Source organism: Azoarcus sp. DN11, from assembly GCF_003628555.1.
Taxonomy (GTDB): Bacteria; Pseudomonadota; Gammaproteobacteria; order Burkholderiales; family Rhodocyclaceae; genus Aromatoleum.
Window position 1 is genome coordinate 959,090 of the sequence record NZ_CP021731.1, and the last position, 57,671, is coordinate 1,016,760.

Below are 57,671 nucleotides of genomic sequence, written 5' to 3' on the forward strand. Positions count from 1 at the left end.
TCGTCGCCGATGCGGCCGGCAAGGTCGGCAGTCAGTGCATCGTCGTCGCGATCGACGCGAAGCAGACTGCCCCCGGCAAGTGGGAAGTGTTCACCCACGGCGGTCGCAACAACACCGGGCTCGACGCGATCGAGTGGGCGAAGAAAGTCGCCGCCCTCGGCGCCGGCGAGATCCTCCTCACGAGCATGGACCGCGACGGCACGAAGATCGGTTTCGACCTCGCACTCACGCGCGCGGTGTCGGATGCGGTTCCGATCCCCGTGATCGCCAGCGGCGGTGTCGGCACGCTGGAGCATCTCGCCGAGGGCGTCTCCGAGGGACGCGCGGATGCGGTACTCGCCGCGAGCATCTTCCATTTCGGCCAGCACACGGTGCGTGAAGCGAAGGAGCTGATGCGCGCCCGCGGCATCGAGGTACGACTGTGAGCACCATCAATTCCGCCCGCTGGCTCAACGACATCCGCTGGGACGACCAGGGGCTCGTGCCCGTGATCGCGCAGGAAGTGGCGACCGGCGACGTGCTGATGTTCGCGTGGATGAACCGCGAAGCGCTGCAACGCACCGCCGAGACGGGCGAGGCGATCTACTGGTCGCGTTCGCGCCGCAAGCTGTGGCACAAGGGCGAGGAGTCCGGTCACGTGCAGAAGGTGCGCGAAATCCGCATCGATTGTGACAACGATGTGGTATTGCTCAAGGTCGAGCAGATCGGCGGCATCGCCTGCCATACCGGGCGCCACAGCTGCTTTTTCCAGCGTCACCTGGCCGAGGGCTCGTGGGAAGCCGTCGAGCCGGTACTCAAGGATCCCAAGGACATCTACAAATGATCGACATCGAAGTGCTGCATCGCGTCGCCGCGACCCTGGCCGAGCGCAAGAAGGCCGATCCCGATTCTTCCTACGTCTGCAGCCTGTACACCAAGGGCACCGACGCGATCTGCAAGAAGGTCGCCGAGGAGGCGGCCGAAACCATCATGGCGGCCAAGGACAAGGACATGCTGCACATCGTCTGGGAGGTCACCGACCTGTGGTTCCATTCGATGGTGCTGCTGGCGCACTTCGGTCTGTCGGTCGACGACGTGCTGGCTGAATTCCGGCGCCGCGAAGGTGTCTCAGGAATTGACGAGAAGAAGTCCCGCACGACGGCCTGAGGTGAAAATGAGCGATTGCATTTTCTGCCGGATTGCCGCCGGCGAGATTCCGGCGAAGAAGCTGTACGAGGACGAGCACGTGCTCGCGTTTCACGACATCAATCCGGTCGCTCCGGTGCATTTCCTCGTGATCCCGAAACTGCACGTTCCGTCGATGGCCGAGCTCGGCCCCGAGCACGTCGAGGTCATGGGGCGGGTGATGACCACCGCAGCCCGGCTCGCGCGCGAAAACGGCTGCGGCGAGGGTTATCGCACGATCATCAACACCGGAAGGGTGGGGCGGCAGGAGGTGTATCATCTGCACGTTCATGTCCTGGGTGGCCCGGAGGTGCTTCCGGCCATGTTGAAGCGTTAAGGAGAGCAGTATGGGTTCATTCAGTATCTGGCACTGGCTGATCGTTCTGGTGATCGTCGTGCTGGTATTCGGTACCAAGAAGCTGCGCAACATCGGCCAGGATCTGGGAGGCGCGGTGAAGGGCTTCAAGGAAGGGATGAAGGACTCCGAGAAATCCGACGACGTGCAGCAGAAGATCGGCGGTGAGACCATCGACGTCCAGGCACGGGAAAAAACCGACAGGCTGCACTCCTGAGCCCGCCGGGCGACGTCGGCAACCAGGGGCGCGGCGGCTTTGCGCCCCTTCGTTTTGATGCCGCCGCCGCGCGCGTGGTTTGGCTCGTACAGGTTCCAACATCATGTTCGATTTCGGTTTTTCTGAACTCATCGTCATCGCGGTGGTGGCGCTCATCGTTGTTGGGCCCGAGCGTCTGCCGAAGGTCGCGCGCACGGCAGGCCATCTTCTCGGGCGACTCCAGCGCTACGTCAACGACGTCAAATCCGACATCCAGCGGGAGATGCAGCTCGAGGACCTGAAAAAACTCCAGCAGCAGGTCGAGCAGCAGGCGCGCGAGCTCGAGTCGTCCATGCGCAGCGAGGCCCAGAGCGTCGAGGCGGATCTGGAGAAGACCGTGGCGGAAGCGAAGAGCGGCCTTTCCGGCGACACGGCGGCAGTGCCGGAGACGACACCCACGCCGGTCACGGAGGCCCCGCCGCCGCCAGTGGTCGTCACCGTCCTTGGCGCCGATGCGGCTGCGGCGGATGGCGCGGCGGTCGAGCCGCAGGTGGATAGCCGGCAACTCGAACTCGGACTTGGGCCGGCTTCCGCAGGGCCGGCTTCCGCGCCGGCCGCCGCCCCGACCCCGGACAAAGCCACGGACAAAGCATGAGCACCGCTCAGGAAACCTTCATCTCGCACCTCGTCGAGCTGCGCGACCGCCTGCTGCGTGCGATGCTGGCGGTCCTCGTCGTGTTCCTGTGCCTGATGCCGTGGGCGAGTGACGTGTACGACCTCCTCGCGCAACCAATGATGCGGACGCTCCCCCAAGGTACGCACATGATCGCAACCGGCGTCGTGACGCCCTTCTTCGTTCCGGTCAAGGTGACGATGCTGGCGGCTTTCGTGATCGCGTTGCCGGTCGTGCTGTACCAGGCCTGGGCTTTCGTCGCGCCGGGCCTCTACGCCCATGAGCGCCGTCTCGGGCTGCCGCTCGTACTCGGCAGCACGATCCTGTTCCTGCTCGGGATGGCGTTCTGTTACTTCTTCGTGTTCGGGACGGTCTTCAAGTTCATCGCCCAGTTCGCTCCCAAGAGCATCACGCCGGCGCCGGACATCGAGCAGTACCTGTCCTTCGTCATGACGATGTTCCTCGCGTTCGGCCTGACCTTCGAGGTGCCCGTGGCGGTGATCCTGCTCGTGAGGACGGGCGTCGTCAGCATCGCGAAGCTGGTCGACGCACGCCCCTACGTGATCGTCGGCGCCTTCATCGTCGCCGCCGTGATCACGCCTCCGGATGTGGTGTCCCAGCTCCTGCTCGCAGTGCCGATGTGCCTGCTGTACGAGGCCGGCATCATCATCGCCCGCATGATCAGCAAGAACCGGGAAAGCGGCGCGGACGAGGCTCTCGAACGCATCGAGAGCAAGTAAGGCCCTTACCCGGGGCGCTGGTGTTCAGCGCTCGGCGGCGGGGGGCGGGCGGCGCCCGATCTCGATCTGCAGATCGACTTCGGCTTTGGCGCGGCGCACGCGGAAGTTCGCGCTGTGCCCGGGCATCAACCCCGCTACCATTTCCAGCATTCCCTTGGGGTCGTGCACCGGCTTGCCCTCGATGCCGACGAGGATGTCGCCCGGGCGGATGCCGGCGCGTTCGGCGGGGCTGTCGCGCAGCACGCCCGCGATGAGTGCGCCCTCGGTGCCCGTGAAACCGAAGGATTCCGCGAGCTCCGGCGTGATCTCCTGGATCTCGACGCCGATCCACCCGCGCGTGACGTGCCCGGTCGAGACGATCTGCTCCAGCACATTGCGCGCGATGGACACCGGGATCGCGAAGCCGATTCCCAAGGATCCGCCCGAGCGCGAGTAGATCGCCGTGTTGATGCCTACCAGGTCGCCCCGGCTGTCGACGAGCGCGCCGCCGGAGTTGCCGGGATTGATCGCCGCGTCGGTCTGGATGTAGTTCTCGAAGGTGTTGATGCCGAGCTGGCTGCGCCCGAGGGCGGAGACGATGCCCATCGTCACCGTCTGCCCGACGCCGAAGGGATTGCCGATGGCAAGGACCACGTCGCCGACCTGCAGGACTTCCTGCTGGGCGAAGGCGATCGCCGGCAGTTTGCCGTTGCCCTGCAGCCGGAGCACGGCGAGATCGGTTTCCGGGTCGCGGCCGACGAGGCGCGCGGGAAACTTGCGGCCATCGTTGAGTGCGACTTCGATCTCGTCCGCCCCTTCGATGACGTGGTTGTTGGTCAGGATGAAGCCGTCCGGGCTGGCGATGACGCCCGATCCCAGGCCCGCCGCGCGCTGCGTGGGGGCCTTCTCCTGCCGGTCACCGAAGAAATGGCGGAAGATAGGGTCGTCGAGCAGGGGGTGGCGCTGACGGGCGACGTCCTTGGAGGTGTAGATATGGACCACGGCCGGCATCGAGCGCCGGGCCGCGTCGGCGTAGGAGCTCGGTGCCGGGGCCACCGTCGCGGAGCCGGCACCGGGCGCCTCGAGGATGGAAACCACGGCGGCGGGCGCCGCACCCTTGAACCATTCCGGCTTCAGCGTGTTCAGTACAAACAGCACCGCGACGCTCACGGTCACGGCCTGCGCGAAGATCAGCCAGAGGCGGCGCATAATGTTGCTCGAATTGGGCGGGCGGCCTGTGTCGTGCTCGCCGTGAGGCCGGGAAGACAGGAGTGGGGACCGTATGCAACTCGCCGAATTGCAAGCTCATCTGGATGAACTGCTGGAAGTCCCACGGTTCCGGGATTATTCCCCAAACGGCCTGCAAGTGGAAGGTCGGCCCGAGGTGCGCCGCGCACTGTGCGGCGTGACGGCAAGCCAGGCGCTGCTCGACCGCGCCGTCGCCGAGGGCGTCGATGCCGTCATCGTGCATCATGGCTGGTTCTGGCGTGGCGAGGATGGGCGCATCACGGGGATTCGCAAGCGGCGCATCGCGACGCTGTTGAGAAACGACATCAGCCTGCTTGCCTATCATCTGCCGCTCGACGCCCATCCGCAACTCGGCAACAACGCCCAGCTTGCGGCCGTTGCGGGCTGGGTGGGCGCGGGACGGTTCGGGGAACAGGATCTCGGGTGGATCGGCCGGCCCGAGCAACCGGGCACGGCCGAGCAGGTCGCGCGTTCGCTGGCTGCCCGGCTCGGGCGCGAACCGCTGCTGGTGGGCGATGGAGGGCGGGTGGTGAGCCGCGTCGCGTGGTGTACGGGGGGCGCGCAGGGCTACTTCGAGCAGGCCATCGCGGCAGGGGCCGATCTTTACGTGTCGGGCGAGATTTCCGAGCAGACGGTGCATCTGGCGCGCGAATCGGGTGTGCCGTACATCGCGGCGGGGCACCACGCGACGGAGCGTTACGGCATCCATGCGCTGGCGCAATACCTCGGGCAGACCTGCGGCATCGAGGCGCATTTCGTCGATCTCGACAACCCGGTTTAGCCGGGACGGCGTCCGTCTCGGTCCTCAGGCGGGCAGTGGCGGGACGACGGGAACCGAGTCCCTGCCCGCGGGCGCGGCCACTTCCGGGCTGTACGTGCCCAACCGGTCCTCGAGAATCGCCGCGAGCAGCAGGATCTCGTCGATCACGCTGAGCGGGAAGCCTTCGCGCGTGCCGTCGCGGTTGTCGCGCAGGAGATGCTCGAGATAGGCCTGGCAGTCGCGCGTACCCCACATCTCCTGCACGTTCTGGCTCAGGTGCGCCATCTGCTCGATCGAATTCCGGGCCTGACGTGCCTCGTCGAAACTGTCCCAGGTGACGGCCTTGACGTTGAAGGTCTTGTTGAGCTGCTTCGCCAGCGCGTCGAACTCGTCACGCAGGTTGGCGGCCCGATAGACCTCCATGAGCTTGAGCCACGGCGTCACGGCCCGCTTCGGATTCGACGCGATGAACTCGGCGAGTGTGTCCGCCGCGCCGCGGATGCGCCCGAAGCCCATCATGATCTCGGCAAGTTCGATGGCGGACTCGTGTTCCTCGGCGGCTTCCTCCATGACCACGCCGGCGGCGGGCGCATGCGGGGCGGCCGATGCAACCGGCGTGATGGGGGCGAGCGACATCGGCGGCGCGAACACGTCGTCGGCCATTTCCCACCCCGGCGACACGTGCTCGCCAGCGAGGGGGGGCGGAGTCGGCAGGATGTGCGGCTGCGGCGCCGGGGCGTTCACGGTGGCGGCGTCGGGCGCCGGTTGGGCGCGGTGGGCCGGCGGGCGGGCGTCGGCATTTCTCGTTGCGGAAACCTGCGTGCGACTCGACTCCGGATCGCTGGGCGGGAGCGATGCGTAGCGGCGCCTGCGGAACCAGGCGAGCGCGCCGGCGAGTGCCAGCGAAATGATCCCGATCGTCAGGGTGGCGTGCTTCCAGGCCTCCGCGACGCTATCGTCGGGGTCGCGCGGCGTCGGCGGTGGTGGCGCGTCGGCGGACTGCGCCACGGCGGATGACGGCGACGGCCGATACTCCGCAAGCATGCGCGACTGCGCGGCTTCGAGCTGGCGGATGCGCTCGTCGAGTTCCAACTGCGCGACGATCGTGCGGTCGATCGCCATGATCACCGACTGCTCGCGACGCAACTGCTCGCGCTGGGCGTCGGTGGTCGAATCGATGCGCGCGAGGCTGCCGAGCCGGGTGCTCAGGTGCAGGCCGGAGCTCGGGGCCTCGGACTCGCCACCGCCGACCTCCAGACGGTCTTGGCGGGGCGCGGCCTTTGGTGAGCTGCGGGTGAGGGCAGTCGCCTCGCGTGCGGCAGGCGGCGTGGCGATGTCGGCAGAAGGCGCCGCCGGACGATAGTAACGCGGACGGTGCGGCCGTTTCTGCGCCGGCGCGCTCGCCGTGTCGGGGTGCGGAACGGTTCGATCGCCTGCGGTTCCGCCTGCCACCGTGGCTGTGTCGGGGAATGCCAGCAGGACGGTGTATTCGCGCCGCAGGCGGCTGTCGCAGTTATCCTCGATGGCGAAACTGACGGCAGGTTCGAAGCTCGGCAGCCGGTGAGAGATCACGAGCCGCGAATCGGCGTCGCGTCCGGTAACGTCGAGGCGCGCATCCCGCAGTCGCGGCACCCCGTTCGAAGTCGTCGAGGTCGTTGCGAAGCGCAGGCATTCGCCCAGCTGTGACGAATCGCCCTGGAGAACGGGAATCTCGATTCTGAGCGCTTCGCCGACCTTGGACACGAACACCGGTTCGCCGAGAACGACCGCGCCGGACGCCGTCGGCGCGAGCGCCAGCAGTGCCGTCAGGAGTAGGGATGCGGAACCCCGGCGGGTCAGGCGCTGCTGTGTCGTCATCGTCCGCTCATGCACGGGAAAAGGCTAAGCGCAAATCTGCATCTTGTATCAAATCATTGCAGCGCATTGTAACGAATTTGCATTGTTGGCGCGTATTGTTCCGTGAAATCAGGGGATTTCGTCACGGCGGAAAATGACATCCGGAATCTCCCCGCGAGTGAGCGGTGGTTGCCGGCCGCCGGCGGAGGGGGGGCTGGCGTCGCGTCACGCGGAAAGGGCGCCGATTCGCGGTAACATGCTGTTTCTCCATACGTTGCCGTACGTCCCATGCCGCTCTCTCCTCCGAAGTGCGCACGCAGTCCCGCGCATCTGCGCCAGATCACCGTCGAAGGTTTTCGCCGCGCTGACGGTCTGCTGGAGCTCGAGGCCTGCCTGCGCGACACGAAGGCCGTCGATTACACGCTCGCGTCGGGTGTCCGCCGTGCGGGTGACCCCGTGCACGAGATGCGCGTGCGCATCACGATCGACGCGGCGTTCACCATCATCGATGCCGAGGCGTGTTCGGACCGCGTCCCGTACGCCGGCGAATGCGACACGATCGGGCCGGCGTACGGGCGGCTCGTGGGACTGAACCTCATTCGCGGCTTTCGCCGCAACGTCGGGGAGATGTTCGCCGACGTGCGCGGTTGCTCGCATGTGACGGAGCTCCTGATGAGCCTTCCGACGGCTGCCGTGCAGACCTTCGCGACTTTCCGGCGCGACAACGAGGACAGCGTCGAGAAGCCGTTCCAGCTCGACAAGTGCCATGCGCTCGAGAGCTCGCGCGAGACCGTGCGCCGCTACTACCCGAAGTGGTACCGCAAGCCTGCGGCCGACGAGTAGCCGCGGCGCGTCCGGCGGCAGACCGGCTCGCGCGGGGCTCGCGATTCTGCACTGCGCAATTGCGGTTATAATCCGCAGATCTTGCGACCTTCAGGCCCATTTCCGGGTCGGGGTCGAGAGGTCGGACCGGGCGACACACGGCCGGTCGGGAGCGGTATGCGTCGGTCGAGGGAGACGGCGTATGTCGTGGAGCGATGCTCCGAAGCGTCCCATCAACCTGTTCGCGGCGCCTCTGGCGTTGCGGCTTCGATCGAAGGGCAACCATGAAGATTCATGAGTATCAGGCAAAAGAACTACTAAGGAAGTTTGGCGTCGTGACGCCGCGCGGTTTCCACACCGTGTCGGTGGATGGGGCGGTGAAGGCCGCCGAAGAGCTGGGCGGCAAGATCTGGGTCGTGAAGGCGCAGATCCACGCCGGCGGCCGCGGCAAGGGCGGCGGCGTGAAGCTCGCGCGCTCGCTGGACGAAGTGCGCCAGCTCGCCAACGAGATCCTCGGCATGCAGCTGGTCACGCACCAGACCGGGCCCGAAGGCCAGAAAGTGCGCAACCTCCTGATCGAGGAAGGCGCCGACATCAAGAAGGAATACTACGTTGCCGCGCTGACCGACCGCGCCACGCAGAAGGTCGCGATCATGGCCTCCTCCGAAGGCGGCATGGACATCGAGGAAGTCGCGCACAGCACCCCCGAGAAGATCCTGAAGGAATTCGTGGACCCGCTGGTCGGCCTGACCGACAAGCAGGCCGAGAACCTCGCGCGCGGCATCGGCGTGCCGGAAGCCTCGGTCGCCAAGGCGGTGGATACGCTCAAGCGCCTGTACACCTGCTACATGGAAACGGATGCCTCGCTGGCGGAAATCAACCCGCTGATCCTCGAAGGCAACGGCAACATCAAGGCGCTCGACGCCAAGTTCAACTTCGACTCGAACGCGCTCTACCGTCATCCGGATATCGTCGATTTCCGTGACTTCGACGAAGAAGACGCGGACGAGATCGAGGCCTCGAAGTTCGACCTCGCCTACATCTCGCTCGACGGCAACATCGGCTGCCTGGTGAACGGCGCCGGCCTCGCGATGGCGACGATGGACACGATCAAGCTGTTCGGCGCCGAGCCGGCCAACTTCCTCGACGTCGGCGGCGGCGCGACGACCGAGAAGGTCACCGAGGCGTTCAAGATCATGCTCAAGAACCCCAAGGTCAAGGGCATTCTCGTGAACATCTTCGGCGGCATCATGAAGTGCGACACCATCGCCACTGGCGTGGTCGCCGCAGCCAAGGAAGTCAATCTCTCCGTCCCGCTCGTGGTGCGCATGAAGGGCACCAACGAGGACCTCGGCAAGAAGATCCTCGCCGACTCGGGTCTGCCGATCATCGCCGCCGACACGATGGCGGAAGCTGCGACCAAGATCGTCGCGGCGGTCAAGTAAGGAGAGTTTGAATGTCCATCCTGATCAACAAAGACACCAAGGTCATCACCCAGGGCATCACCGGCAAGACCGGCCAGTTCCACACCGAGAAGTGCCAGGAATACGCGAACGGCAAGAACTGCTTCGTTGCCGGCGTGAATCCGAAGAAGGCGGGCGAGAAGATCTTCGACATCCCCATCTACGCTTCGGTGAAGGAAGCCGCTGCCGAGACCGGCGCGACCGTGTCCGTGATCTACGTGCCGCCGGCCGGTGCCGCCGACGCGATCTGGGAAGCCTGCGAGGCCGACCTGGATCTGGCGATCTGCATCACCGAGGGCATCCCGGTCCGCGACATGCTGGTCGTGCGCAACAAGATGAAGCAGAAGGTGGCCAAGGGCGGCAAGGAAACCCTGCTGCTGGGGCCGAACTGCCCGGGCCTGATCACGCCGGATGAGATCAAGATCGGCATCATGCTGGGTCACATCCACCGCAAGGGCCGCATCGGCGTCGTGTCGCGTTCGGGTACGCTGACCTATGAAGCCGTCGCGCAGCTGACCGAAATCGGTCTGGGTCAGTCGTCGGCGGTCGGTATCGGCGGCGACCCGATCAACGGCCTCAAGCACATCGACGTGATGCGCATGTTCAACGACGATCCGGACACCGACGCGGTGATCATGATCGGCGAGATCGGCGGTCCGGACGAAGCCGAAGCCGCGCAGTGGTGCAAGGCCAACATGAAGAAGCCGATCGTCGGCTTCATCGCCGGCGTGACCGCGCCGGCCGGCAAGCGCATGGGCCACGCCGGTGCGCTGATCTCCGGTGGTGCGGATACCGCTGACGCCAAGCTCGCCATCATGGAAGAGTGCGGCTTCACGGTGACGCGCAACCCGTCCGAGATGGCCAAGCTGCTGAAGGCGATGCTGTAAGCGTCGTTCCTTCTGTGGTACAGAAAGGCGCCGGCTGGTCCGGCGCTTTTTTTTTGCGCGCAGCGCTTCCCGCGCCCAGCAGGCACCCGATCGAAGCGGGCGGCCAGTGTGGTCTGCGTGACGAATTTTGGGCGTCCCGGCTGAGCGATGCAGAAAATGCACGTGCGGCGTGCGCGACTATCCCATGCAGCGAACAGGGTCGAGCGCGGTATGATGGCCACCGACTGGAGCCGTGCGCCGATCCCGGGGCTGTCCGTCAGTCTGCCTTCGGAATTGCCTGGCCGCCGGCGCGTACGTCGATGAACGTCGCATTCAGGACACGAGGAGCGCAAATGTTCTTCATGTGGGCGTCATTCGCCGTTTCCATGCGAATCGAGACCCGGTCGCGACCGGAGGCGGTAGATGAATAGCGGCACCGAAACCCGTTCCCCTGCCGACGAGGCGCGTTTTCGCATGCTGTTCGAGGATGCTCGCCATGCGATCGTGCTCCTCGAGAATGGCCGTTTCGTGACTGCCAACCGCGCGGCACTGGAGCTGCTGCGCGTCGGCAGCCTCGACCTCCTCCGCGGCCGCAGCCCCGCCGATATCTCGCCGCCATGCCAGCCCGACGGGGAGTCTTCGGCGGTGCGGGCGGAGGAGATGTCCCGCCGGGCGCTGGCCGACGGCGGCGGGCGCTTCGAGTGGGAACACCTGCGCGGCGACGGCACGCTGGTCGAGGTCGACGTCCTCGTCACCGTGATCCGCGACGGGGAGCGTGCGCTGCTGCATTCGGTGCTGACCGATATTACGGCGCAGAAGCAGGCGCAACGGGAGTTGGCGGGGTACCGCGAGCGGCTGGAAGCCCTCGTTGCCGAGCGCACGGCCGAACTGGCTGCACTCAGCGCCTCGCTGCGCGAAGCCAACGCCGAGCAGCAGGCGATCCTCGACACCGCCACTTCGGGCATCGCGCTGATCAAGGAGCGCGTGCTGATCCGCTGCAACCGGCGCCTGCACGAGATGTTCGGCTGGCCGTCGGGTGGGCTCGTCGGCCAGCGCACGGCAGTCTGGTATCGCGATGAAGCCGCGCACGCGGCGGGTGGCGACCCGGTGTATGCCGCGATCTGGCGCGGCGAGTCGCATCGGCGCGAGCAGCAGCTCATGCGACGCGACGGCACGCTGTTCTGGGCTCGGCTGACGGGTACGGCGGTGGATCCGGCGGACCGCGCCAGGGGCTCCGTGTGGGTGATCGACGACATCTCCGCCGAGCGCGACGCCATCGAGCGGGTGGAGAACGCCCGTGCGCTCGCCGAGGACGCCGCGCGCATCAAGTCGGATTTCCTCGCCAACATGAGCCACGAGATCCGCACGCCGATGAATGCCATCATCGGCATGACCTACCTCGCCCTGCGCACGCAGCTCGATGCGCGCCAGCGCGACTACCTGGAGAAGATCCAGGCCTCGAGCCAGCACCTGCTCGGCATCATCAACGACGTGCTCGATTTCTCCAAGATCGAGGCCGGCAAGCTGGTCATCGAGCGCATCGACTTCGACCTCGAGAAGACGGTCGCGGACGTCGGCGCCCAGATCGTCGAGAAGACCAACGCGAAGGGGCTCGAGCTGGTCATCGACGTGGCGGCCGACGTGCCCGGGCGGCTGGTCGGCGATCCCCTGCGCATCAGCCAGATCCTGCTCAACTACGCCAACAACGCGGTCAAGTTCACCGACCGGGGCGAGATCGTCATGCGCATCCGGCGCGAGCAGGTCGAGGAGGGCGACGTCGTCCTGCGCTTCGAGGTGCGCGATACCGGCATCGGCATCGACGACGAGCTGCGCGACCGGCTGTTCCGCAGCTTCGAGCAGGCGGATACGTCGACGACGCGCAAGTACGGCGGCACCGGACTGGGGCTCGCGATCAACAAGCGGCTGGCCCGGATGATGGGCGGCAGCGTCGGCGTCGACAGCCGGCCCGGTGCCGGCTCCACCTTCTGGTTCACCTGCCGCCTGGGCATCGGCCGCAGCGAGGGTCATCTGCTCATGCCGGCCCCGGACCTGCGCGGGCTGCGCGCCCTGGTTGCTGACGACAATCGCAGCTCGCGCGAAGTGCTCGCTGAGATGATGCGCGGCATGACTTTTCACGTGCTCGCGGTCGATTGCGGGCAGGCAGCCGTTGCCGAAGTCGAGCGCGCGGTGCGCGGTGGCGAACCCTACGACATCGTCCTGCTCGACTGGCAGATGCCCGGGCTCGATGGCGTGGCCGCCGCGCGCGCGATCGGCGGGCTGGGCCTGTCGCGGCTGCCCGTGCGCATCGTCGTCACGGCATACGGGCGCGAGGACGTCGCGCGCACTGCCGTGGGGGGCGGCGTCGATGACGTGCTGCTGAAGCCGGTTACCGCATCGGCGCTGTTCGACACCGCGATCCGCCTGCTCGACGGCGCCCGACGCCCCGTCCGGCCGCCGGCTGCCGCCGGCGAAACTCCGTCTGATCTCGCCGCCATCCGCGGCGCCCGCCTGCTGCTCGTCGAGGACAACGAGCTCAACCAGGAAGTCGCGAGTGAGCTCCTCCGCGCCGCGGGCTTTCGTGTCGACGTCGCCGCGAACGGCGCGCAAGCGGTGCAGTGCGTGCGGCAGGGCGGCTACGATCTCGTCCTGATGGACATGCAGATGCCGGTGATGGACGGCGTGGCCGCGACGCGCGAGATTCGCAGGCTGCCCGGCGCCGCCGCCCTGCCCGTCGTCGCGATGACCGCCAACGCGATGGCGGGCGACCGCGATCAGTGCATCGCGGCAGGGATGAACGATCATCTCGCCAAGCCGATCGACCCCGAGCGGCTGTGGGCGGCGCTGATGCGCTGGATCTCGCCACGGAATGTCGCGGCCGCAGGCGCGCCCGGCGGGTCATCCGCTGCGGCACCGGGCGCGGCCCTGGCGCGGCTCAGGCAGGTTCCCGGCCTCGACCCCGATCTGGGCGTGCGGCGGCTGATGGGAAAGGAAGACTTCTACCTCTCGCTGCTGCGCAAGTTCGTCGCCGGTTATGGCGATTTCACACTACGCCTGGACGCGGCCCTCGCAGGCGGCGACCATGCCGCAGCCGAGCGGCTCGCGCACTCGCTGAAAGGCATTGCCGGGCAGATCGGAGCCGTGGCCATTCAGGAGGCTGCGGCAGAGCTCGAGCGAGACCTTCGCGAAGGCGCGCCGCCTGCCGCGCTCGGCGAGGCTCGTGCCCGCGGTGCACGCGCGCTCGCAGATCTGCTCGGCGCACTGTCGAAGGAGTTGCCGGCGCCCGATGGGCCGCCGCAAACGCAATAGTGTCGTCGGGGCGACAACCCCGTCGCGCCCCCGCGCCCCCGCTTCGGGCGGCTCCTGCTATGCTCGCAGTTTTATACCGCCGTCGCTGCTGCGTTCACCGTTTGCGATCGTTGCCATGATGAAGAAAGCCTTCGTTTCCCTCGCCCTCTGCCTTGCCGCCTTTGCTGCGCCCGCGCTCGCCACGCCCGGGGAAGTGCCCGAAGGCGGCACCCTGCGCGAGGCGCCGATGCAGGGTCTCACCGCCGGTTCGCGCCTGCTCGGCGACTTTCGCGGCAAGCCGCTGATCATCAACGTGTGGGCGAGCTACTGCCCGCCCTGCCTCGCCGAGATGGGTTCGCTGGAGCGCCTGTCGAAGCGCTACGGCAAGCAGTTCAACGTCATCGGGGTCTCGATCGACGACTACCCCGAGCGCGCGCAGGCCTTCCTGACCCAGGCGAAGACGAGCTTCCCTCATTTCATCGACCGCCAGCTCGCGCTCGAAAACATGCTCGGCGCCAACCGCATTCCGCTCACCCTGCTGGTCGACGCCGACGGAAAGGTGCTGCACAAAGTGGTCGGTGCCAAGGAATGGGACAGCCCAGAAACCGTCGAGACGATTCGCAAGGCCTTCGGTTTGCGCATGTAGTTTTCGCCTGCGTGTCCGGCGGCGTATGTTGCGCGGGAGGAACGTTTTCCGACCGAATTTGAGCGCTGAACGTTACAGGATTGTTTCCGCTGGTAAAATCGTGCCTGATTTCATAAGGCCGTCCGGCAAAAACAATCCCATGTTCTCCCGCTTCATGCCCCGTGAGGGACAGTTCTTCACCCTTTTCAACGCCCACGCAGACGAGATCGTGGCCGGCGCGACTGCCCTGGTCGTGCTGATGAAGGCGGTCGGAAAGGACGCGACGGCAGCGGCCAAGGCCACCGCCGACATCGACGAGATCGAGACCCGCGCGGACAAGCTGAACCACGACGTGATGGCGCTGATGCACTCCACGTTCATCACGCCGCTCGACCGCGACGAGATCCACCAGCTGATCTCGCGCATGGACGACGTGCTCGACACGATCCAGGACGTCGCCGAAACCGTCGCGCTGTATGACATTGCCGACGCCACCGAGGATGCCCTGCGCATCGCCGAGCTGTCTCTGTCCTGCGCCGAAAGCGTGCGCTCGGCGGTCGTGTTGCTGTCGAACATGGACAACGGCCGCGAGATCCTGCGCATCTGCCACGAGATCGACGGCTTCGAGGCCGATGCCGACCGCGTGCTGCGCAAGGCGCTGTCGCAGCTCTTCCGCGAGGAGCCCGACGTGCGCGTGGTCATCAAGATGAAGGGCGTGTATGAACTCCTCGAATCGGTCACCGACCGCTGCAAGGACGTCGCCAAGATCCTCGAATCCGTAGTGCTTGAAAACTCCTGACCTGCGATCTCCGGGAAAAACGACATGGCAACTATGGAGATCGGGATCGCCACGGTGATGTTCCTCGTGGTGCTGGCCCTGCTGTTCGACTTCATGAACGGCTTCCACGACGCCGCGAACTCGATCGCGACCATTGTCTCGACCGGCGTGCTCAAGCCCCACCAGGCTGTCGCCTGGGCCGCGTTCTTCAATATCGTCGCGCTCTTCCTCTTTCAACTGAAGGTGGCCGCGACGATCGGCAAGGGCACCATCGACCCCGCCATCGTCGATCATGTCGTCGTGTTCGGTGCGCTGGTCGGGGCGATCGCCTGGAACGTGATCACGTGGTACTACGGTATCCCGTCGAGTTCCTCGCACGCGCTGATCGGCGGCCTGGTCGGCGCCGGGGTCGCCAAGGGCGGCTTCGGTTCGCTGCTTGCGGCCGGCCTCATCAAGACCGTCGTCTTCATCCTCGTGTCGCCGCTGCTGGGCTTCCTGCTCGGATCGATCCTGATGGTGGCCGTATCCTGGATCTGCTTCCGCACCTCGCAGCGCAAGGTGGACAAATGGTTCCGCCGCCTCCAGTTCCTGTCGGCCTCGCTCTACAGTCTCGGCCACGGCGGCAACGACGCGCAGAAGACCATCGGCATCATCTGGATGCTCCTGATCGCCGCCGGCATCAGCCAGAACTCGGACCCCGTGCCGGTATGGGTCATTGTCGTGTGCTACCTCGCAATCGGCCTCGGCACGATGTTCGGCGGCTGGCGCATCGTCAAGACCATGGGGCAGCGCATCACCAAGCTGAAACCGGTCGGCGGCTTCTGCGCCGAGACCGGTGGCGCGATGACGCTGTTCCTCGCCACCGCGCTCGGCATCCCGGTGTCGACCACCCACACGATCACCGGCGCCATCGTCGGCGTCGGCTCCTCGCGCAAGGTCTCCGCGGTGCGCTGGGGGGTCGCCGGAAGCATCGTGTGGGCGTGGATCCTGACGATCCCGTGCAGCGCGCTGATCGCCGGCGGTGCCTGGTACGTCGGTCGCCTGGTTTTCTGAGGGACGGGCCGACGGGTTTGCCGGTACTCGGCAGGTTTGGAAAGCCGCGCTTGTCGGGGGCGCCCACGGCCGGAGGCGGAAGCCGTCCACCGCGTGTTGCTGGGAGTCCGTCACGAAAAACTGCTAGAATCGCGAGCTACGCGTATTCCGCCCCTTTTTCTGCTGACCGATTCAAACCGGAGTTTTTTCAAATGGCTATCGAACGCACCCTGTCCATCATCAAGCCCGACGCCGTCGCCAAGAACGTGATTGGCAAGATCTACCAGCGCTTCGAGGATGCGGGGCTGAAGATCGTCGCGTCGAAGATGGCGCACCTGTCCGAGCGCGAGGCCGGCCAGTTCTACGCCGTGCACAAGGAGCGCCCCTTCTTCAAGGATCTGGTGTCCTTCATGGTCTCCGGTCCGGTGATGATCCAGGTCCTGGAAGGCGAGAACGCCATCGCCAAGAACCGTGACCTGATGGGCGCCACCGATCCGAAGAAGGCGGCGCCGGGCACCATCCGCGCCGATTTCGCGGATTCCATCGACGCAAACGCTGTCCACGGTTCGGATGCTCCGGAAACCGCCGCGGTCGAAGTCGCGTTCTTCTTCCCGGGAATGAACGTTTACGCCCGCTAAGCCTCTCAGGGCTGCGCCCGCGCATCGGCCCGCGCACTTCGTGCGTCGCGGGCCGATTGCATTTTGAGGGCGGCACAGGAAACACATGGAAACACCGGTCAATCTGCTCGATTTCGACGTCAACGGTCTCGTCGCCTGGTTTGCCGAGCGCGGCGAGAAGCCCTTCCGTGCGCGCCAGGTGATGCGCTGGATGCACCGTTTCGGCGAAACCGAGTTCGACAACATGACCGACGTCGCGAAGAGCCTGCGCGCGAAGCTCGCCCAGGAGGCCTGCATCCGTCCGCCGCAGGCCATTCGCGACACCATCTCGGAAGACGGCACGCGCAAGTGGCTGCTCGACGTGGGCAACGCGAACGCGGTCGAGGCCGTGTTCATCCCCGAGACCAACCGCGGCACCCTGTGCATCTCGTCGCAGGCCGGCTGCGCGCTTGACTGCGCCTTTTGCTCGACCGGCAAGCAGGGTTTCAACCGCAACCTCACGGCGGCCGAGATCATCGGCCAGCTGTGGCTCGCGAACAGGCTGCTCGGCGGCACTGCGACGCCGGCTGGCACGAAGGACGCGGACGGCGATGCCGACAACGGCCGCGTCATCAGCAACGTCGTGATGATGGGCATGGGTGAGCCCCTCGCGAACTTCGACAACGTCGTCACGGCGCTGCGCCTGATGCTCGACGACCACGCCTACGGCCTGTCGCGCCGCCGCGTCACCGTGTCGACCTCGGGCATCGTGCCGGCAATGGACCGCCTGCGCGACGAATGCCCGGTCGCGCTCGCCGTTTCGCTGCATGCGCCCGACGACGCGCTGCGCGACCGCCTCGTGCCGATCAACCAGAAGTACCCGCTGCGCGAGCTGATGGCCGCGTGCCGGCGCTACCTCGAGCGCGCCCCGCGCGATTTCGTGACCTTCGAATACGTGATGCTCGACGGCGTCAACGATACCGACGCGCATGCGCGCGCGCTCGTCGCCCTGGTGCGCGACGTCCCGTGCAAGTTCAACCTGATCCCGTTCAACCCCTTCCCGAACTCCGGTTTCGGTCGTTCTCAGCCCGAACGCATACGCCGATTTGCCGGTATCCTGCTCGACGCGGGCATCGTGACGACGACCCGCAAGACGCGCGGCGACGACGTCAATGCCGCCTGCGGCCAACTCGCGGGGCAGGTGCAGGATCGTACGCGCCGCACCGTTCGCCTGACCAAATCGATGGAGGATCGTGCATGACCAGGCTCTTCGCGACGCTGTCACTTCCGCTGTTCATGCTGGCGCTCGCCGGCTGCAACACCACCATGAACGCGGCGGGAACCCCGCTTGCAGATCGTCCGGTGGCGGACACGCCGGTATCGGGCAAGGGCGAGGCGACGGCCAAGGTGCACGTCGAACTGGGCGTGGCTTACCTGCAGCTCGGCAACTACACCGTTGCGCTCGACGAAGCGCGCGTGGCGCTGCAGAGCCAGTACGGCTACGCGCCGGCTTATCACCTCATGGGCCTCGTGTACATGGCGATCGACGACACCAATCTTGCGCGCGAGAATTTCCGGCGCGCGCTCGAGATCGCGCCGAACGACCCCGAATTCAACAACAGTTACGGCTGGTTCCAGTGCATCACCGGCAACGTGGAGGACGGGCTCGCGCGGCTCTCCGCCTCGGCGCGCAATCCATACTACCGCACACCGACGCGGCCCTACACGAACGCCGGCCTGTGCCACCTGCGCCAGGGCAACGACACCGCGGCGGAAGAGGAATTCCGCCGCGCCGTGCAGGCCGATCCCGCGAACTACGCGGCGATCTACCAGCTTGCCGGCATTGCGTACCGGCGCGGCGCCTATGGCACTGCCAACACCCTGCTCGTCGACCTGCACCAGCAGGGTGAACCGACGCCGCAATCGGTGTGGCTGGGGCTGCGCACCGCGCGCCATCTGGGCAACCGCGACGCCGAAGCGAGTTATGCGGCACAACTGCGCGGCCGCTTTGCCGACAGCCCCGAATACCAGTTGATGACCCAGGGAAATTACGAGTGACAGACGTGCATCTGGACCAGCAGGGTGCGGCGATATCCGACGCTGCTGCGATGGGCGCGCAACTTCGCCAGTTGCGCGAGGCTCGCGGTGAAACCGCGAGCGACGTGGCGCATTCCCTCAAGCTGACCAGCCGGCAGATCGAGGCGATGGAAGCGGGGCGTCTCGATCTCCTGCCCGGCGCGGCCTTCGCCCGCGGCTTCCTGCGCAACTACGCCCGTTACCTCGGCGTCGAACCGGCAACCGTGCTGGCAGCGTTCGAGGCCGACGTCAACGCACGCGCGGTCGAACTCGTGCCAGTGTCGAACGCCGTAGGGGTCATGCCCAGCGGCAGCGGCAGGCGTGCGATGCACATCCCCGTCGGCCTGATTGCCGGGGTGTTGCTGCTCGCCGTCCTGGTCGGCTGGTATTTCGACTGGTTCCGCATGCCCGCCCGAAAAGCCGAGGTCGCCGAACACGTCGCCGAATCCGCGACGCAGGAGATGCCTGCCGTGACCAGTGCCGCTGCGGCTCCGCAGGGGCAGGTGTCGGAATCGGCACTCGTCGCGAGCGGCGTCGTGCCGTCGCTGCCGGCTCCTGCGGCCACGGCATCCGAGCCCCAGCCGGCCAGCCCCCCCGGGGCGGCGACCGGCGCAGCGGCCTCCGCGCCGGTCGCGGCACCCCAGGTTCCCGCAGCGCAGGCGGCGCCCGCTGCCCCTGCTGCGCCTCAGGCCGCGGCGGCGGTTCCCGCGGACGTGCCACCCGCCGAGGGCGTCGAGCACATCGTGTTCCGTTTCGAAGGGGAGTCCTGGATCGAAGTGCGCGACGCGCGCGGCGGCATCATCTATTCGGGCACCAACGGCGCCGGCTCCACGCGCACGGTGCAGGGCAAGCCGCCTTTCGCGCTCGTCGTCGGCAACGCAAAGCAGGTGTCGATCGACTACCACGGCAAGCCGTACGACCTGAAGCCCTTCGTACGCGTGAGTGTCGCGAGATTCACCCTGGAGTGAGCTGAATTGGCAACAACCGCTTCCCTCGATCGTCCCGCCGGTGCGCTGGCGCGTCACCGGACGCGCCAGGTGCGCGTTGGTCGCGTCCTGATCGGCTCGGACGCGCCGGTCGTCGTGCAGTCGATGACCAATACCGACACCGCTGACGTGCTTGGCACCGCGATGCAGATCGCCGAGCTCGCACGTGCAGGCTCGGAACTGGTGCGCATCACGGTCAATAACGAGGCCGCGGCGAAGGCCGTGCCGCACATCCGCGACCGGCTGCTCGCGCTGAACATGGATGTCCCGCTGGTCGGCGATTTCCACTACAACGGCCACAAGCTGCTCGCCGATCATCCCGCCTGCGCCGAGGCGCTCGCGAAGCTGCGCATCAACCCCGGCAACGTCGGCGCGGGTGTCAAGCGCGACCCGCAGTTCGCCGCCATCGTCGAGATCGCGTGCAAGTACGACAAGCCCGTGCGCATCGGCGTGAACTGGGGCAGCCTCGACCAGTCCGTGCTCGCCCGCGTCATGGACGAGAACGCCCGCCTTGCCACGCCGCGCGACGCCGGCGCAGTCATGCGCGAGGCCCTCGTCGTGTCCGCCCTCGAATCCGCGGCCAAGGCCGAGGAATACGGCCTCGGCGGCGATCGCATCATCCTCTCGGCCAAGGTGTCGAGCGTGCAGGACCTCATCGCGGTGTATCGCGAGATGGCGCGCCGCTGCGAGTATCCGCTGCACCTCGGGCTGACCGAGGCCGGGATGGGTTCGAAGGGCATCGTCGCCTCGTCCGCCGCGCTTGCGGTGCTGCTGCAGGAAGGCATCGGCGACACGATCCGCATCTCGCTCACGCCCGAGCCCAACGGCAGCCGCGCGCAGGAAGTCGTCGTCGCGCAGGAAATCCTGCAGACCATGGGCCTGCGCGCCTTCACGCCGATGGTCACCGCCTGCCCGGGTTGCGGCCGCACGACCAGCACCTTCTTCCAGGAGCTCGCGTCGACGATCCAGACCTACGTGCGCGAGCAGATGCCCGTGTGGCGCGAGCAGTACGACGGCGTCGAGAGCATGACGCTCGCCGTCATGGGCTGCATCGTCAACGGCCCCGGCGAGAGCAAGCACGCCAACATCGGCATCTCGCTCCCCGGCACCGGCGAGACGCCCGCCGCCCCGGTGTTCGTCGACGGCGAAAAAACCGTTACGCTGCGTGGCGACAACATCGCCACCGAGTTCATTGCGATCATCGACAACTACGTCGCGACCAGATACACAAGAAAGGCGGCCTGAACCGTCCAGCCATGACCGAAAAGAAACCTGTAACGCAGACCCTGCAGGCCGTGCGCGGGATGAACGACATCCTGCCCGACGACGCCGAGGCCTGGGAGCACTTCGAAGACATCGTGCGCGACTGGCTGCGCAGCTACGGCTACCGCCCGATCCGCATGCCCATCGTGGAGCCGACGCCGCTGTTCAAGCGCGCGATCGGCGAGGTCACCGACATCGTCGAGAAGGAGATGTACTCCTTCGAGGACTCGCTCAATGGCGAGCTCCTGACGCTGCGCCCCGAGGGTACCGCCTCGTGCGTGCGGGCCGCGATCCAGCACAAGATGCTGGCGGCCGGCGCCCAGCGCCTGTACTACCACGGGCCGATGTTCCGTCACGAGCGCCCGCAGAAGGGGCGCTACCGCCAGTTCCACCAGATCGGCGTCGAGGCGCTGGGTTTCGACGGCCCCGACATCGACGCCGAGCACATCCTGATGTGCGCCCGTCTGTGGGAAGACCTCGGCCTCGAAGACGTCAAGCTCGAACTCAACTCGCTCGGCTCCAGCGCGGAGCGTGCCCGTCACCGCGCCGAACTGGTCGCCTACCTCTCCGCGCACGAGGATCGTCTCGACGAGGACAGCAAGCGCCGGCTGCATACCAATCCGCTGCGCATCCTCGACACCAAGAACCTCGACCTGCACGAGATCGTCGAGGCGGCGCCGCGCCTGACGGATTTTCTCGGTGAGGAATCGCTCGAGCATTTCGAGGGCGTGCAGACCCTGCTCAAGGACGCAGGCATCCCCTACCGCATCAACCACCGGCTGGTGCGCGGTCTCGACTACTACAACCGTACCGTTTTCGAATGGGTCACGACGCGCCTCGGCGCGCAGGGGACCGTCTGCGCGGGTGGCCGTTACGACGGCCTGATCGAGCAGCTCGGCGGCAAGCCCGCGCCCGCGGCCGGTTTCGCGATGGGCGTCGAGCGCCTGCTTGCCTTGTGGCGCGAGGGCGGCGGCGAGATCGAGCGCGCCCATCCGGATGTGTACGTCGTCCATATGGGCGATCAGGCCCAGCTCCTTGCCTTCCGCGCCGCCGAAGCCCTGCGCGGCTACGGTTTCGCGGTGCTCGCCCATTGCGGTGGCGGCAGCTTCAAGTCGCAGATGAAGAAGGCCGATGCCAGTGGCGCCCAGCTCGCCGTCATCATCGGCGACGACGAGGCGGCCGCCGGCGAAGTCGGCCTCAAGCCCCTGCGCGGCCCCGGTGGCCAGCAACGTGTTGCACTCGAAGCGCTCGGCGATGCGGTTGCCGAATGCCTATTTACTGAGGAAGAGGAAAACGATGGCAGTGTATGACCTCGAAGAGCAGGAGCAGATTTCCGAACTGAGGGCCTGGTGGGTCCAGTACGGCAAGTTCGTGACCGCGATCGCCGTGGCTGCCGCGCTGGCCTCGGTCGGGTGGCAGGGCTTCCAGTACTACAGGGGCCGTCAGGCCGCCGACGCCGGCGCACTCTACTTCCTGCTGCAGCAGGCCGCGATGCAGGGTGATGCGCAGAAGACGCGCGAGGCTGCGGGCCAGATCATCGAGAAGTTCCCGTCGACCGCCTACGCCGAAATGGCGGCGCTGACCTCGGCCGGCGTGCTGGTAACGAAGGGCGATGCGAAGAGCGCCCGGGTACAGCTCGAGTGGCTGCTCGCCAAAGGCAGCGATCCCGCGCTGAAGGACATCGCCCGCCTGCGCCTCGCTGCACTGCTCCTCGACGAGGGCGCTTTCGACCAGGCGCTCGCGCAGCTCGCCAACGCCCCGGCGCCGGCGCTCAAGGCCCGTTTCGAAGACCTGCGCGGCGACGTGCTGGCAGCGAGCGGCAAGCCTGCCGAGGCACGCAGCGCGTACCAGGCCGGGCTCGATGCGCTCGCCGGCGACGATGCCGAAGGCGGCGATACGCTGCGCGAAGTCATTCGCGTCAAGCAGCAGGCTCTGGAGGGCTGAACGATGAAGCGATCGATCACTGTGCTTGCGCTCGCGGGTTCGCTGGCGCTGCTCGCGGGCTGCTCCTCGCTCAATCCTTTTGCTGCATCGGGCCCCAAGCCCGCCAAGCTCGCCGACTTCAAGCCGTCCGCCGAACTGCACCCGCTATGGCAGGCGCGCATCGGCAAGTCCGGTGACTATGTCTTCCAGCCCGCCGTGGTCGGCGAGGACATCTATGCGGCCGCACACGACGGCGACGTCGCGCGCTTCAAGGATGGCAAGGCGGCGTGGAAGGTCAGCGTCGGCAAGCGTCTCTCCGCCGGTGTCGGCAGCAACGGCAAGCTGGTGGTGGTCGCCACCACGGGCGGCGAGATCGTCGCGCTCGACGCGGCGAACGGCGCCGAGCGCTGGCGTGCCACCATCGGCGCCGAAGTGCTCGCCGCGCCCGCCGTTGACGATGCCATCGTGGTCGCACGCACCTCCGACAGTCGCCTGATCGGCCTCGATGCGACCAGCGGCGCGCGCCGCTGGACCTTCCAGCGCTCGACGCCGCCGCTGTCGCTGCGCAGCTTCGCGGGCGTCACGCTGGAAGGCTCGGCGGCCGTCGCTGGTTACCCGGGGGGCAAGCTCGTCGCGGTGAGCCTCGCGAACGGCGGCCAGCTCTGGGAGCTGACCGTCGCCACGCCGAAGGGCTCGACCGAACTCGAGCGCGTCGCCGACATCGCCGGCACGCCGGTCGTCGGACGCAAGGACCTGTGCGCCGTGTCCTACCAGGGGCGTGCCGCATGTTTCGACTCGACCAACGGCAACGCGCTGTGGTCGCGCGACTTCTCCAGCAGCGTCGGCATGGACCGCGACAGCCGCTTTGTCGTGATCACCGACGACAACGACGCCGTCCAGGCGCTCGACGGTTCCAACGGTGCGAACGTGTGGAAGCAGGACGCGCTACCGCGCCGTGGTCTGTCGCGGCCGCTGCTCGTCGGCGATTTCGTCGCGGTCGGGGACTTCGAAGGCTATGTCCATCTGCTGAACCGCGAGACCGGTGCCTTTGCCGCGCGCACCCGCGCCGACAGCAGCGGCATCGTGGCCGAGCCGCGCCGCTTCGGGCGTGGCGGCCTCGTCGTTCAGACGCGCGACGGCGGCATCTTTGTTTATGAGGCCCGCTGAGCGGGAATGAGCGCTTGAAACCCACCATCGTCCTCGTCGGTCGGCCCAACGTCGGCAAATCGACGCTGTTCAACCGGCTCACGCGCACGCGCGACGCCCTGGTCGCCGACCAGCCTGGTCTCACGCGCGATCGCCACTACGGTATCGGCCGCGTCGGTGATCGCGACTATCTGGTCGTCGACACCGCCGGCTTCGACCCGGTCGCGAAGGCCGGCATCATGCACGAGATGGCGCGGCAGGCCGAGCAGGCGATCGCCGAAGCGGACGTGCTGCTGTTCCTCGTGGACGGCCGCGCCGGCCTGACGCCGCACGACGAGCAGATCGCCGCCCGGCTGCGCCGTGCCGGCCGCCCCGTGCATCTGGTCGTGAACAAGGCCGAAGGCATGGAGCGCAGCATCGTCTCCGCCGATTTCCATGCGCTGGGACTCGGCGCGCCGCTGCCGGTGTCGGCCGCCCACGGCGATGGCGTCAAGCAGCTCGTCGACCTGGCGCTCGCCGACTTCCCGCTCGACGAGGAGCCTGAGGAAGCGGCCGACCACGGCCCGCGCATCGCGATCGTCGGCCGTCCCAACGTCGGCAAATCCACCCTCGTGAACAGCCTGCTCGGCGAAGAGCGCGTCATCGCGTTCGACATGCCGGGCACCACCCGCGATGCGATCGCGATCCCGTTCGAGCGCGAGGGTCGCAACTACACGCTGATCGACACCGCCGGCCTGCGTCGCCGCGGCAAGGTCTTCGAAGCGATCGAGAAATTCTCCGTCATCAAGACGCTGCAGGCGATCGAGCAGTGCAACGTCGTCGTGCTCGTGCTCGACGCGTCGCAGGACATCTCCGACCAGGACGCCCACATCGCCGGCTTCATCCTCGACTCGGGGCGCGCGCTGGTCGTCGCGGTCAACAAGTGGGACAGCATCGACGACTACCGGCGCGAGCTCGTCAAGCGCGCGATCGAGCACAAACTGGGTTTCCTGTCGTTTGCGCGCTTCCACCATATCTCGGCACTGAAGGGCGCGGGCGTTGCCGCCGTCATGAAGTCCGTCGATGCCGCCTATGCGGCGGCGATGGTAAACCTATCCACGCCGCGTCTCACCCGCACCCTGCAGGCCGCGCTGGCGAAGCAGGCGCCGCCGCGCAGCGGCATGTTCCGACCGAAAATGCGCTACGCCCACCAGGGCGGCAACAACCCCCCGATTGTCGTGATCCACGGCGCCGCGCTCGATCAGGTGCCGGCGTCCTACGTGCGCTTTCTGGAACGCACCTTCATGGAAGCGTTCAAATTGCAGGGCACGCCATTGCGGATACAATTCCGGACCTCGCACAATCCGTACATCGGAAAAGAATAACGCCAACTCCACGCCGGGATGGATTGCCTGTGCAAATGTGGCAGTGCAGCATGAAATCCTTTACATTCACACAATAAAACGCAGCCTCGAGGTTTGAAAATGAGCAATAAAGGGCAACTTCTACAAGACCCGTTCCTGAACACCCTGCGCAGGGAGCATGTCCCCGTGGCGATCTATCTGGTCAACGGCATCAAGTTGCAGGGCCAGATCGAATCTTTCGACCAGTACGTCGTGCTGCTGAAGAACACTGTCACCCAGATGGTGTACAAGCATGCGATCTCGACGGTCGTGCCCGCACGTCCGGTCAACATCCAGCAACAGGACTCGGGTGACGGCAATAGCTGATTCCCGGCGGCGCCTCACGGACGCCGACTCCCTCCATGTTTGAGCGCCCCGATGCCGGTGAGCGCGCGGTACTCGTCCAGCTCGACCTGAATCAGGGTGCGCTGGACGAGCGCCTTTCCGAACTCAAGCTGCTCGCGATCAGCGCCGGGGCGAGCGTGGAAGCCGTCGTCGGCGGCCGGCGGGCGCGGCCCGATCCGGCGCTCTTCGCCGGGCGAGGCAAGGTCGATGAGATCGCCGAAATCCTGCGCGTCCACGGCGCCGATTTTGTCATCTTCAACCACGCGCTTTCACCTGCGCAGCAGCGCAACCTCGAACGCGCGCTGCAGTGCCGCGTCGTCGACCGCACGGCCCTGATCCTCGACATCTTCGCGCAGCGCGCACGCAGCCACGAAGGCAAGCTGCAGGTCGAACTCGCGCAGCTCGACCATCTCTCGACGCGCCTCGTGCGCGGCTGGACCCACCTCGAACGGCAAAAGGGCGGCATCGGCCTGCGCGGACCGGGCGAAACCCAGCTCGAGACCGACCGGCGGCTGCTCGGCAAGCGCGTCAAGGTGCTCAGGGAGCGCCTCGCGCAGATCGAGAAGCAGCGCCGGGTGCGCCGTCGCGGCCGCGAGGGGCGCGACGTGCTGTCGGTATCGCTCGTTGGCTACACGAACGCCGGCAAATCGACGCTGTTCAACGCGCTGACGAAGGCCGGCGCCTATGCGGCCGACCAGCTTTTCGCGACCCTGGACACGACCTCACGCCGCCTCTTTGTCGGCGAAGGCTGCAACGTGGTGCTGTCCGACACCGTGGGCTTCATCCGCGACCTGCCGCATGCGCTCGTCGCGGCCTTCCACGCGACGTTGGAGGAAACGGCGAACGCGGATCTGTTGCTGCACGTCGTCGACTCGGCGAGCGAGGATCGCGAGGCCCAGGTCGAGGCGGTCAACGCGGTGCTGACCGAGATCGGTGCGGGCGGTGTGCCGCAGATCATGGTCATGAACAAGATCGACCTGACGCGGGCCGAGGCCGGAGTCCAGCAGGACGAGTATGGTAAGATCGTGCGCGTTTTCTTGAGCGCCAGGACTGGCGAAGGACTTGGGCTGTTGCGCGAGGCCCTCGCCGAGGCCGCGCGCAGCGCAACGACGGACGCTCCACGCGTTCCGGTCGGGATCGCGCCCGATTTCACCGACAAAGATCAAATTCAAACGTGATTACAGGCGTTCTAATGTCTCTCAACGATCCACGCTGGGGCAACAACAGCCAGGGGAATGGCGACGACAAGCGCGGCGACGACAGGCGGGGCGGCAATCAGGGGCCTCCCGACCTCGAGGACCTGTGGCGCGATTTCAATCAACGGCTTTCCGGCATGCTCGGCGGCAGACGGGGCGGGCGCGGCGGTGGCGAGGGCGGCGGCCCGCAGTTTCCGCAGCTGTCGTTCCGCCAGTTCGGCGGCGGCATCGGCGCGCTGATCGCGCTGATCGTCGTCGTGTGGCTGGCCAGCGGCTTCTACATCGTCGACGCCAACCAGCGCGGCGTCGTGCTGCGCTTCGGCAAGTACATCGAGACGACCGAGCCGGGCCTGCGCTGGCGCCTGCCGTATCCGATCGAGAGCAGCGATGTCGTGGACCTCACCGGTGTTCGCACCGTCGAGGTCGGCTATCGCGGTTCCGAGCGCAACAAGGTGCTGCGAGAGGCGCTGATGCTCACCGATGACGAGAACATCATCAACATCCAGTTCGCCGTCCAGTACGTGCTCGCCAGCCCGGAGAAATACCTGTTCAACAACCGTTATCCCGATGAGGCGGTGATGCAGGCGGCCGAATCGGCGATGCGCGAGATTGTGGGCAAGAGCAAGATGGACTTCGTGCTGTACGAAGGCCGTGAGCAGATGGCCGCGAATGCGCACGACACGATCCAGAAGATCCTCGATCGCTACGACACCGGCATCCAGATCAGCCGCGTGACGATGCAGAACGCGCAGCCGCCGGAGCAGGTCCAGGCGGCATTCGACGACGCCGTGAAGGCGGGGCAGGATCGCGAGCGCCTGCGCAACGAAGGCGAGGCCTATGCCAATGACGTCATCCCGCGCGCCCGCGGTACCGCTTCGCGCCTGACCGAGGAAGCAAACGCCTACCGCGCCCGGGTCGTCGCGAACGCCGAGGGCGAGGCCGCACGCTTCAGCCAGGTGCTGACCGAGTACCGGCGCGCGCCCGAGGTGACGCGCGAGCGGCTGTATCTCGAAACGATGCAGCAGGTCATGTCGAAGACCAGCAAGGTCATGGTCGATGCCAAGGGCAACGGCAATCTGCTGTACATGCCCCTCGACAAGCTGATGCAGTCCGCCGGCGCGCAAGCCTCGCATGACGCCTCTCCGGCGTCGACGCCCGCTCCGGCCGCTCCGGCACCGGCGCCGCGTGCCGAAAGTTCTATGGATTCACGCAGCCGCGACCAGATGGCACGCGACCGCGAGCGGGGAGAGCGCTGATGCGTGACAGGATGTCGATTATTGCCGGTGTGCTGCTGTTGCTGGCGGCGCTCGCCTCGATGACGCTGTTCACCGTGGACCAGCGCCAGTTTGCCGTCGTGTTCCAGCTTGGTGAGGTCAAGGAGGTCATCGAGAAGCCCGGGCTGAATTTCAAGTGGCCGATGATCCAGAACGTGCGCTATTTCGATCGCCGCATCCTGACGATGGATACGCCGGAGCCGGAACGCTTCATCACCGCAGAGAAGAAGAACGTTCTCGTCGACCATTTCGTGAAGTGGCGTATCGTCGATCCGCAGCTCTATTACGTCTCCGTCGCCGGCGACGAGGCGCGCGCGCGCACGCGGCTGTTGCAGACGGTGAATGCCGGGCTGCGCGAGGAGTTCGGCCGCCGCACGGTGCATGACGTGGTGTCCGGCGCGCGCGACAAGATCATGGAGGACATGCGCACCCGGGCCGACCAGGACGCGCGCAAGATCGGCGTGCAGATCCTCGACGTGCGTCTGAAGCGTGTCGACCTGCCGCTCGAGGTGTCCGAGTCGGTGTATCGCCGCATGGAAGCCGAACGCAAGCGCGTCGCGAACGAGCTGCGTTCGGAGGGCGGGGCGATCGCGGAGAAGATCCGTGCGGATGCCGACCGGCAGCGCGAAGTCATCATCGCCGAGGCCTACCGCGACGCGCAGCAGGTGAAGGGTGCGGGCGACGCCAAGGCGACCGCGATCTACGCCCAGGCCTACGGCCAGAACGCCGAGTTCTATTCGTTCTATCGCAGCCTCGAAGCCTATCGCGAGAGCTTCGCGAACAAGAGCGACGTGATGGTCGTCGATCCGAGTTCGGAGTTCTTCAGGTTCATGAAGGATTCGGGCGGAGGCAAGAAGAACTGAACTCATGACCAACAAGCTGCTGATGGCCTTCGCACTGATGCTGGTGATCGAAGGCATCCTGCCCTTTGTCGCGCCAGCTGCCTGGCGCGAAACTTTTTTGCGGCTCGCGCACATGGCCGACGGCCAGATCCGCTTCATCGGACTGACCTCGATGCTCATCGGCGTGGTGCTGCTTGTCGTGTTTTCCTGAACAGATATCATGCGCTGGGTACTTCCCGATCACATCCAGGACGCCTTGCCGTCCGAGGCCGAAAAGCTGGAGCGCCTGCGCCGGCGCCTGCTCGATGCCTTCCGTGGCCACGGCTACCAGCTGGTCGTGCCGCCGCTGCTCGAATATCTCGATTCGCTGACGACCGGTGCCAGCCAGGACCTGAAGCTGCGTACCTGCAAGCTGGTCGACCAGCTGTCCGGCAAGACCATGGGGGTGCGCGCCGACATGACGCCGCAGGTCGCGCGCATCGATGCGCACCTGCTGAACCGCAAGGGTGTGTCGCGCCTGTGTTACTGCGGCAGCGTCCTGCACGCGCTGCCGTCCACGCTGACCGCCACGCGCGAGCCGCTGCAACTCGGCGCCGAGCTCTATGGCCATGCCGGGATCGATGCGGACATCGAGATCGTGCGCCTGCTGTCGGAAGTGATGCGCCTCGCCGAAGTGCCTGCGAGCCGCATCGATCTGGGCCACGTCGGCCTGTTCCGCGTGCTCGCGGCGCGTGCGGGGATGGTGCCGGGGCGCGAGGAGGAGCTGTTCGATCTGCTGCAGGCAAAGGACATGCCCGGGCTGCACGAGCTGCTCGCGGACGTCGCCGAGCCGGCGCGTTCGGCTTTGCTGGCCTTGCCGACCCTGTATGGCGGCCCGGAAGTGCTCGCCGAGGCACGCCGCTGCCTGCCCGACGACGCCGAGATCCGTGCGGCGCTCGACGACCTCGGCACGCTGGCGACCGCGCTCGCCGAGCTGCCGATCAGCTTCGATCTCGCCGACCTGCGCGGCTACCATTACCACAACGGAGTGGTGTTCGCGGCCTACGGCAGCGGCTCGCCGGCGGCGCTCGCGCTGGGTGGGCGCTACGACCGCCTCGGCGAGGCGTTCGGTCGCGGCAGGCCGGCGACGGGTTTCAGCCTCGATCTGCGCGAGCTGGCGCTGCACCTGCCCGACGCGGCGGGGGCGGGCGCGATCCTCGCGCCGGCCGCGGGCAATGCCGCATTGGCGGAAGCGATCGCAGGACTGCGTGCACGAGGCGAGGTGGTGATGACCGCCCTGCCGGGACATGATGGAAGCTGGAAGGAAGCCGGTTGCGACCGGCAACTGATCGAGCGCGACGGCCGCTGGGCGGTCGAGGCGCTTCAGGGAGATTGAGGTAAATGTCAAAGAACGTAGTGGTTGTAGGCACCCAGTGGGGCGACGAGGGCAAGGGCAAGATCGTCGACTGGCTCACCGATCACGCCAGGGGCGTGGTGCGCTTCCAGGGTGGCCACAATGCCGGCCATACGCTGGTGGTCGGGGCCAACGAGTACAAGCTGAACCTCGTGCCCTCGGGCATCGTGCGCGAAGGCGTGGCCTGCTACATCGGCAACGGCGTGGTGCTCGACGTGCACCACCTGCTGTCCGAGATCCGCACGCTCGAAGCCGGTGGCATCAAGGTGCGCGAGCGCCTGCGCATCAGCCCGGGCTGCCCGCTGATCCTCGGCTACCATTCGGCGCTCGACCGTGCGCGCGAGGCGGCCAAGAGCGCCGGCGACAAGATCGGCACGACCGGCAAGGGCATCGGACCGACCTATGAGGACAAGGTCGCGCGCCGTGCGCTGCGCGTGTATGACCTCTTCGACCGCGAGCGCTTCGCCGAGAAGCTGCGCGCGAACCTCGAGTACCACAACTTCGTGCTGACGCAGCACCTGGGCGCGGACGCCGTGGAATTCCAGCCGGTGTTCGACCAGGCGATGGCCGACGCGGCCGAGATCCTGCCCATGGTCGCCGACGTGTCGGCGGAGCTGTACGACGTGAACAAGTCCGGCGGCAGCCTGCTGTTCGAGGGCGCGCAGGGCACGCTGCTCGACATCGACCACGGCACCTATCCGTTCGTGACGTCCAGCAACTGCGTCGCCGGTCAGGCGGCGGCGGGGGCGGGCGTCGGACCGGGCCGCCTGCACTACGTGCTGGGCATCACCAAGGCCTACTGCACGCGCGTCGGCGGGGGCCCCTTCCCGACCGAGCTCGACATCGAGGCGGCCGGCACGGCAGGTCACCAGATGTCGACCAAGGGGCGCGAATTCGGCACCGTCACGGGGCGCAAGCGCCGCTGCGGCTGGCTGGATCTGGCTGCGCTGAAGCGCTCGCTGATCATCAACGGCGTGACCGGCCTGTGCATCACCAAGCTCGACGTGCTCGACGGCCTGACGGAGTTGAAGCTGTGCACGGGCTACCTGCTCGACGGCAAGCGCATCGACCTGCTGCCGATGGGGGCGGAGGAGGTGAAGCGCTGCGAGCCGATCTACGAGACGATGCCCGGCTGGAGTGGCACGACGTTCGGCGCGCAGAGCTGGGACGCGCTGCCGCAGGAGGCGCGCGCCTACCTGCACCGCGTCGAGGAGATCTGCGAGATTCCGATCGACGTGATCTCGACCGGCCCCGAGCGCGACGAGACCATCCTGCGTCGCCATCCGTTCGGCGTCTGAGCGCGCTTGATCGGTACTGCAGCACCTGCCGATGACGCCGGGGCGGACCGCCCCGGTGGCCTGCCCGACGGGCGGTGCGTGCGTGCGGGCGGAGGGATGTGCAGCGCCTCTCGTGGCCGGATCTGCATTGCAAAACCGGGTATCGAAAAAGCAAAAGCCGGTCGAGTGGCCGGCTTTTGCTTGGATCTGGTGCCCAGAAGAGGACTCGAACCTCCACGCCTCGCGGCGCTAGTACCTGAAACTAGTGCGTCTACCAATTCCGCCATCTGGGCAAGAACGGCCATTATAGCGGCAAGTTCGCCGTCGGCCAAGCGGAATGGCTATGCAGGAGCGTGCAGCCCGTCGGGTCCGTTTTCGGATCGCTGCGGCGAAAGAGCAACAAAAAAGCCGACACAAGGTCGGCTTTTCCGTAGAACTGGTGCCCAGAAGAGGACTCGAACCTCCACGCCTCGCAGCGCTAGTACCTGAAACTAGTGCGTCTACCAATTCCGCCATCTGGGCAAGAGCCGCGCATTATAAGCGGCAGAATCTGAATGTCAATGAGTACGACCATGAAAAAAGAAAAAGCGAAAACAGGCGCGCAGACCGTCTCGCGCCCCACGGGGCAACGCCAGCCGAGCGGGATCCGGCGTGCCGACCCCTTCTTCGAGCGCGAGTCGACGAAGTACGACAATCCCCTGCCGAGCCGCGAATATGTCGAGCTGACGCTTGCCGAGCGCGGCGTGCCGATGGACTTCGCGCAGCTGCGCGCCGCGCTCGACGTGACGGACGAGGAGTCGGGGCTATTCGAGCGGCGCTTGCGCGCGATGGAGCGCGACGGGCAACTGATGCGCAACCGCCGCGATGCCTACCTGCTGCCGGACAAGGCGGACCTGGTGCGCGGCCGCGTGTCGGGGCACGTCGATGGTTTCGGCTTCGTGATCCGCGACGACGGAAAGCCGGATATCTTCCTCGGGCCGAAAGACATGCGTGAGGTGATGCACGGCGATCGGGTTATCGTGCGCATTGCCGGGGCCGACCGTCGCGGCCGCCCGGAGGGCAAGGTGGTCGAAGTGCTGGAGCGTGCGAACACGCGCCTCGTCGGCCGCGTGCTGGACCAGCACGGGGTGCAGATCGTCGTACCGGAGAACCGCCGCATCGTGCAGGACATCCTGGTCGCGGCCGGCGGCAGGAAAGCCAGGCCCGGACAGGTCGTTACGGTCGAGCTGATCCAGCAGCCGACGAAGCTTACGCAGCCCATCGGCCGCGTGGTCGAGGTGCTGGGCAACTACGCGGATGCCGGCATGGAGATCGAGATCGCGCTGCGCAAGCACGAGCTGCCGTTCGAGTTCTCGCCGGAGGCGAAGGCCGAGACGCGCAGGCTGCCCGCGACGGTGCGCAGGAAGGACTGGGTGGGGCGCGAAGACATCACGCAGCTGCCGCTGGTGACGATCGACGGCGAGACGGCGAAGGACTTCGACGATGCGGTGTTCTGCGAGCGCCAGGGGCGCGGTTACCGCCTCGTCGTCGCGATCGCCGATGTATCGCACTATGTGCAGCCGGGGTCGGCGCTCGACGACGAGGCGCAGGAGCGCGGCAACTCGGTGTATTTCCCGCGCCGCGTGATCCCGATGCTGCCGGAGAAGCTGAGCAACGGGCTGTGCTCGCTGAATCCGCAGGTCGAGCGTCTGTGTATGGTGTGCGACATGAGCATCGGCCCGACCGGGGCGGTCAAGGCCTATCGCTTCTACCCGGCGGTGATGTTCTCGCACGCGCGCCTGACCTACACGCAGGTTGCGGCGGCGCTGTACGACAAGGATGCGGCGGCGCTGGAGGCGATCGGGGGCCTGCTGCCCCACCTGGAAAACCTCGACAAGCTCTTCCGCGTGCTGCTGAAGGCGCGCGCGAAGCGTGGTGCGATCGACTTCGAGACGACCGAGACGCGCATGATCTTCGACGCCGACGGCAAGATCGAGCGCATCGTCCCCGAGGTGCGCAACGATGCGCACCGCCTGATCGAGGAGTGCATGCTGGCGGCCAACGTGTGCGCGTCGCAGTTCCTGCAGGAGCGCGAGCATCCGGCGCTGTATCGCGTGCATGAGGGGCCGACGCCGGAGAAGCTCGAGAAGTTGCGCGGCTTCCTCGCCGAGTTCGGGCTCGGCGTGGGCGGCGGCGACGAGCCGAAAGCGGGCGATTACGCGAAGCTGCTGGAGAAGGTGAAGGACCGGCCGGATGCGCAACTGCTGCAGACGGTGATGCTGCGGTCGCTGCGCCAGGCGGTGTATAGCCCCGACAACGTCGGCCACTTCGGGCTCGCCTACGAGGCCTACACGCACTTCACGTCGCCGATCCGGCGTTACCCTGACCTGCTGGTGCATCGCTCGATCAAGGCGGCGCTGGAGAACCGCACCTACGCGGCGGGCGACTGGGACGAGATCGGCCTGCATTGCTCGTCGACCGAGCGCCGCGCCGACGACGCGACGCGCGATGTCGTGGCGTGGCTGAAGTGCTACTACATGCAGGACAAGGTCGGCGCGGAATTCACCGGCAGCGTGTCGGCGGTGGTACCCTTCGGTCTCTTCGTCGCCCTCGACGACATCTTCATCGAAGGGCTGGTCCATATCTCGGACCTCGGCAGCGATTATTTCCACTTCGACGAGACGCGCCACGAGCTCGCGGGCGAGCGCACCGGCGTGCGCCACCGCCTGTCGGACCGCGTGCGCGTGCAGGTGGTGCGGGTCGATCTGGAGACGACCAAGATCGACTTCCGCCTGATCGAAGGCGCTGCGCGTCCGACGGAGCGGGTCGGCAAGACCGCGAGGGACAAGGCCACCAAGGCGCCGGAGCCGGCCGCGGCTGTCAAGCCGAAGGCCGCGAAGCCGGCCGGAAAGGTCGCCTTTGTCGAGCTGCCGGATGTGGCGGAGAAGCCGGCCAAGGCAGCGCCTGCGGCCGAGCCGGCGAAAGCGAAGAAGGTCGGGAAGCCGGTGAAAGTCGCGAAGACCGACAAGACCGCGCAGGCCCCGGCCGCGAAGACGAAGAAGGCTGTCGTGGTCGCTGCGGCCGCAACGAACACTGAACCCGCAACATCCACCAGGAAAGCGAAACGCCGTGGCTGACAAACCTTCCAACCGTTCCCGCCCGCAGCATGCGGGTGATGCCGATGCCCCCGCGGGCGGGCGCGCAGAGTCGCGCCTGATCTACGGTTTTCACGCCGTGCTGGGCAAGCTGCGCCGCGATCCCGAGGCGGTGTTCGAGCTGTACGTGTCGTCGAGCCGCAGTGATGCGCGTGCGAAGGATGTCGTGCGGCTCGCCGAGTCGCAGAAGGTGCGCATGATCCAGGCCGAGGCGGATCGGCTCGACGGCATGGTCGGCACGCGCCGCCACCAGGGCGTGGTCGCGCGCGTCGATGCGCGTAGCCGCGACATCAAGCTCGCCGATGTGCTCGACGTGCTGGAGGAGAATGCGCTGATCCTGGTGCTCGACGGTGTGCAGGATCCGCACAATCTCGGCGCGTGCCTGCGCGTCGCCGATGCGGCCGGCGCACATGCGGTGGTCGCGCCGAAGGACCGCGCGGTGGGCCTGAACGCGACCGCGGTGAAGGTGGCGAGCGGGGCAGCCGATTCGGTGCCCTACATCACCGTGACCAACCTCGCGCGTGCGCTGCGCGAGATGCAGGAGGCCGGCGTGTGGGTGGTCGGTGCGGCGGGCGAGGCGGAGAAGTCGCTGTACGAGATCGACCAGAAGGGGCCGGTCGCGTGGGTGCTGGGGGCCGAAGGCGAAGGCCTGCGCCGGCTCACGCGCGAGACCTGCGACGAGCTGGCGAAGATCCCGATGCTCGGCACCGTCGAGAGCCTCAACGTGTCGGTTGCGAGCGGCATCTGCCTGTTCGAGGCGCGCCGCCAGCGCGGCGGCTGAGGCGGCGCGCGGATCGCAGCGGGCAGCGGCGCGAATCTTGCGTGGATCTGACCATGCTTCGCGTACTCGTCATCGATGAATCCCGCGCCCGGGCGGCCGAAATCTGCGCCGGGCTGGCGCTCGCCGGCCACCAGGTGGCGGCGGTGCTGGCGTCGTCGGCCGATCTGACGGCGCAGATCGAGGCGATCCGGCCGGACGTGATCCTGATCGAGACCGATTCGCCGTCGCGCGACACGCTGGAGAACCTCGCCGTGATGAACGCGGCGATGCCGCGGCCGGTGATCATCTTTGCGCAGGAAGGCGACCAGGACACGATCCGCGCGGCGGTGAAGGCGGGCGTGTCGACCTACGTCGTCGACGGGCTCGATCCGCAGCGCCTGAAGCCGGTCATCGACGTCGCGGTGGCGAGCTTCGAGGAGCACCAGTCGGTGCGTGCGGAGCTCGCCGCGGCGACCAAGAAGCTGTCCGAGCGCAAGCTGATCGAGCGCGCGAAGGGATTGCTGATGAAGTCGCGCGGCATGGACGAGGCGGAAGCCTACGCGGCGCTGCGCAAGCTCGCGATGGAGCGCTCGAAGCCGATGGCGGCGGTCGCACAGGATCTCCTCGATATGGCGAAGTACCTGCTCTGACGCCGCCGGGAGGCGCCGCGATGGTGCTCCCCCGCCTCCGGAATGCACTGCAACGGTGCGAAGCGGCCCGCGTTGACGGGCGTCAACCGGATGCGTCGAGGCGGCGCAATTCATGATTTTCTCGATCTTCGTTTCATGAGGGCGGCGATGGCCCGCTCCTGATCGGCCCGATTCGGCCGCCGTCACCGTCGGCGATGATGGCTGCGGATCGGTCGTCCGGCCGGTCCTTCAACCGATGAACGAGGAGGCAGCCCATGCAGTGGATCGATCCCGCGTATTGCGACATCCGTCTTGGTTTCGAAGTGACGGCCTACGTCTACGTGCGCTGACGGCGGGGCGGCCCGGCGCCGCCCTTGTCGCGCGAAGGAGTGTTGCGCATGAACGAGTCGAACCGGCTGCCTGCCGAGGACTGCTTCAGCCTCAATCCGATGTACCTCTTCCGCTGGGAGCCGACGCAGGACGCCCACGTCCTGCTCTACCCGGAAGGCATCGTGAAGCTGAACCAGACGGCGGCCGACATCATCGAGCACTGCGACGGCCGCAGTGGCGCTGCGATCGTGGCGGCGCTGCAGGCCCGTTATCCCGGCGACGACGACACGGTCGCCGCGGGCGTCTACAAGTTTCTGGAGGTGTTCCGTGCCAAAGGATGGATCCGTCGTCAGGCTTGACGGGCAGGGCAAGCCGCTGTGGCTGGTGCTCGAGCTCACGTACGAGTGCCCGCTGAAGTGCCCGTGGTGCAGCAATCCGGTCGATTACGCGCGCCGCAAGGGCGAGGAGCTGACGACCGACGAATGGAAGCGCGTGTTGCGCGAGGGGCGCGAGCTGGGGGCGCTGCAGCTCGGCTTCACCGGCGGCGAGCCGCTGCTGCGCGACGACATCGAGGAACTGGTCGCGGACGCGACGGCGCTGGGCTACTACACCAACCTGATCACCTCGGGCGTGGGGCTGACCGAGGCGCGGCTCGTGAAGCTGAAGGAAGCGGGCCTCAAGCAGATCCAGCTGTCGCTGCAGTCGAGCGAGCGCGAGCTGACGGATCGGCTGGTCGGGGCGCGCGTGCACGACCTGAAGCTGGACGTGGCGCGCCGGATCAAGGCGCACGGCTTCCCGATGGTGCTCAACGTGCCGGTGTTCCGTCACAACATCGATCAGGTTTCGGACATCCTCGAGCTCGCCGCGGATCTCGGCGTCGATTACCTCGAGTTCGCGAACCTGCAGTACTACAACTGGGCGCTGCTGAACCGCGACGAGCTGATGCCGACGCGGGCGCAGATCGAGGCGGCCGAGCGCGCGGTGCAGCAGATGCGCGAGCGCGTCGGCGACCGCATGACGATCTACTTCGTGATCCCCGACTACTACGAGGGGCGGCCGAAGGCGTGCATGAACGGTTGGGGCGCGATCCACCTGACGATCGCGCCCGACGGGGCGGCGATGCCGTGCCAGGAGGCGCGCGCGATCGAGGGGCTGGAGTTTCCGACGGTGCGCGAGAAGAGCCTCGCGTGGCTGTGGGACGAGTCGCCGACCTTCCGCAAGTTCCGTGGCGACGAGTGGATGCGCGAACCGTGTCGGTCGTGCAGCGACAAGGAGACGGATTTCGGCGGCTGTCGGTGTCAGGCCTTCCTGCTCACCGGCGACGCGGCGAATGCCGACCCGGCCTGTTCGCGTTCGCCGCATCATCACCTGATCGGCGAGGCGGTGGAGCGCGCGCATGCGCCGGAGCGCACCGCCGTGCCGCTGGTGATGCGCAACGCGCGGCGGGGGGGCTGCGATCATGCTTAGGCTGTTCGATTCGTCGCTGGTGACGGTGCTGCTCGGCGTCGCGTTGACGGCGGCGCTTGCCGTCCTCATGCGCATCGCGGGCTGAAGGAGCGGGCGATGGAGAGCGTGCTGTTCGAGGTCGTCGCGCGCTGGCTGCATTTTCTCGGGGCGCTGGTGTGGATCGGGCACAACTACGCGACCGCGGTGACGCGGCCGCGTTACGTGCCGCTCGCCGCGGCCGACCTGTCGGACCCGGAGAGCCCGCGCCAGCGCGTGCTGCTGCAGCGCGAGCACGGCGCTTTCCGCTACGCGTCGTTGCTGACCTGGGCCAGCGGCGCGCTGATCCTGTGGCATCGCGGCTGGCTGGGCGACGCGCTGAGCCTGCACGGCGCGCTTGCGCCGCTCGGGCTGGGGATGTGGATCGCGACGCTGATGGTGGCGAACCTGTGGTTCGTGCTGTGGCCACACCAGCAGCGGGTGCTGGGCTTCGTGCCGGCGCCGATCGACGAGCGCCTGCGCGCGTCGCGCGTGACCTTCCTGTCGGCGCGCGTGAACACGATGCTGTCGATCCCGGTGCTGTTCTTCATGGGGGCCGGCACGCATGGCGTCGCGCTTTTTGGCTGAGGCGGCGATGCCGCGGAACATGTTGGGTTTCAGCTTTTCCGCCGCGGCGGGGCCGTTGCCGGATGAGGTCGCGGTGGATGTGGCCGCGGCGTGCCGTCCGGGGCGGGGCTCCATCCTGAGCCTGCCGTTCACGTCGCCGGCTTTCCGCGCTCTGCAGGCAGAGACCGAGGCCTGCCTGCGCCGTCTGCTCGCTATCCCGGACCGTTTTCGCGTGCTGTTCCTCGCGGGCGGTGCGAGCGCGCAGTTCGCGCTGCTGCCGCTGAATCTGCTCGGTGATTCACGACCAGCGAGCTACGTCGATAGCGGCCATTGGTCGCGGCGCGCGATCGCGGAGGCGAAGCGGTATGCCGAGGTGTCGATCGCCGCGCGGGTGTCAGGGGCCGTTCCCGACGCTGCGGTGTGGCAGGTCGATCCGCGCGCCGCCTATTGCCACGTCACGAGCAACGAAACCGCGGATGGCCTGCAGTTCCGCGAGTTCCCCGCGCTGCCGGTGCCGCTCGTTGCGGACATGACCTCGGACCTGCTGATGCGGCCGCTCGACTTCACGCGCTTGTCGCTCGTGTATGCGGGGGCGCAGAAGACGATCGGCACGCCGGGGCTGACGCTCGTGATCGTGGACGAGCGGCTGCTGGGGCGGGCACGGCCGGAAACGCCGCGCGTGATGGACTACGCGGCGCAGGCGGCCGCCGGCTCGCGGCTATGCACACCGCCGGTGTTCCCGATCTTCGTCGCCCATCGCATGCTGCACTGGATCGAGGCGCGCGGGGGCGTTGCGGCGATGGCCGAGGCGGCCTGCCGGCGCAGCGAAGCCGTGTACGCGGCGCTCGCGGATGGCGCGGGCACGTATGCGATGCCTGTCGATCGCGTCCATCGCTCGCACGTCAATCCCTGCTTCCGCCTCGCCGACGAGGCGCAGACCGCGCTGTTCCTGCAGGCGGCCGAAGCGGGCGGGCTGCATGACTTGCGCGGACACCCGGACGTCGGCGGCGTGCGCGTGAGCCTTTACAACGGTGTCGCCGACGCCGCCGTCGACGCGCTCGTCGCCTTCCTGCGTGCCTTCGCGCGCCGGCGCAGCGGCCTGCGGGCGGCGTGATGGCGATGGGCGCACCGCCGCTGACGCCGCGCGCGCTGCGCACCCGCTGGGCAGTGGCGCGGCTTGAGCGCATCGCGCGACGCACGGACGGCGGGGGCGACGCGGCGGGCCCGTTCGGTCCGGTCAGCGCGATGGGGCTGAGCTTTGCCTCTCCGGTCGGCCTGGCTGCGGGGTTCGACCGGCGCGGGCGGCTGCTTGAAGGAGCGCACCGTCTCGGCCTCGGTGCCGTGGAGATCGGCACGCTCGCGCGGGCGGACGGTTATCCGGTGCTCCCGCGGCGGGCTGTGGGCGGCGTGCGGTGCGGCGTCAGCATCGGCAAGCCGCGCCACGTCGGCTGGGACAACGTGGACCACGCCTGTCTGCGGGTGCTGCGCGCCGCCCACGCCGGCGCGGATTACGTGACGCTCAATCCCGGCCGCGATTGTCCGTCGCCGGCGCGCTTCGCGGATCTGGCGGGCGCGGCGGTGCAGTTGCGCAACCGGCTCGCGCGGCATCGTCGGCAGCCGCTGCCGCTGGTGGCCAAGCTGCCGTCGTGCTGGCTTGATGGCGATGCCGCCTCCATGATCGCGGTCGCCGACATGTTCGTTGCGGCGGGCGTCGATGGCCTGCTCGTGTCGACCGAAGGCCACGCCGCGCGGCGCAAGGCCGGCGCGATGCTGCGCGTGCTGTCGGCGGCCCTCGATCCGCGGGTCTGCCTGATCAGCGTCGGCGGTATCGATTCGCTCGACGAAGCCGCGGCGCGGTTTGCGGCGGGCGCGACGCTGGTGCAGGTTCATCGCGCGCTGCTGGCTCACGATCCCCGGCTGCTCCGGGCCTTGCGGCGCCACGCACCCGGCCGCTGAGCGGCGCGCAAGTGGTGCGGCGGGGATGGTTTGTGCACTGCAATAGTGCGGCTGCCATGCTGCGGCCATCTTGTCCGGTTCGTCCGGAATTCCTCCCAATCCCCGCCAATAAAGGGTTTTCGCCACGTTGCGAAGCCTTGGCACACGACCTGCTAAAGATCGCTTGAGTCGGATCAACGGCGGTTCGACAGCAGATTGACCGGTCCCGGTGCGGGGCTGTGCAAACTACGGACAACGGCGTCCATCCCCGCAGGCATCCTACTGCGGGCGGTGTGCGCCGTTTTTGTTTTTCTGGCCTGCAGGGAGATGAAGATGGGTGCGTTCGATGACAACGGCGTCACGCGGCGGGAATTCATGCGGCGGACGATGGCGCTTTCGGGGGCGGCGATGATGGGGTCTGCGGGGCTGGGCGTGAGCGGCGGTGTGTGGGCGGCGGGGTCGGACGCGCCGGAGAAGAAGGAGATCCGCGTCGGCTTCATTCCGCTGACGGACTGCTCGTCGGTCGTGATGGCGGCGGTGCGGAAGTTCGACGAGAAGTACGGCATCAAGATCATCCCGAGCAAAGAGGCAAGCTGGGCGTCGGTGCGCGACAAGCTGGTGTCGGGCGAGCTCGACGCGGCGCACGTGCTGTACGGGCTGGTGTATGGCGTGCATCTCGGGATCGGCGGGCCGAAGAAGGACATGGCGGTGCTGATGAGCCTGAACCACAACGGCCAGGCGATCACGCTCGCGAGCAAGCTCAGGGAGCAGGGCGTCACCGACGGCGCGGGGCTGAGGAAGCTCATCACCGCGAAGCCGGGCGAATACACCTTCGCGCAGACCTTCCCGACCGGCACCCACGCGATGTGGCTGTACTACTGGCTCGCCGCGCACGACATCAACCCGATGAAGGACGTGAAGGTCATCACCGTGCCGCCGCCGCAGATGGTCGCCAACATGCGCGTCGGCAACATGGACGGCTTCTGCGTCGGCGAGCCGTGGAACAACCGCGCGATCATGGATAGGATCGGCTTCACCGCGGTGACGACACAGGACATCTGGACCGACCACCCGGAGAAGGTGCTCGGCACCACCGCCGACTGGGTCGCGAAGCATCCCAACGCCGCCCGCGCGCTGACTGCGGCGATCCTGGAAGCCGGACGCTGGATCGATGCGTCGCTGCCCAACCGGCGCACGACGGCCGAGACCGTCGCGCAGAAGTCCTACGTCAATACCGACATGGACGTGATCCTCGAGCGCATGCTCGGGCGCTATTCCAACGGGCTGGGCAGGAGCTGGGACGACCCGAACTACATGAAGTTCTACAACGACGGCGCGGTGAACTTCCCCTATCTCACCGACGGCATGTGGTTCCTGACGCAGCACCGGCGCTGGGGGCTGCTCGACAAGGACGTCGATTACCTCGCGGTCGCAAAGCAGGTGAATCGCATCGACATCTACAAGCAGGCCGCGGCCGCGGCAGGCGTGTCGCTGCCGAAGAGCGACATGCGCAGTGCGAAGCTGATCGACGGTACGGTGTGGGACGGCAGGGATCCGGCGAAGTACGCCGGGTCGTTCAAGGTCAGGGCGTAAGGGGAGCGGGCGATGACTGCGACAGCGACGCTCGACGGAGCGATGGGGGACGGCGGGGCAGCGACCGATGCGAGAGTCGTGGACCTGAAGCCGCTGCGGTCCGCGGCGGACAGGGGAGAGGCCATGACGGCGGTGGCGGAGGAGGAAGCCAGGGCGGTCGAGCCGGTCGTCCGGCGCAAGGGCAGGGCCGCGGCCTGGCTGCGTACGATCGCCAGCGCGGTGCTGCCGCCGGTGGCCGGCCTCGCGCTACTGGTCGGTTTCTGGTACCTCGCGACGCTCAAGGGCGGCGGCATCCCGGGGCCGGTGCAGACCTGGGATGCGGCGGTGGCGATCTTCTCGGATCCCTTCTACCGCGCCGGGCCGAACGACCAGGGCATCGGCTGGAACGTGCTGTCGTCGCTGCAACGCGTCGCGATCGGCTTCGGCATTGCGGCACTGGTCGGCATTCCGGTGGGCTTCATGCTGGGGCGCTTTGCGGTGCTGGCGAAGATGATGAACCCGATCATCAGCCTGCTGCGCCCGGTGAGTCCGCTCGCGTGGCTGCCGATCGGCCTGCTCGTCTTCCAGCGCGCCGACCCGGCGGCGACCTGGACGATCTTCATCTGCTCGATCTGGCCGATGATCCTCAACACGGCGCAGGGCGTGATGCGGGTGCCGCAGGACTACCTCAACGTCGCCCGCGTGCTGAACCTCTCGGAATGGAAAGTCTTCACGAAGATCCTCTTCCCGGCGGCGCTGCCGTACGTGCTCACCGGCATCCGGCTCTCGATCGGCACGGCCTGGCTGGTGATCGTCGCCGCGGAGATGCTCACGGGCGGCGTCGGCATCGGCTTCTGGGTGTGGGACGAGTGGAACAACCTCAAGGTCGAGCACATCATCATCGCGATCTTCGTGATCGGGACGGTCGGGCTGATTCTGGAACAGGCGCTGATGCTGGCGGCGCGTCGCTTCAACTACGAAGACCGCTGAGCGGTGGAGGAGACCATCATGAAGAAGATCGTGCAGATCGAGAACGTCGGACAGACCTTCAACACGAAGAACGGCCCCTTCACGGCGCTGCAGGGCATCAAGCTCGACATCCACGAGGGCGAGAGCATCAGCCTGATCGGGCACTCGGGCTGCGGCAAATCGACACTGCTGAACCTGATCGCCGGCCTGACGCTGCCGTCGAGCGGCGTGATGCTGTGCGACGGGCGCGAGATCGCCGGCCCCGGGCCGGAGCGCGCGGTGGTGTTCCAGAACCATTCGCTGCTGCCGTGGCTGACCTGCTACGACAACGTCTATCTCGCGGTGGATCGCGTGTTCGGCGCAAAGGAGGGCAAGGCGAAGCTGAAGCGGCGCACGCAGGATGCGCTCGCGCTCGTGGGCCTGTCGCATGCCGAGACGAAGTTCCCGCACGAGATCTCCGGCGGCATGAAGCAGCGCGTCGGCATCGCCCGGGCGCTGTCGATGGAGCCGCGGATCCTGCTGATGGACGAGCCCTTCGGCGCGCTCGATGCGCTGACCCGCGCGATGCTGCAGGACGAGCTGGTGAAGATCCTCGCGGCGACCAGGGCGACGATGGTGATGGTGACGCATGACGTCGACGAGGCGGTACTGCTCTCCGACCGCGTCGTGATGCTCACCAATGGCCCGGCGGCGACGATCGGCGAGATCCTGGAGGTGGAGCTCGACCGCCCGCGCGACCGGCTGTCGCTCACCGGGCTGCCCGAGTTCGCACGCTACCGTTCCGCGATCATGGACTTCCTGTACAAGAAGCAGGTGAAGCGGGCGGCTTGATCGCGCGGGTCGGCACCGGGTCGGGCAGGCATTTTGGGCGGCGCGCGGGTTGGCGGCGGCCCCCGTCGGTGCCGACCGGCTATGATGTCGGGCCTTACGGTACAAGGCTTTCCGATGTCCCCGACCCTGTCCGGCCGCCTCGCCGCGGCCCTCGCTGCATGTGCGCCGCTCGAAGCCGGATCCGCCGACGCTTGCCGGCTGTTTCCTGGCAGCGTGGAGGGGGCGTGCCGATGAACGGATTTCCACAAGTGGTCTGGGATGAGGAGGGCGAGCGCCATGCGCTGCGCTGGCGTTCGGAAAGCGGGAGCCCGCCGCCGCGCCGCGTGGTGCTGGTCGGCGACCAGACGCCCGCGGATCAAGCTTACCGCTGGGCGTGCGAGGGGACGGCCCTGCTTTACCGCGGCGATTACCAGAACGCGCGGCAGCTGCTGCTGGCGATGGGGCGCCGGGCGGACCGCAAGCCGCGGCGCGCCGGCAAGCCGACCAGTGCGCCGCCGAGTGCGGCCGAGGCCTTCCATCTTCACCGCCAGGCGCAGGCCCAGCGCGCCCGCACCCTCGGCATGCTGCTGCTGCCGGTCGATGCGGACCACAGCCTGCCCTTGCGCCGCGCGCCCGACGTCGCCCTGGCCTGTCGCGAGGCCTACGGCCCTGCCGACGAAGCGTATGCGGTATCGCTGCGCGAGCTGCTGGGGCTGATCGGGGCCCACGAATGGCGCAAGAAGGGGGTGCCGATCCCGGCGCTCGGGGCTTCCATCCATCCGCATTACGGCGTGTTTTCCCCGGTGCGTGGCGAATACGTCGACCTCGTCGCGCAGGCGCCCCTGCCCGCGGCGCTGGCGAGCGGCGCGCCGGCCTGCGACATCGGTACCGGCACCGGCGTGCTGGCGGCGCTGCTCGCGCAGCGCGGCGTGCGCCATGTGCTCGCGACCGACCAGGACCCGCGGGCGCTCGCCTGCGCGCGCGAGAACATCGCGCGGCTGGGCTTCGCCGCGCAGGTGGAGATCCTGCAGGCGGACATGTTTCCCGACGCCCGGGCGGCGCTCGTCGTGTGCAACCCGCCGTGGGTGCCGGCGCGCCCGTCGTCGCCGGTCGAAAACGCCGTGTATGACCCCGACAGCCGCATGCTGCGGGCTTTTCTCGACGGCCTCGCGGCGCATCTCGTGCCCGGCGGCGAGGGGTGGCTGGTTCTCTCCGATCTCGCCGAACATCTGGGCCTGCGCACGCGCGACGAATTGCTCGCGGCGATCGCGGGGGCGGGGCTGCAAGTGGTCGGGCGCCTCGATGCCCGGCCGCGCCATGCCAAGGCGCGCGACGCCGATGACCCCCTTCACGCCGCGCGGGCGGCCGAAATCACCTCGCTGTGGCGGCTCGCCGTGCGGGCGTGAAACCCATCCCCACCCCAGCCCTCCCCTTGAAGGGGAGGGAGACGTGGGTCGGGCGATGTGAGGTGCAATGTTGTGGTGCAGCATTGCCGCGTAATGCACCGAATTGGTGCGATAGCGATGTTCGCGCAATCTTCGCACGGGCAGGTCTTCAGGGAAAAATTCCTTTTAAAACAGCAATGTAATTTTGAATTGGGGGCTGGCACCCATCTTGCGATAAGGAGTCCGTAGGCCGGGGCAACGAGGCTCCGGCTTGAAATGCTTGATGCAGGGCATGCGGACAACGGCGTCCGTCGTTTCTTCGGGAGAGCGCTTCCGGAGGCGACGCGACGCCGTTTTTTTTTCGCCTTATGGAGTGGAGATCGATCATGGCCCTGACCCGCCGCGTCAACGCTTCCCCCGAATTCATCTCTTGCGCTGCCTGAAGGAGCCGCCATGAAAAAAATGAAACTCGTGATGATCGGTAACGGCATGGCCGGCTGCCGCACGCTCGAAGAGCTGCTGAAGCTCGCCCCGGACCTGTACGACATCACGGTGTTCGGCGCCGAGCCGCACGGCAACTACAACCGCATCCTGCTGTCGCCGGTGCTTGCGGGCGAGATGACGCTGCCGGAGATCATGCTCAACGATCTCGACTGGTACCGCGACAACGCCATCACGCTGCATGCGGGCAAGATGGTGACGAAGATCGACCGCGTGAAGCGCAAGGTCATCGCTGCCGACGGCACCGAGGCCGAGTACGACCGCCTGCTGATCGCGACCGGCTCGACCCCTTTCATCCCGCCGATTCCCGGCGCGGACCTGCCGGGCGTGCTCGCGTACCGCGACATCGGCGACACCGAGGCGATGATCGACGCCTCGACGAAGTACAAGCACGCGGTCGTGATCGGCGCGGGCCTCCTGGGCCTGGAAGCCGCGAACGGCCTGATGCTGCGCGGCATGAGCGTCACGGTGGTGCATCTGTCGGACTGGATCATGGAGCGTCAGCTCGACAAGCCCGCGGCCGACATGCTGCAGGCTTCGCTCGAAGCCAAGGGCATGAACTTCCTGCTTGCGAAGCAGACCGAGGCGCTGATCTGCGGTGAGGGTGGCAACAGCGCGGGCCGCGTCGCGGCGGTGCGCTTCAAGGATGGCATGGAGATTCCGGCGGATCTGGTTGTCGTCGCCGCCGGCATCCGCCCGAACTTCGCGCTGGCGGAATCGGCCGGCATCTACTGCGGCACGGGGCGTGCGCGCGGCATCGCGGTGTCCGACACGCTGCAGAGCGTGACCGACCCGCGCGTGTACGCGGTCGGCGAGTGCGTCGCGCACCGCGGCATCGCCTACGGCCTGGTCGCGCCGCTCTTCGAGCAGGGCAAGGTGTGCGCCAACCATCTCGCGAACTTCGGCATCGGCCGCTACGAAGGTTCGGTGACCTCGACCAAGCTCAAGGTGACCGGCATCGACGTGTTCTCGGCGGGCGACTTCTCGGGCGGCCCGGACACCGAGGACATCGTGCTGCACGACAAGCAGGGCGGCGTGTACAAGCGCATCGTGATCAAGCACAACCGCATCGTCGGCTCGGTGCTGTACGGCGACACCGCGGACGGCTCGTGGTACTTCCAGCTGATGAAGGACGGCCAGGACATCCATGCGATCCGCGACCACCTGATGTTCGGGCAGAACAACCTCGGCGACGCGGGCCACAAGGGCGAGAACAAGGCCGCTTCGATGCCGGACACCGCCGAGGTGTGCGGCTGCAACGGCGTGTGCAAGGGCACCATCGTCAAGGCGATCAAGGAGAAGGGTCTGTTCACGCTGGACGAGGTCAAGAAGCACACCAAGGCGGCGTCGTCCTGCGGCTCGTGCACGGGCCTCGTCGAGCAGATCCTCGCCTCGACGGTGGGCGGCGCCTATCAGGCGGTGTCGGCGCACGACAAGCCGGTGTGCGGCTGCACCGAGCTGTCGCACGGCGACGTGCGCAAGGCGATCCGCGACCACAAGCTGCTGAGCATCCCCGAGACGATGGAAACGCTGTCGTGGAAGACGCCGAACGGCTGCTCGACCTGCCGCCCGGCGCTGAACTACTACCTGATCTCGACCTGGCCGCACGAGGCGAAGGACGATCCGCAGAGCCGCTTCATCAACGAGCGTGCACACGCGAACATCCAGAAGGACGGCACCTATTCGGTCGTGCCGCAGATGCTGGGCGGCGTGACGACGCCGGCGGAGCTGAAGCGCATCGCCGAGGTCGCGGAGAAGTACAACGTGCCGACGGTGAAGGTCACCGGCGGGCAGCGCATCGACCTGCTGGGGATCAAGAAGGAAGACCTGCCGCACGTGTGGAAGGACCTCGGCATGCCCTCGGGCCACGCCTACGGCAAGAGCATCCGCACCGTGAAGACCTGCGTCGGCGCCGAGCACTGCCGCTTCGGCACGCAGCGTTCGATGTCCATGGGCATCGACCTCGAGAAGATGCTCTTCGGCATGTGGAGCCCGCACAAGGTGAAGCTCGCGGTGTCGGGCTGCCCGCGGAACTGCGCCGAGGCCGGCATCAAGGACGTCGGCGTGATCGGCGTCGATTCGGGCTGGGAACTGTATGTCGCGGGCAACGGCGGCATCAAGACGGAGGTGGCGCAGTTCCTGTGCAAGGTGCAGACGCGCGAGGAAGTCATGGAGTACTCGGGCGCCTTCCTGCAGCTCTATCGAGAGGAGGGCTACTACCTCGAGCGCACCGTGCATTACGTCGAGCGCGTGGGCCTGGAGCATGTGAAGAAGCACGTGCTGGAGAACGCGGAGAACCGCAAGGCGCTGTACGAGCGGCTGCTGTACGCGCTGCAGGACGCGAAGGATCCGTGGGCCGAGCGCTACGCCGCGGACGCCGCGCCGGCCGTGCGCCGCGAATTCGAAATTCTTGAAGCCTGAGACCGGAGCGAATCGATGAACACCTTTGAAATCAGCGTCGACGCCGGCTGGAAGGACATCTGTGCCGTCGAAGACATCCCCGTGCTCGGTTCGCGCGTCGTGAAGGCGGCGCGCGGCGGCGACATCGCGATCTTCCGCAACGCCGAGGGCGAGGTCTTCGCGCTGCACGACAAGTGCCCGCACAAGCAGGGTCCGCTGTCGCAGGGCATCGTGCATGGCCGTCAGGTCACCTGCCCGCTGCACAGCTGGAAGATCGAGCTCGACTCGGGCAACGCGGTCGCGCCGGATGTCGGCTGCACCAGGTCTTTCGAGGTGAAGGTCGAGGGCGGCCGCGTGCTGCTCAAGGTCTGATCCGATCGCATCGCAAAACGGGAAACGACATGGACAAGCAATCCTTCCTCAAGGCCGGGCATCCGCCGACGCTGCTGGCGGCCTTCCTGTACTTCGACCTGGCCTTCATGGTGTGGGTCATCCTCGGGCCGCTGGGCGTGCAGATCGCCACCGACCTGGGCCTGGACCACGCGCAGAAGGGCTTCATGGTCGCGGTGCCGGTGCTGGCCGGGGCGATCCTGCGCATCTTCATGGGCGTGCTCGTCGACCACCTGAAGCCCAAGATGGCCGGCGCGATCGGGCAGGTGATCGTGATCGGCGCGCTCTTTTTCGCGTGGCAGTTCGGCATCCACAGCTACGCGCAGACGCTGCTGCTGGGCGTGTTCCTCGGCTTCGCCGGCGCGGCCTTCGCGGTGGCGCTGCCGCTCGCGTCGCGCTGGTATCCGCCCGAGCATCAGGGCACGGCGCTGGGCATCGCCGGGGCCGGCAACTCGGGCACCGCGCTCGCGGCGCTGTTCGCGCCGGGCCTGGCGATAACCTACGGCTGGACCAACGTCTTCGGCCTCGCGCTGATCCCGCTGGTGCTGGTGTTCGCGTTCTACCTCGTCGTCGCGAAGGATGCGCCGGAGTGCCCGCCCGCGAAGCCCTTGACCGAGTACTTCAAGGTGCTGAAGGACAAGGACGCGTGGTGGTTCATGTTCTTCTACTCGGTGACCTTCGGCGGTTTCGTCGGCCTGGCGTCCTCGCTGAGCATCTACTTCAATACCCAGTACGGGCTCGATGCCAAGACGGCCGGCTACTTCACGGCCGCCTGCGTGTTCGCCGGCTCGATGGTGCGCCCGATCGGCGGGCGCGTCGCGGATCGCCTCGGCGGCATCAAGAGCCTGTCGGTGATGTACGTGCTGGCGTCGCTGTTCCTCGCGATCGTCGGGACCGGCCTGCCGCAGGCGTGGATGGCACTCGTCGTGTTCGTGCTGGCGATGCTGTCGCTGGGCATGGGCAACGGCGCGGTGTTCCAGCTCGTGCCGCAGCGCTTCCGCAAGGAGATCGGCGTGATGACGGGGCTGGTGGGCATGGCGGGTGGCGTGGGCGGTTTCTACCTCGCATCCTCGCTCGGCTACGCGAAGCAGGCGACGGGGAGCTACCAGATGGGCTTCATGATCTTCGCCGGGCTCGCGCTGGCGGCGCTGATCGGGCTGACCTCGGTGAAGACCCGGTGGCGCACGACCTGGGGTGCGGCGCACCTCACCTCGGCGCGGATCTGAGGCCGGTTCCGGTACCCAGGCGGAGAGCGCAGGCATGAACAAGGCGGCAATCATCGACGTCCCGACCGCGGAGCCGGCGGCTGCGTCCGCGGCCGCGCGTCGCCCGGGCAAGTCGATGCCGCTGTCCGTCCGCCTGGGCCACGCCACCGAACAGGGCCTGCGCCCGCGCAACGAGGACTTCGTCGGTGCCGCGACGCCGGAAGGCGCGGAACTGGAAGCGAAGGGCCTGCTGCTGGCGGTCGCCGACGGCGTCGGCGGCCATGCCAACGGGCGCGAGGCAGCCGAATACACGGTGCGCGGACTGCTTGCGGACTACTACGCGACGCCCGACACGTGGAGCGTCGAGAAGTCCATCGACACGGTGGTCGGCGCGATCAACCGCTGGCTGCTCGCGCAGTCGGCGAAGTCGCGTGACTACGCCGGCATGGCGACGACGCTCACGGCGGTGGCGCTGCGCGGGCGACGCTACTACGTCGCCCACGTCGGCGACTCGCGCGCCTACCGGTGGCACGACGGCGCGCTGCGGCGCCTCACCGAGGACCACACCTGGGAACACCCCGAGCTCGACAACGTGCTGCGCCGCGCGGTGGGGCTGGACGCGCAGCTCCTGATCGACTTCGACGACGGCGAGCTCGCGGTCGGCGACCGCTTCCTGCTGGTGAGCGACGGCGTGTGGAACACGCTGGGCGACGAGGCGATGGGCGAGCTGCTCGCGCGCGGGGACGATCCGCAGGCGGCGGCCGACGCGCTGGTGCTGGAGGCCTTGCACCGCGGGGCGACCGACAACTGCACGGCGCTGGTCGCGCACGTCGACGCCGTGCCCGCCGACAACCTGCGCGACCGCCTTGCCAGCGGCCGCCGCCTGCCGCTGCCGCCGCGCCTGAAGGCCGGCGAGACGCTGGACGGCCTGCGCGTCGAGGAGCTGCTGCACGAGTCGCGCGTGACCCTGCTGTACCGCGTGACGCGACTGGAAGACGGCGCCGCGCTGGTGCTGAAGACCCTGCGCCAGGAGGAGGGCGACGAGGAGGCGATGGCGTCGCTGGTGCGCGAGGAGTGGATCGCGCGCCGCGTCCCCGGGCATGGCTTTCCGCGCGTCTGCGAGCACGCCGGGCGCGACCACCTGTATTACCTGATGAGCTGGCACGAAGGCGAGACGCTCAAGGCGAGCCTCGCGCGCGGCCATCGCTACGCGGCGCACGAACTGGTGCCCATCGGCACCGCGCTGCTGCGTGCGGTCGCATCGCTGCACCGCCTGGGCATCGTGCATCGCGACATCAAGCCCGACAACATCCACCTCGACCGCCACGGCGAACTGCGCGTGCTCGACCTCGGCGTCGCGGCCTCCGACGGCGAGGATCTGCGCGAGATCAACAACCCCGGCACGCCGTCCTACATGGCGCCCGAGCTTTTTGCCGGGCAGGCGGCGAACGAGGCGTCCGACCTCTACGCCTGCGGCGTGACGCTGTACGAGCTGCTGACGCGCAAGTACCCCTACGGCGAGATCGAGCCTTTCCAGCGTCTGCGCTTCGGCGAGCCGCTGCCGCCGACGCGCTATCGCCCGGACACGCCGGAATGGCTCGAGGCCGTGCTGCTGAAAGCCTGCGCGCGCGACGCGAAGGGCCGCTTCGAGACCGCCGAGGAGTTCCTCGTCGCGCTCGAGCGCGGCGCGCACCGCCCGCTCGCGACCCACAGGCGTGCACCGCTCGCGGCGCGCAATCCGACGCTGGCGCTGAAGCTCGTGTTGGTCGGGTCGCTGCTGCTGAATGTAGTGTTGCTGTATTTGCTGAGTCGGAGCGGGTGATGAGAGTGGGGAAGGAGTTCCTCCCCCTTCAAGGGGGAGGTTAGGAGGGGGATGGGTTTCCGTCGCAGCTGAGTGGCGCGTGCAGGGACTTCGTCCGAAACCCATCCCCACCCCAGCCCTCCCCTTGAAGGGGAGGGAGTAGCCGCCGCCACTTGACCGACCGTAATACCTGCCCCAGCGCCACAAAAGAACATGACGACCCCCGGAGAGATCACGATGGAAACGAAAGCCACCTGCCCCTACTGCGGCGTCGGCTGCGGCGTCCTCATCGAACACGACGGCGCGCGCATCACCGGCGTGCGCGGCGACCCGGAGCATCCCGCGAACTTCGGCCGCCTGTGCACGAAGGGCTCCACGCTGCACTTCACCGCGCGCCCCGAGACGCGCCTGCTGCATCCCGAACTGCGCACCGCGAAGGGCGAGCCGCGCCGCCGCGCGAGTTGGGACGAGGCGCTCGGCACCGCCGCGCAGCGTTTCGCCGCCGTGATCGACGAGCACGGCCCCGATGCCGTCGCCTTCTACATCTCGGGGCAGCTCCTGACCGAGGACTACTACGTCTTCAACAAGCTGATGAAGGGCCTGATCGGCTCGAACAACGTCGACTCCAACTCGCGCCTGTGCATGTCGAGCGCGGTCGCCGCCTACAAGCAGACGCTGGGCGCCGACGCGCCGCCCTGTTCGTACGAGGACTTCGCCGCGACCGACTGCCTGCTGATCGCCGGCGGCAACCCGTCCTACGCACACCCGATCGCCTTCCGCCGCATCGAGGACGCCAAGGCCGCGCGCCCGGACATGAAGATCATCGTCGTCGACCCGCGCCGCACCGACACTGCCGCGACCGCCGACCTGCACCTGCCCATCCTGCCCGGCACCGACATCTGGCTCTTCAACGCGATGCTCAACGTGCTGCTGTGGGAGGGCCTCGTCGACAACGCCTTCGTGCGCGAGCACACGGAAGGCTTCGACGCGCTGCGCGAGCACGTGCGCGAGATCACGCCGGCGGTCGCGGCCGAAGTCTGTGGCGTGAAAGCGGACGACATCCGCACCGCCGCGCGCTGGTGGGGCGAGGCGCCGCGCGCGATGTCGCTGTGGTGCCAGGGGCTCAACCAGTCCACGCACGGCACGCACAACGGCGCGGCGCTGATCGCGCTGTCGCTCGCCACCGGCAAGATCGGCAAGCCCGGCTGCGGGCCGTTCTCGATGACCGGCCAGCCCAACGCGATGGGCGGGCGCGAAGTCGGCGGCATGGCGAACCTGCTGTCCGGCCACCGCGAGCTCGCGAACCCCGAACACCGCGCCGAAGTGGCGCGCCTGTGGGGCGTGCCGGACGTGCCGGCCGCGCCCGGCCTCACCGCCGTCGAACTCTTCGACGCGATGCACGACGGCCGCATCAAGGCGCTGTGGATCGCCTGCACCAACCCGGCGCAGTCGCTCCCCGAACTCGAACGCGTGCGCGAGGCGCTGGCGCGCTGCGACTTCGTCGTGCTGCAGGAAGCCTACGGCAACACCGAGACCGCGCCCTTCGCGGATCTCTTGCTGCCGGCTGCGACCTGGGGCGAGAAGGAAGGCACGGTGACGAACTCCGAGCGTCGCATCACCCACGTCCATCGCGCGATTCCCGCACCGGGCGAGGCGCGCGCGGACTGGGACATCGTGTGCGACTTCGCGCGCAGGCTCGCACCGCTGATCGGCAAGCCGGAGGCCGTGCGCCTGTTCGACTACGCGGGCCCCGAGGCGATTTTCGCCGAACACGCGCAGACCACGCGCGGGCGCGATCTCGACATCGCCGGCTTGTCCTATGCCGTGCTCGACGGCAAGGGGCCGCAGCAGTGGCCTTTCCCCGAAGGCGCGAGCGAAGGCCGCGCACGCCTCTATGCCGACGGCCGCTTCGCGACCGCCGACGGCAAAGCGCACTTCGTCGTGCCGACCACAAAACTCGCCGCCGAACGCGCCGACGCGCGCTACCCGCTGCATCTCACCACCGGCCGGCTGCGCGACCAGTGGCACGGCATGAGCCGCACCGGCAAGGTCGCGCGCCTCTACAACCACGTCGACGAGGCGCGCATCGAGCTCAACGCCGACGACATGCACCTGCGCGGCCTCAAGGACGGCGAGCTCGTGCGCGTGAAGAGCCGGCGCGGCGAGATCGTGCTGCGCGCCGCCGCGTCGAACGAGATCCGCTCCGGCCAGGCTTTCGTCGCGATGCACTGGGGTGCGAACGCGCTGAACTCGGGCGGCGTGAACATGCTGACGCTGCGCGAGTTCGATCCGTACTCGAAGCAGCCGGAACTGAAGCACGCGACCGTGCAGGTCGAGAAAGCGCATTTGCCGCATCAGGCGCTGATCATGCGCGGCGAGCCTGAGGCGGCGACGGCGGGGGAGGAAGGAGCGAGGGATCCCGCCGGCGTCACGCTCGAGCGCGCCGCGCGCCTCGCTCCGTGGCTGGAGCGCTTCGCCTACGCCTCGCTCGCGCTCGCCGGCCGCGACCATCCCGCCGTGGTGCTGCGCATCGGGCACGACCAGCCGATCCCGCAAGTCTGGCTCGACGAGCTCGACGCGCTGCTGGGCCTCGACGACGAGCACTGTCTCGCCTACAGCGACGCGCGCCGCGGCATCACGAAACGCGCGCGCATCGAGGACGGCCTCCTCGTCGGCCTGCGTCTCACCGGCGAGACCGCGGCCGCCGGCTGGCTGCGCGACGTGCTGGTCGAGCGCCAGCCGACCGCGGAGCTGCGCCGCTGGATCCTCGCGCCGCTCGCGAGCCCGCCGGCGGCGGCGAAGAGCCGCGGGCGCATCGTGTGCAACTGCCTCAACGTCTCCGAGAGCGACATCGCCGCGGCGATCGCCGGCGGCGCCGGTTTCGACGCGTTGCAGGACAAGCTCAAGTGCGGCACCAGCTGCGGCTCCTGCGTGCCGGAAATCCGGCGCATGGTCGCGGCGGGGCGAAGCGCTGCCTGAACGTACACATAGTTGTAACAAAAGCGTCAAATAATCGGCTGGCCGTCACGTTCCGGAGAAACACACCTGATGACCCCCTTGGCGCCACTCGGGGGCGCGCACAGTGCGCCCCCGCCGGTTGTTCGTGCCACCGCCGTGCCGCCCGACATGAGCAGCGAGCGGGTGCTGGGCGTCCTTCTCGACACCCTCGATGGCGTCGTGTGCCGCTGCGCGATCGACGGGCGCTGGACGATGCGCTTCGTCAGCGAAGGCGCGCGCCGGCTGTTCGGCTACGCCCCGGATGAGTTGATCGGCGACGACGGCGTGCGCTACGAGAACCTGATCCATGTCGAGGACCGTGCTCCGGTGCGCAGGGAGATCCTGGCTGCGTTCGCCGCGGGGGGGCGCTACCGCATCGAGTATCGGGTGCAGTGCCGCGACGGCAGCATCAAGTGGGTACTGGAGCGCGGCATGGGCGTCCGCGACGAGGACGGACGCTACGTGACCGAGTCCTTCATCGAGGACATCACCGGGCGGGTCGACGCGCGCCAGCGGCTGGCGGAAGCCGAGGGCCGCTACCGCAGCCTGTTCGAGAATTCCGTGATCGGCATCTTCCAGACCACCGTGGATGGGCGCTACCTCGCCTCCAACGGGGCACTCGCCCGCATGTACGGCTATGATTCGCCCGAAGCGCTGATCGCCGACCTGCAGGACATCGACCGCCGCCTGTACGTCCTGCCCGGACGGCGCGACGAGTTCAAGCGCCAGATCGCCGAGCGCGGCTACGTCAGCGATTTCGAATCGGAAATTTTCCGCCGCGACGGCTCCGTGCTGTGGATCGCCGAGACCGCACATGCCGTCTATGGCGCATACGGCGAGCTGCTGTACTACCAGGGCACGGTGGAGGACATCAGTGTCGCCAAGCGCTACCGCGAGCAGCTCGAACACCAGGCCAACCACGATCCGCTCACCGGCCTGCCCAACCGCAACCTCCTGCGTGACCGCCTGCAGCAGGCGCGTGCCTTCGTCGAGCGCGAAGGCGGCGAGGTCGCGGTGGCTTTCGTCGATCTGGACAACTTCAAGGTCATCAACGACAGCCTCGGCCATGCGATCGGCGATGAGCTGCTGCTGGTCGCGGCTTCGCGGCTGAAGGGCTGCCTGCGTTCGATCGATACCGTGGCGCGTTACGGCGGCGACGAATTCGTGCTCATCCTGCATTGCGACGGCGCCGCCGACACGCTGCCGCGGGTGTTCGAGCGCGTGTTGCGCGAGATTGCACGCCCCGTGCAGCTGGGCGGGCACGAGCTGCTGGTCACCTGCAGCATCGGCATCGCCATGCTCGACGGCGACCAGGGCGTGGATGAGCTGCTGCAGAACGCCGACGCGGCGATGTATGCGGCGAAATCGGCCGGGCGCGCGACCTTCGCGTTCTACGAAGCCTCGCTCAATTCCGCCGCGGTCGAGCGCCTGCACCTCGAGTCGGCGTTGCGCCACGCGCTGGAGCGCGGCGAGATCGAGGTGTATTTTCAACCCAAGGTGGACGCCAGCGGGCGCGCCTGCTCGGTCGAGGCGCTCTCGCGCTGGGCCGGTAGCGAGTTCGGCGCCGTCTCGCCTGCGACCTTCATTCCCATTGCCGAAGAAGTCGGCCTCATCGAATCGATCACCGAATTCGTGCTGCGCACCGCATGCAGCCAGGCCGCGCAGTGGCACCGCGCCGGGTTCGGGCCGCTCGCCGTCGCGGTGAACCTCTCGCCGCGGCTCTTCCGCTCCGGCGCCTTCGTCGCGCAGGTCGCGCTCGCGCTCGCCGACTACGGGTTGCCGGCAGAATGCCTGGAACTCGAGATCACCGAAGGCACCCTGATGGACAAGGGCGTCGACGCGCTGGAGCAGCTGCAGGCACTGAAGGCGCTGGGCGTGCGCCTCGCGGTCGATGACTTCGGCACCGGCTATTCCTCGCTCGCCTATCTCGCACGTTTCCCGCTGGACATCCTGAAGATCGACAAGGCCTTCGTGTCGCGCGCCACGGAGGGAACACGCGAGGCGATCCTGTCGCGCGCGATCGTCACGCTGGGGCGCGACCTCGGCATGCGCGTGGTCGCCGAAGGCGTCGAGACCGAGGCCCAGTGGAAGCTGTTCGCAGGCGCCGGCTGCCACGAGTTCCAGGGCTACCTGTTCGCCCGTCCGCTGAGCGCTTCTTCCGCGGACGCATGGCTCGCGGCCAATACGGCCGCCGTGCCGGCCGCGACGCCGATCGTGCAGTCCCTGTAGCGCGGCGCGAGGAAGGCCGACCGGCGGGCAGGAGCCCTTCGGGTCCCGCGGCCGCTTCGTCACGAAAGATTTCCTCTGCAGTGCAGTCAACGGGGCGCGAGCCGGTGCCCTGCGCAACATGGTTGCATGACGTTGACGTCAACGTCAAAATACCGCCCGGCGCCCGACCGGGGGCGTCGAAACTCAATCAAAGGCGCCTGCGGCACAATACCCCGACTGCACTGCCGGGGCCTGCGGCAAGCGGGCGTACATCGGGCACGGCGGAGACGCATCCGCCGCGCCGCTTCTGGGAAAGGAGAGGAAATGACTGCAGTTGCCGAGTTTCTGAAAGCACGGGACTTCCTGCTGGCCAACCGCACCGACTACGCGACCGCGTACGCCGGTTTCCAGTGGCCGCAGCTTACCGAGTTCAACTGGGCGCTCGATTACTTCGACTCGATGGCGCAGGGCAACGACAAGCCCGCGCTGTGGATCGTCGAGGAAGACGGCCGCGAATCGAAGCTCTCCTTCGCCGAGATGTCGGCCCGCTCGAACCGCGTCGCGAACTGGCTGCGCGACCAGGGTGTGGCGCGCGGCGACCGCATCCTGATCATGCTCGGCAACGAAGTCCCGCTGTGGGAAACCATGCTCGCCGCGATCAAGCTCGGCGCCGTCGTGATCCCCGCGACCACGCTGCTGACCCCGGACGACCTCGCCGACCGCCTCGAGCGCGGTCAGGTCAGGCACGTCGTGATCGGCAAGGCCCACACCGACAAGTTCGCGGACCTCGCCGGCAGCTACACCCGCGTCAGCGTCGGCGGCGCGACCGCCGGCTGGCTGTCGTTCGAGGACGCCTACGCCGCCTCGCCCGAGTTCAAGGCCGAAGGCGTCACCAAGGTCACCGACCCGCTGCTGCTGTATTTCACCTCCGGCACCACGTCGAAACCGAAGCTCGTCCAGCACAGCCACCAGTCCTACCCGGTCGGCCACCTGTCGACGATGTACTGGATCGGCCTGCTGCCCAATGACCGCCACATGAACATCAGCTCGCCGGGCTGGGCCAAGCATGCGTGGA

At 67.5% G+C, this 57,671-nt stretch carries 53 protein-coding genes and 2 tRNA genes (2 of these 55 running past the window's edge); 51 read left to right on the forward strand and 4 right to left on the reverse strand.

Annotation, left to right across the window (positions count from 1 at the left end; all coding sequences use genetic code 11):
- The 7 genes from hisF to tatC all read left to right on the forward strand — a co-directional run.
- On the forward strand, positions 1–425 hold the 3' portion of the coding sequence (hisF, locus tag CDA09_RS04320; RefSeq protein WP_121427492.1) for an imidazole glycerol phosphate synthase subunit HisF. The gene continues 334 nt to the left of window position 1, outside the view; the window shows 425 of its 759 coding nt (coding positions 335–759); the start codon falls outside the window, past its left edge; the stop codon is at positions 423–425.
- Positions 422–823, forward strand: a complete 402-nt coding sequence (gene hisI, locus CDA09_RS04325) for a phosphoribosyl-AMP cyclohydrolase (RefSeq protein WP_121427493.1) — start codon at positions 422–424, stop codon at positions 821–823. The genes hisF and hisI overlap by 4 nt, the downstream gene beginning before the upstream one ends.
- Positions 820–1,146 (forward strand): phosphoribosyl-ATP diphosphatase, encoded by a 327-nt coding sequence (locus CDA09_RS04330; protein ID WP_121427494.1) that lies wholly within the window; start codon positions 820–822, stop codon positions 1,144–1,146. Before hisI ends, CDA09_RS04330 begins: the two co-directional genes overlap by 4 nt.
- A gap of 7 nt (positions 1,147–1,153) precedes the next feature.
- Entirely contained in the window at positions 1,154–1,501 is a 348-nt protein-coding gene (locus tag CDA09_RS04335; protein ID WP_121430729.1) for a histidine triad nucleotide-binding protein, read from the forward strand.
- A 10-nt stretch (positions 1,502–1,511) separates the two neighbouring features.
- Positions 1,512–1,736, forward strand: coding sequence for a Sec-independent protein translocase subunit TatA (gene tatA / locus CDA09_RS04340; protein WP_121427495.1), 225 nt, complete (start codon positions 1,512–1,514; stop codon positions 1,734–1,736).
- Positions 1,737–1,839: 103 nt separating this feature from the next.
- A complete protein-coding gene (gene tatB / locus CDA09_RS04345; RefSeq protein WP_121427496.1) occupies positions 1,840–2,370 on the forward strand; it encodes a Sec-independent protein translocase protein TatB in 531 nt (176 codons plus the stop codon).
- The gene (gene tatC, locus CDA09_RS04350; RefSeq protein WP_121427497.1) at positions 2,367–3,128 is read left to right on the forward strand and encodes a twin-arginine translocase subunit TatC; all 762 of its coding nucleotides are present in this window, start codon (positions 2,367–2,369) and stop codon (positions 3,126–3,128) included. The genes tatB and tatC overlap by 4 nt, the downstream gene beginning before the upstream one ends.
- Positions 3,129–3,152: 24 nt before the next feature.
- Here tatC and CDA09_RS04355 read toward each other — a convergent pair whose 3' ends face one another.
- Positions 3,153–4,316: a Do family serine endopeptidase gene (locus CDA09_RS04355; protein ID WP_121427498.1), complete on the reverse strand. Its 1,164-nt coding sequence runs from the start codon at positions 4,314–4,316 to the stop codon at positions 3,153–3,155.
- 73 nt (positions 4,317–4,389) lie between these two features.
- Between CDA09_RS04355 and CDA09_RS04360 the strand changes: the two genes are divergently transcribed.
- Positions 4,390–5,136, forward strand: coding sequence for a Nif3-like dinuclear metal center hexameric protein (locus tag CDA09_RS04360; protein ID WP_121427499.1), 747 nt, complete (start codon positions 4,390–4,392; stop codon positions 5,134–5,136).
- A gap of 24 nt (positions 5,137–5,160) precedes the next feature.
- Here the strand turns inward: CDA09_RS04360 and CDA09_RS04365 are convergent, their stop codons facing one another.
- Positions 5,161–6,972: a type IV pilus assembly protein FimV gene (locus tag CDA09_RS04365; RefSeq protein ID WP_121427500.1), complete on the reverse strand. Its 1,812-nt coding sequence runs from the start codon at positions 6,970–6,972 to the stop codon at positions 5,161–5,163.
- Between the two features lie 267 nt (positions 6,973–7,239).
- On the opposite strand from CDA09_RS04365, the gene CDA09_RS04370 reads away from it, so the two are divergent.
- From CDA09_RS04370 to CDA09_RS04480, 23 genes are all read left to right on the forward strand, one after another.
- Complete coding sequence (locus CDA09_RS04370; protein ID WP_121427501.1) at positions 7,240–7,794, forward strand: DUF2889 domain-containing protein; 555 nt, start codon at positions 7,240–7,242, stop codon at positions 7,792–7,794.
- A gap of 263 nt (positions 7,795–8,057) precedes the next feature.
- Positions 8,058–9,218 (forward strand): ADP-forming succinate--CoA ligase subunit beta, encoded by a 1,161-nt coding sequence (gene sucC / locus CDA09_RS04375; RefSeq protein WP_121427502.1) that lies wholly within the window; start codon positions 8,058–8,060, stop codon positions 9,216–9,218.
- 11 nt (positions 9,219–9,229) lie between these two features.
- Positions 9,230–10,123 (forward strand): succinate--CoA ligase subunit alpha, encoded by an 894-nt coding sequence (gene sucD / locus CDA09_RS04380; protein WP_121427503.1) that lies wholly within the window; start codon positions 9,230–9,232, stop codon positions 10,121–10,123.
- 402 nt (positions 10,124–10,525) lie between these two features.
- Entirely contained in the window at positions 10,526–13,408 is a 2,883-nt protein-coding gene (locus CDA09_RS04385) for a response regulator (protein ID WP_121427504.1), read from the forward strand.
- Positions 13,409–13,523: 115 nt separating this feature from the next.
- Positions 13,524–14,033, forward strand: coding sequence for a TlpA family protein disulfide reductase (locus tag CDA09_RS04390; RefSeq protein ID WP_286164375.1), 510 nt, complete (start codon positions 13,524–13,526; stop codon positions 14,031–14,033).
- A 139-nt stretch (positions 14,034–14,172) separates the two neighbouring features.
- Entirely contained in the window at positions 14,173–14,811 is a 639-nt protein-coding gene (locus tag CDA09_RS04395) for a DUF47 domain-containing protein (protein WP_121427505.1), read from the forward strand.
- A 24-nt stretch (positions 14,812–14,835) separates the two neighbouring features.
- Positions 14,836–15,843: an inorganic phosphate transporter gene (locus CDA09_RS04400; protein ID WP_121427506.1), complete on the forward strand. Its 1,008-nt coding sequence runs from the start codon at positions 14,836–14,838 to the stop codon at positions 15,841–15,843.
- A gap of 191 nt (positions 15,844–16,034) precedes the next feature.
- Positions 16,035–16,460: a nucleoside-diphosphate kinase gene (ndk, locus tag CDA09_RS04405; RefSeq protein ID WP_121427507.1), complete on the forward strand. Its 426-nt coding sequence runs from the start codon at positions 16,035–16,037 to the stop codon at positions 16,458–16,460.
- An 85-nt stretch (positions 16,461–16,545) separates the two neighbouring features.
- A complete protein-coding gene (rlmN, locus tag CDA09_RS04410) occupies positions 16,546–17,679 on the forward strand; it encodes a dual-specificity RNA methyltransferase RlmN (RefSeq protein ID WP_121427508.1) in 1,134 nt (377 codons plus the stop codon).
- Positions 17,676–18,476, forward strand: coding sequence for a type IV pilus biogenesis/stability protein PilW (pilW, locus tag CDA09_RS04415; protein ID WP_121427509.1), 801 nt, complete (start codon positions 17,676–17,678; stop codon positions 18,474–18,476). Before rlmN ends, pilW begins: the two co-directional genes overlap by 4 nt.
- Positions 18,473–19,462: a RodZ domain-containing protein gene (locus CDA09_RS04420; protein ID WP_121427510.1), complete on the forward strand. Its 990-nt coding sequence runs from the start codon at positions 18,473–18,475 to the stop codon at positions 19,460–19,462. Before pilW ends, CDA09_RS04420 begins: the two co-directional genes overlap by 4 nt.
- Before the next feature lie 6 nt (positions 19,463–19,468).
- Positions 19,469–20,725: a flavodoxin-dependent (E)-4-hydroxy-3-methylbut-2-enyl-diphosphate synthase gene (gene ispG, locus CDA09_RS04425; protein WP_121427511.1), complete on the forward strand. Its 1,257-nt coding sequence runs from the start codon at positions 19,469–19,471 to the stop codon at positions 20,723–20,725.
- 11 nt (positions 20,726–20,736) lie between these two features.
- Complete coding sequence (gene hisS, locus CDA09_RS04430) at positions 20,737–22,053, forward strand: histidine--tRNA ligase (protein WP_121427512.1); 1,317 nt, start codon at positions 20,737–20,739, stop codon at positions 22,051–22,053.
- Positions 22,040–22,687, forward strand: a complete 648-nt coding sequence (locus CDA09_RS04435; protein WP_121427513.1) for a YfgM family protein — start codon at positions 22,040–22,042, stop codon at positions 22,685–22,687. The genes hisS and CDA09_RS04435 overlap by 14 nt, the downstream gene beginning before the upstream one ends.
- A gap of 3 nt (positions 22,688–22,690) precedes the next feature.
- Positions 22,691–23,833, forward strand: a complete 1,143-nt coding sequence (bamB, locus tag CDA09_RS04440; protein WP_121427514.1) for an outer membrane protein assembly factor BamB — start codon at positions 22,691–22,693, stop codon at positions 23,831–23,833.
- 14 nt (positions 23,834–23,847) lie between these two features.
- A complete protein-coding gene (gene der / locus CDA09_RS04445) occupies positions 23,848–25,176 on the forward strand; it encodes a ribosome biogenesis GTPase Der (protein ID WP_121427515.1) in 1,329 nt (442 codons plus the stop codon).
- A gap of 99 nt (positions 25,177–25,275) precedes the next feature.
- Positions 25,276–25,521 carry an RNA chaperone Hfq gene (gene hfq / locus CDA09_RS04450; RefSeq protein WP_026295813.1) on the forward strand — a complete coding sequence of 82 codons (246 nt, stop codon included), beginning with the start codon at positions 25,276–25,278 and terminating at the stop codon, positions 25,519–25,521.
- A gap of 35 nt (positions 25,522–25,556) precedes the next feature.
- Positions 25,557–26,717: a ribosome rescue GTPase HflX gene (gene hflX / locus CDA09_RS04455; RefSeq protein ID WP_121427516.1), complete on the forward strand. Its 1,161-nt coding sequence runs from the start codon at positions 25,557–25,559 to the stop codon at positions 26,715–26,717.
- Positions 26,718–26,731: 14 nt separating this feature from the next.
- Positions 26,732–27,991: an FtsH protease activity modulator HflK gene (hflK, locus tag CDA09_RS04460; protein ID WP_121427517.1), complete on the forward strand. Its 1,260-nt coding sequence runs from the start codon at positions 26,732–26,734 to the stop codon at positions 27,989–27,991.
- Entirely contained in the window at positions 27,991–28,872 is an 882-nt protein-coding gene (gene hflC, locus CDA09_RS04465) for a protease modulator HflC (RefSeq protein WP_121427518.1), read from the forward strand. Before hflK ends, hflC begins: the two co-directional genes overlap by 1 nt.
- Before the next feature lie 4 nt (positions 28,873–28,876).
- The gene (locus tag CDA09_RS04470; protein ID WP_121427519.1) at positions 28,877–29,062 is read left to right on the forward strand and encodes a DUF2065 domain-containing protein; all 186 of its coding nucleotides are present in this window, start codon (positions 28,877–28,879) and stop codon (positions 29,060–29,062) included.
- Between the two features lie 9 nt (positions 29,063–29,071).
- Entirely contained in the window at positions 29,072–30,226 is a 1,155-nt protein-coding gene (locus CDA09_RS04475) for an ATP phosphoribosyltransferase regulatory subunit (protein WP_121427520.1), read from the forward strand.
- A 5-nt stretch (positions 30,227–30,231) separates the two neighbouring features.
- A complete protein-coding gene (locus tag CDA09_RS04480) occupies positions 30,232–31,542 on the forward strand; it encodes an adenylosuccinate synthase (protein WP_121427521.1) in 1,311 nt (436 codons plus the stop codon).
- Positions 31,543–31,729: 187 nt separating this feature from the next.
- Here CDA09_RS04480 and CDA09_RS04485 read toward each other — a convergent pair.
- Positions 31,730–31,814: transfer RNA gene (locus CDA09_RS04485), tRNA-Leu, on the reverse strand.
- A 144-nt stretch (positions 31,815–31,958) separates the two neighbouring features.
- A tRNA-Leu gene (locus tag CDA09_RS04490) sits at positions 31,959–32,043 on the reverse strand.
- 50 nt (positions 32,044–32,093) lie between these two features.
- Between CDA09_RS04490 and rnr the strand changes: the two genes are divergently transcribed.
- The 20 genes from rnr to CDA09_RS04590 all read left to right on the forward strand — a co-directional run.
- A complete protein-coding gene (rnr, locus tag CDA09_RS04495) occupies positions 32,094–34,637 on the forward strand; it encodes a ribonuclease R (RefSeq protein WP_121427522.1) in 2,544 nt (847 codons plus the stop codon).
- Positions 34,630–35,436 carry a 23S rRNA (guanosine(2251)-2'-O)-methyltransferase RlmB gene (gene rlmB / locus CDA09_RS04500; RefSeq protein WP_502697085.1) on the forward strand — a complete coding sequence of 269 codons (807 nt, stop codon included), beginning with the start codon at positions 34,630–34,632 and terminating at the stop codon, positions 35,434–35,436. Before rnr ends, rlmB begins: the two co-directional genes overlap by 8 nt.
- 53 nt (positions 35,437–35,489) lie before the next feature.
- Complete coding sequence (locus CDA09_RS04505; protein WP_121427523.1) at positions 35,490–36,065, forward strand: ANTAR domain-containing response regulator; 576 nt, start codon at positions 35,490–35,492, stop codon at positions 36,063–36,065.
- 254 nt (positions 36,066–36,319) lie between these two features.
- Positions 36,320–36,394: a pyrroloquinoline quinone precursor peptide PqqA gene (gene pqqA, locus CDA09_RS23760; protein WP_083903151.1), complete on the forward strand. Its 75-nt coding sequence runs from the start codon at positions 36,320–36,322 to the stop codon at positions 36,392–36,394.
- A 48-nt stretch (positions 36,395–36,442) separates the two neighbouring features.
- On the forward strand, positions 36,443–36,733 hold the full coding sequence (gene pqqD, locus CDA09_RS04515) for a pyrroloquinoline quinone biosynthesis peptide chaperone PqqD (protein WP_121427524.1): 291 nt from the start codon (positions 36,443–36,445) through the stop codon (positions 36,731–36,733).
- Positions 36,702–37,841, forward strand: coding sequence for a pyrroloquinoline quinone biosynthesis protein PqqE (gene pqqE, locus CDA09_RS04520; RefSeq protein WP_121427525.1), 1,140 nt, complete (start codon positions 36,702–36,704; stop codon positions 37,839–37,841). Before pqqD ends, pqqE begins: the two co-directional genes overlap by 32 nt.
- Before the next feature lie 96 nt (positions 37,842–37,937).
- Positions 37,938–38,444, forward strand: coding sequence for a hypothetical protein (locus tag CDA09_RS04525; protein ID WP_121427526.1), 507 nt, complete (start codon positions 37,938–37,940; stop codon positions 38,442–38,444).
- A gap of 19 nt (positions 38,445–38,463) precedes the next feature.
- Positions 38,464–39,537, forward strand: a complete 1,074-nt coding sequence (gene serC / locus CDA09_RS04530) for a 3-phosphoserine/phosphohydroxythreonine transaminase (protein ID WP_286164377.1) — start codon at positions 38,464–38,466, stop codon at positions 39,535–39,537.
- Positions 39,537–40,379: a dihydroorotate dehydrogenase gene (locus CDA09_RS04535; RefSeq protein ID WP_121427528.1), complete on the forward strand. Its 843-nt coding sequence runs from the start codon at positions 39,537–39,539 to the stop codon at positions 40,377–40,379. Before serC ends, CDA09_RS04535 begins: the two co-directional genes overlap by 1 nt.
- A 387-nt stretch (positions 40,380–40,766) precedes the next feature.
- The gene (locus CDA09_RS04540) at positions 40,767–41,951 is read left to right on the forward strand and encodes a CmpA/NrtA family ABC transporter substrate-binding protein (RefSeq protein ID WP_502697092.1); all 1,185 of its coding nucleotides are present in this window, start codon (positions 40,767–40,769) and stop codon (positions 41,949–41,951) included.
- Positions 41,952–41,963: 12 nt separating this feature from the next.
- Positions 41,964–42,920: a nitrate ABC transporter permease gene (ntrB, locus tag CDA09_RS04545; protein WP_286164378.1), complete on the forward strand. Its 957-nt coding sequence runs from the start codon at positions 41,964–41,966 to the stop codon at positions 42,918–42,920.
- Between the two features lie 18 nt (positions 42,921–42,938).
- Positions 42,939–43,730, forward strand: a complete 792-nt coding sequence (locus tag CDA09_RS04550) for an ABC transporter ATP-binding protein (RefSeq protein ID WP_121427531.1) — start codon at positions 42,939–42,941, stop codon at positions 43,728–43,730.
- 230 nt (positions 43,731–43,960) lie between these two features.
- Entirely contained in the window at positions 43,961–45,115 is a 1,155-nt protein-coding gene (locus CDA09_RS04555; protein ID WP_121427532.1) for a methyltransferase, read from the forward strand.
- 432 nt (positions 45,116–45,547) lie between these two features.
- The gene (gene nirB, locus CDA09_RS04560; protein WP_121427533.1) at positions 45,548–48,016 is read left to right on the forward strand and encodes a nitrite reductase large subunit NirB; all 2,469 of its coding nucleotides are present in this window, start codon (positions 45,548–45,550) and stop codon (positions 48,014–48,016) included.
- 15 nt (positions 48,017–48,031) lie between these two features.
- A complete protein-coding gene (gene nirD, locus CDA09_RS04565; RefSeq protein ID WP_121427534.1) occupies positions 48,032–48,367 on the forward strand; it encodes a nitrite reductase small subunit NirD in 336 nt (111 codons plus the stop codon).
- Between the two features lie 29 nt (positions 48,368–48,396).
- Entirely contained in the window at positions 48,397–49,611 is a 1,215-nt protein-coding gene (locus CDA09_RS04570; RefSeq protein ID WP_121427535.1) for a nitrate/nitrite transporter, read from the forward strand.
- Positions 49,612–49,726: 115 nt separating this feature from the next.
- Entirely contained in the window at positions 49,727–51,412 is a 1,686-nt protein-coding gene (locus tag CDA09_RS04575; RefSeq protein WP_121430732.1) for a bifunctional protein-serine/threonine kinase/phosphatase, read from the forward strand.
- 216 nt (positions 51,413–51,628) lie between these two features.
- Positions 51,629–54,370, forward strand: a complete 2,742-nt coding sequence (locus tag CDA09_RS04580; RefSeq protein ID WP_121427536.1) for a nitrate reductase — start codon at positions 51,629–51,631, stop codon at positions 54,368–54,370.
- A 69-nt stretch (positions 54,371–54,439) separates the two neighbouring features.
- Positions 54,440–56,617 (forward strand): putative bifunctional diguanylate cyclase/phosphodiesterase, encoded by a 2,178-nt coding sequence (locus CDA09_RS04585; protein WP_286164379.1) that lies wholly within the window; start codon positions 54,440–54,442, stop codon positions 56,615–56,617.
- Positions 56,618–56,920: 303 nt separating this feature from the next.
- On the forward strand, positions 56,921–57,671 hold the beginning of the coding sequence (locus CDA09_RS04590) for an AMP-binding protein (RefSeq protein WP_121427537.1). 938 nt of this gene lie beyond the right edge of the window; 751 of the gene's 1,689 nt are visible here — the first part of the coding sequence; it begins with the start codon at positions 56,921–56,923; its stop codon lies beyond the right edge, outside the window.

Coding starts and splice junctions, on each gene's coding strand:
- CDA09_RS04330 (WP_121427494.1), top strand. CDS start 820: ATGATCGACATCGAAGTGCTGCATCGCGTCGCCGCGACCCTGGCCGAG.
- CDA09_RS04335 (WP_121430729.1), top strand. CDS start 1,154: ATGAGCGATTGCATTTTCTGCCGGATTGCCGCCGGCGAGATTCCGGCG.
- tatA (WP_121427495.1), top strand. CDS start 1,512: ATGGGTTCATTCAGTATCTGGCACTGGCTGATCGTTCTGGTGATCGTC.
- tatB (WP_121427496.1), top strand. CDS start 1,840: ATGTTCGATTTCGGTTTTTCTGAACTCATCGTCATCGCGGTGGTGGCG.
- tatC (WP_121427497.1), top strand. CDS start 2,367: ATGAGCACCGCTCAGGAAACCTTCATCTCGCACCTCGTCGAGCTGCGC.
- CDA09_RS04355 (WP_121427498.1), bottom strand. CDS start 4,316: ATGCGCCGCCTCTGGCTGATCTTCGCGCAGGCCGTGACCGTGAGCGTC.
- CDA09_RS04360 (WP_121427499.1), top strand. CDS start 4,390: ATGCAACTCGCCGAATTGCAAGCTCATCTGGATGAACTGCTGGAAGTC.
- CDA09_RS04365 (WP_121427500.1), bottom strand. CDS start 6,972: ATGACGACACAGCAGCGCCTGACCCGCCGGGGTTCCGCATCCCTACTC.
- CDA09_RS04370 (WP_121427501.1), top strand. CDS start 7,240: ATGCCGCTCTCTCCTCCGAAGTGCGCACGCAGTCCCGCGCATCTGCGC.
- sucC (WP_121427502.1), top strand. CDS start 8,058: ATGAAGATTCATGAGTATCAGGCAAAAGAACTACTAAGGAAGTTTGGC.
- sucD (WP_121427503.1), top strand. CDS start 9,230: ATGTCCATCCTGATCAACAAAGACACCAAGGTCATCACCCAGGGCATC.
- CDA09_RS04385 (WP_121427504.1), top strand. CDS start 10,526: ATGAATAGCGGCACCGAAACCCGTTCCCCTGCCGACGAGGCGCGTTTT.
- CDA09_RS04390 (WP_286164375.1), top strand. CDS start 13,524: ATGATGAAGAAAGCCTTCGTTTCCCTCGCCCTCTGCCTTGCCGCCTTT.
- CDA09_RS04395 (WP_121427505.1), top strand. CDS start 14,173: ATGTTCTCCCGCTTCATGCCCCGTGAGGGACAGTTCTTCACCCTTTTC.
- CDA09_RS04400 (WP_121427506.1), top strand. CDS start 14,836: ATGGCAACTATGGAGATCGGGATCGCCACGGTGATGTTCCTCGTGGTG.
- ndk (WP_121427507.1), top strand. CDS start 16,035: ATGGCTATCGAACGCACCCTGTCCATCATCAAGCCCGACGCCGTCGCC.
- rlmN (WP_121427508.1), top strand. CDS start 16,546: ATGGAAACACCGGTCAATCTGCTCGATTTCGACGTCAACGGTCTCGTC.
- pilW (WP_121427509.1), top strand. CDS start 17,676: ATGACCAGGCTCTTCGCGACGCTGTCACTTCCGCTGTTCATGCTGGCG.
- hisS (WP_121427512.1), top strand. CDS start 20,737: ATGACCGAAAAGAAACCTGTAACGCAGACCCTGCAGGCCGTGCGCGGG.
- CDA09_RS04435 (WP_121427513.1), top strand. CDS start 22,040: ATGGCAGTGTATGACCTCGAAGAGCAGGAGCAGATTTCCGAACTGAGG.
- bamB (WP_121427514.1), top strand. CDS start 22,691: ATGAAGCGATCGATCACTGTGCTTGCGCTCGCGGGTTCGCTGGCGCTG.
- hfq (WP_026295813.1), top strand. CDS start 25,276: ATGAGCAATAAAGGGCAACTTCTACAAGACCCGTTCCTGAACACCCTG.
- hflX (WP_121427516.1), top strand. CDS start 25,557: ATGTTTGAGCGCCCCGATGCCGGTGAGCGCGCGGTACTCGTCCAGCTC.
- hflK (WP_121427517.1), top strand. CDS start 26,732: ATGTCTCTCAACGATCCACGCTGGGGCAACAACAGCCAGGGGAATGGC.
- hflC (WP_121427518.1), top strand. CDS start 27,991: ATGCGTGACAGGATGTCGATTATTGCCGGTGTGCTGCTGTTGCTGGCG.
- CDA09_RS04470 (WP_121427519.1), top strand. CDS start 28,877: ATGACCAACAAGCTGCTGATGGCCTTCGCACTGATGCTGGTGATCGAA.
- CDA09_RS04475 (WP_121427520.1), top strand. CDS start 29,072: ATGCGCTGGGTACTTCCCGATCACATCCAGGACGCCTTGCCGTCCGAG.
- CDA09_RS04480 (WP_121427521.1), top strand. CDS start 30,232: ATGTCAAAGAACGTAGTGGTTGTAGGCACCCAGTGGGGCGACGAGGGC.
- rnr (WP_121427522.1), top strand. CDS start 32,094: ATGAAAAAAGAAAAAGCGAAAACAGGCGCGCAGACCGTCTCGCGCCCC.
- CDA09_RS04505 (WP_121427523.1), top strand. CDS start 35,490: ATGCTTCGCGTACTCGTCATCGATGAATCCCGCGCCCGGGCGGCCGAA.
- pqqD (WP_121427524.1), top strand. CDS start 36,443: ATGAACGAGTCGAACCGGCTGCCTGCCGAGGACTGCTTCAGCCTCAAT.
- CDA09_RS04525 (WP_121427526.1), top strand. CDS start 37,938: ATGGAGAGCGTGCTGTTCGAGGTCGTCGCGCGCTGGCTGCATTTTCTC.
- serC (WP_286164377.1), top strand. CDS start 38,464: ATGTTGGGTTTCAGCTTTTCCGCCGCGGCGGGGCCGTTGCCGGATGAG.
- CDA09_RS04535 (WP_121427528.1), top strand. CDS start 39,537: ATGGCGATGGGCGCACCGCCGCTGACGCCGCGCGCGCTGCGCACCCGC.
- CDA09_RS04540 (WP_502697092.1), top strand. CDS start 40,767: ATGATGGGGTCTGCGGGGCTGGGCGTGAGCGGCGGTGTGTGGGCGGCG.
- ntrB (WP_286164378.1), top strand. CDS start 41,964: ATGACTGCGACAGCGACGCTCGACGGAGCGATGGGGGACGGCGGGGCA.
- CDA09_RS04550 (WP_121427531.1), top strand. CDS start 42,939: ATGAAGAAGATCGTGCAGATCGAGAACGTCGGACAGACCTTCAACACG.
- CDA09_RS04555 (WP_121427532.1), top strand. CDS start 43,961: ATGAACGGATTTCCACAAGTGGTCTGGGATGAGGAGGGCGAGCGCCAT.
- nirB (WP_121427533.1), top strand. CDS start 45,548: ATGAAAAAAATGAAACTCGTGATGATCGGTAACGGCATGGCCGGCTGC.
- nirD (WP_121427534.1), top strand. CDS start 48,032: ATGAACACCTTTGAAATCAGCGTCGACGCCGGCTGGAAGGACATCTGT.
- CDA09_RS04570 (WP_121427535.1), top strand. CDS start 48,397: ATGGACAAGCAATCCTTCCTCAAGGCCGGGCATCCGCCGACGCTGCTG.
- CDA09_RS04575 (WP_121430732.1), top strand. CDS start 49,727: ATGCCGCTGTCCGTCCGCCTGGGCCACGCCACCGAACAGGGCCTGCGC.
- CDA09_RS04580 (WP_121427536.1), top strand. CDS start 51,629: ATGGAAACGAAAGCCACCTGCCCCTACTGCGGCGTCGGCTGCGGCGTC.
- CDA09_RS04585 (WP_286164379.1), top strand. CDS start 54,440: ATGACCCCCTTGGCGCCACTCGGGGGCGCGCACAGTGCGCCCCCGCCG.